The following is a 57,671-nucleotide window of genomic DNA, read 5'->3' on the forward strand; positions in this document are numbered from 1 at the left end:
GATTAAACCCGAAAAGGTCTGATGAATATTGTTTTGCTTGGCAGCGGTAATGTGGCGACACATTTGGGCCGGGCGCTCGTGGATGCCGGACACCGCATCATACAGGTATACAGCCCTACCCAAGCGCACGCCATGGTATTAGCTGATGCGGTCAATGCCCGGGCAATAGACGACCTCGCGGTCGTTGAACCCAATGCAGACGTGTATGTCATCGCTGTAAAGGATGATGCTATCGCGCAGGTGGCGGCGCAGTTGCCACCATCGTCGAACGGTATCGTCGTCCATACAGCCGGAAGCGTAGCTATGGAGGTATTTGCAGGACACGCGGAGCGGTATGGCGTCGTGTACCCTGTACAAACCTTTTCCAAGGCCAAGGCAGTTGATTTCTCGGCGGTTCCTGTCGCTGTGGAGGCTTCCGATCCGGCGACATATACCGCGCTTGCCCGGCTCGGGGAAAGTTTGTCCACCCGTGTTTTCCCCTGTGATTCGGGGCAGCGCCTTTCCCTGCATGTAGCGGCGGTGTTCGCCTGCAATTTCGCTAACCACCTGTATGCCATCGGGGCAGGCATTCTTCGCGAACACGGGCTTGATTTCGGACTTATCCGGCCGCTTATCCTTGAGACGGCGGAGAAGGTGATGAAGCACGAGCCTGAGGATGTGCAGACGGGACCGGCCGTGCGCAATGACATCGGCACGATGCAGCGGCATTTGGCGCTGTTGGACGGCCAGCCTGACTTAGCCGAGCTTTACCGGAAGTTGAGCGAGCGGATTGGTCGCCAATCAGCTCTTAAAACCTGAATCGCGTCGAAACGACGAACTGCCTTGGCCTGAGTTCAAAGTACGTTTCGACCAGTTGGTAGTCGCTGGAGAATTGTTGGGTATAGCGACTATTATCTAATAGGTTCTGCGCGTTCAGCACGATGTCGGTTTTCCATTTTTTGAGGTGATAGGTGTAGGAGCAGTCCACGAAGTATTGAGGACGGATACCTTCGATATTGTTCAAGTAGTAGGCATTCTGGACGGCGAAGCTATGCCGGTCGCCGATGTGCGTGCTGGCCTGTAAAAAGTGGTTTTGGTAGACCACGGTATTGGACTCCCCCATAGCCAGCAAAGTCTTCCCTTGGTTTTCTTGTTGCGCCGAGTTTTGCATAAAGGCCATTACTAGCCCCATGACTGCCAACAATATATTATTGATCATACCAGTGCTGATTATTGCGTGAATAAACTTTCAAGCATCCCTAAACTGCCCCTTTATCCGCTCTAAGTTTTCGATCATTTCTTCAATGCGCTCATTTTCATTGCGGATGTATTGTTTCATGAAGACGAAATGGCAGATAAGGAACCAAAAGACGATGAAAATCACCGAGCCAATGAAGGTCCATATTGGTAGTGCAAAATACATTTCAACACCATACAGCATGAAGGCGATGGCAATACATGCTTCATACACCGCATAATTTCGGGTGTTGAAGCGATTGCGCCGCTGTTGGAACGCTTTGAGGTAATCGATGTAATCCTGTGGTTTGGCCAGTAAATGCTCACTGGTGTTGATATGGCGGTAGTCAGCGATTTGGTTGAAGAAATAGTAGCAGATACAGCCCACCATGATGGCCAGGGCCAAATAGCTCGTCCAAGTCGAAAAATCGATGGTTATACACATCCAGAGCAACAGCATGATGGTTATTCCAACGGCTACGAGTTGCCAATACAGTTTCCGTGCAAGTGCAGTTTTGTTGCCCTTGATGCGTTTCAGAATCGTTTCAAAGCTAACGTTTGGTTCGGGCTCTTGCCCTTGCCAAAGCTGTTGTATCTCGTCAAACCCTTTCATTGCTGTTGTATATTTCAGTTAGCTTGTGTTTTATCCGGTGTATCTTCACCCGTAGATTGCCTTCGGATATGCCTGCTATTTCGGCTATCTCGGGGTAGGGAATCTCGTCCAGCACCATGGTGATGATAATGCGTTCGTTTTCTTCCAGCTGTGCAATGGATTTGTACAATAGGGCAATCTGCTCTTGCTTTTCCGACGGTTCCTCCGTGTAGTTTTCGATGATTTTGTCGTTGAGTTCATCTGTGGCGCGCCGTTTAGCTGTGCGCAGGTAAGAGAGGCAGGTGTTTACCGCAATACGGTATATCCAGGTTGAAAACTGTGACTGATTGCGGAATTTGTCAAGGTTCTGCCAAACCTTGATGAAGGTTTCCTGCATGAGATCATTTGCAGCGTCGCTGTCGCCGGTATAGCCATAGCAAAGGTGATACACCTTTTTCGAGTTGTCTTCAAATAATCGCTGGAACAGTTGTCGTTGGTTATTCATGAACGGCTATTACCTCCGCTTTGACGTATGTTGTGTTGATATGTTACAAAAGTGGGGAATTTTCGCCCCGTGCATTGTCAAAATAATTCCCTAACTTTAGGGCGATGGAAACGTTGATTCCCATAATTATAGCCATAGCGGTGTTTGCTTTTCAGGCATATGCCAACTTCCAAAAGGAGCAGGAAAAGGCGCGGAAGCGAAACTTCGGCCAGCCGCCTTTACCGCCTTTGCCCGAAGAAAACGCGCAACGGCCGACCGAGGCGTACCCCAAGGAAATTGGGCGCGAACAGCCGCTACCTGCTGGCGCTCGGCAGCCGGCGCCGCGGCCCGCTTTTGATCGCTTTTCCGGCGTGATGGACGTGGAAGAGGTAAGGCGTGTGCGCAAAGCTCGCCAGCAGCAAAAACAGCAACGCCTGGAAGTGGTGGAAGACACATCGGCGGGCGCGATAAGCAGTCATACGGATTTTGACCTCCGGGATGCTGTCATTAAAGCCGCAATCCTCGAACGGCCATATCATTGATGCCTGCCGGCAACTTACGACTTCCGGCTGACGACCAGATTAAAATCATCCATATCCTTCAGGAACGGCAAATCCCTACGGGTGTCGTCCAAATCCCGCCTGTATATGGTAAACGTATATAAGTCTTCATATTCCGGTTTATAGTACACAACGTCGCCGATGGGTGAAATGCACATAGAACCGCCGGAATAATAGATCTCATTGCCATCATGGCCCACGCGGTTTACACCAATGACAAACGCTTGATTTTCGATAGCCCTTGCGGGGATTAGACTACGCCAATGCGCCGACCGTTTGTCCGGCCAGTTGGCGACGTAGAGCAGGATGTCATAAGCAGCGTTGAGGTTGCGCGACCAGACCGGAAAGCGCAGGTCATAGCATATCATCGGGCATATTTTCCAACCATTGAGCTCGACAATCACACGCTTGTCGCCGGGCGTAAAAATCGTGTCTTCTTTGGCCAGACCAAACAGGTGGCGTTTATCATATTTAACGTAATTGCCATCTTTGGTCATCCATACAAACCGGTTATAATAGTTGCCCTCTTCTTCGATGATAAGGCTACCGGCCACCACGCAATCGTATTTTTGAGCCATTTCCAGCATCCAGTGCATGGTCTTTCCATCGGATTTCTCGGCACATTGCGCTACATTCATCGTAAAACCGGTATTAAACATCTCGGGCAAAACAATTAAATCAGTTTTTTCGCGTATTGCAGACAGCCTCAGCGCAAGATTACTGAGGTTCTTATCGATGTTTTCCCAAAAAAGGTAGGCCTGGAACGTTGTGATTTTTAGTGCATCCATCTCCATAAGCTCTGGTGTGTTTATATGTGGTGCGCAACTTGCACAAGTTAACAAAAAATATGTAAAAACGAAATGATTTTGTGTGTAGCTGCAATTATGCTGCCAGTTTCTGATTGGCCACTTGCTATGAAATGATGGCTGACCGATGCCACAAATTAATATTCGTCAAATAGAATGTAACAGGAATATAAAAGGTTAGTAATAGGTATTTTCCCCTATGAAGTCCCTATAAAATCCCTATAATGTCCCTATAAAGACCTAATAAATTGAAGGAAATGTTGGCAGTCAGTGGCCGGACGGTGTATGCCCAGTTTGGTATTGAAAAGCATTTGCTCGCGGGGGTATAAACAATTAACAGGTATATATGTATTATTGTACGGAAAAAAGGATTAGACGTTGGTTGTATGGATGCCATAAACATAAAGGTGCTGGCAGAGAAGCTTGGGCTCTCTACCTCAACGGTGTCACGGGCTTTCCGTGGTAACAGCGATATCAATGCGAAAACCAAGCAGCGTATTCTCGAAATGGCCGAAACATTGGGGTATCAGCCCAACATGTATGCCAGCAGCCTACGTGACCAAAAGAGTAAGACCATTGCCATCGTAGTGCCCGAATTTGCGAATAATTTCTTTTCGCAGGCGATTCATGGCATTGAGCGGGAGGCGCGCATGAATGGCTACCACACCTTGATTTATGTGACCGACGATGATTACGAGAAGGAGGCTTCTTTCGTGACCCAGATTTGCAACGGCCGTGTGGAAGGGGTGATCATGTCAGTGTCCGGCGAAGGGCACCGGCATCAATACCTGGAGTTGCTGGCAAAGCGGGGCATTCCCTTGGTTTTTTTTGATCGGTATTATGATGATGTCGCGGCGACCAAGGTCACGGCAAATGACTATGAGAGCAGCTATGCCGCCACAAAGCACTTGCTTGACAAAGGCTGTTCCAGGGTGGCTTATTTGGTCGTCAACAAACATGTGTCTATCGGCAAAATTCGCCTACAGGGCTATGTCGATGCGCTGCGCGACTACGGTATGGCAGCGGATGACGACCTCATCGTGGAATGTACCAATGACCGGTACGAAATCCGCAGGCGACTGGCCGAATCGTTCGGGCGGCTGCAACCTGACGGTATTTTTGCCGCCGTCGAGCGGCTGGCGATAGCAACGTACCGGTTCTGTAGCGAAGAAGGCATCGCGATCCCCGAGAATCTGAAAGTTATCGGATTCTCAAGCCTGGAAATCGCAGACTTGCTTAATCCTGCGCTCAGTACGGTTACTCAACCTGCTTATGAGATGGGGGCCACTGCGGCCGCCGTGTTATTTCGCGCACTGAAGGCCGGCGAAAAGCGAACTGGCAATGAAAGTATTATTCTGCCATCGGTACTGATGGAGCGGAAGTCGAGCGCCGGATAGCTTCAAAAAAAAATCTTTTTTTCTTTGAATTCAACGGATGTTGTATACATTTGTTTAAGTTTCGGGAACGTTCCCGATAATGCTGACCAGCAAAAGCGATCTTTTGCACCCGATTATATAGCCAAAATTGAGGTCATGAAAGGTATTCTTTTTTGTTTCTTATGCGGGCTGGCCGTATTGACAGGCTGTAAGAAGCCGTCAGGAAACGATTCGCCCGGGCCTGATCCGGTGGTCCCGGAAGCCGAAACGGGCCTACTCACATTTATGCCCGCTTTTCCCACAGCCAATGAGGAAATAACGCTGCGGTTCGATAGCGGCAAAGGTAACCGGGAACTACATGGATATGCCGGCGATGTGTATGCACATATCGGCGTGATTACGTCCCTGAGCGGCGGTGCAACGGATTGGCGGTACGTCAAGACGGAATGGGGGGAAAACACCGCCGCCACGCGGTTGGTGGATATTGGAAACGGGGTATACGAGCTTAAATTGAAGCCGCGTGTGTATTTTGGGGTGCCTACGGGCGAAAAACTGCTTAAAATTGCGTTGGTTTTGCGCAGTGCGGACGGTTCGAAAGTGGGCAGAAACAGCGATGGCAGCGATCTGTACGTGCCGTTGTTTGAACAGGGTGGCTTGCATGTCCGTTTTTCTGGTCCTGAAATGCAGCCGCTGTTTTCCCCGCAGCCTTCAAAACTTGTTTATGCGCCCGGTGAGACCATTGAGCTGACGGCGCTGGCTTCCACGTCCGTCGAGCTGGCGATTCATGTCAACGGAAATCTCATCGGGACGGACCGCGGGACGACGTTGCGCGCTACCTATACCTTTACCCAGTCGGGCGAGCACACCTTTACAGCAGTGGCTACGGAAAGCGGAAAATCCGGTGAAGCTGGCTTTTCCGTGTTGGTGCTGGGCGATCCGGAAATAGCGGAGCTTCCCGCCGGGGCAGCGCCCAACGGTGTCACCTTCATGAGCGGCGGATCCGCAGCGGTATTCGCGCTGACCGCGCCGGGCAAAACGTCGGCCTATCTGCTGGGCGACTTCAATGACTGGTCATTTCAGCCGGAAAGCCTGATGAAGCGCACGCCTGACGGCAAGCATTGGTGGGTGGCCGTAGACGGCTTGGACCCGCAGGCCGCCTATGCGTACCAGTTTGTGATAGATGGCACTATCCGTGTGGCTGACCCGTATGCGGAGCTGGTGCTTGACCCTGACCACGACCAGTACATTCCGGGGCATACCTACCCCAACCTGAAATCCTACCCGCACGGAAAAACCAGCGGGATAGTCGCTGTGACGACGGCCAACGAGCATCGGTATGCGTGGCGTACGCAAGGGTTCCGGCGGCCGCATCCGCACGATTTGGTGATTTATGAATTGCATGTAAGGGATTTTATCGCGGCCAGAAACTATAAGACGCTGGTTGACACGCTTAACTATTTGACTAACTTGGGAGTCAACGCGTTACAGCTGATGCCTGTCAACGAATTCGAGGGTAATTCCAGCTGGGGGTATAATCCGTCGTTTTACTTCGCGCCGGATAAATACTATGGCACTAAAAACGATCTCAAGCAATTAATCGATGAATGCCATGCAAGGGGGATTGCTGTCATCCTTGATGTGGTGCTGAACCATACGTTCGGCCAGTCGCCCTTGGTGCGGCTTTACGCCGAGAACGGAAGGCCTTCGGCGGACAATCCTTGGCTCAACACAGAAGCCCGCCATCCGTTCAACGTGGGATACGACTTCAACCATGAAAGTGAATACACGAAAGCTTTTGTGAGCGATGTGTTGCGGTTTTGGATGGAAGAATACCGTGTGGATGGCTTCCGTTTTGACTTGTCTAAAGGTTTTACGCAAAAAAATACAGGCACGTCTGAAAGTGGGGTCGCCGCCTGGAGCGCGTATGATGCATCGCGCGTTGCTATCTGGAAAGCATACCATGCGTTTATCCGATCCATTGATGCGGACTTTTTCGTCATATTGGAGCATTTTGCCGACGATAGCGAGGAAAGCGAGCTGGCAGCCGAGGGTATGCTACTGTGGAATAACCTGAACTACCCGTTCAACGAGGCTACAATGGGCTGGCTGGATCAGTCGGATTTCAGGAGGTTGTTTCATACCGAACATGGTTTTTCCGCGCCCAATTTGGTGAGCTATATGGAAAGCCATGATGAGGAGCGTATCATGTTCAAAAACCTGGCGTATGGCAACCGATCGGGTGGTTATGACGTGCGTCAACTCAATACGGCATTGAAGCGCGTAGAAATGGCCGCGGCCTTTCTGCTGGCGGCGCCGGGGCCGAAAATGATGTGGCAGTTTGGGGAGCTTGGGTATGATGTCTCCATTGACGAGAATGGGCGCACCGGAGAGAAGCCGGTGCTATGGGAATACAACAAGGGGCCGCGCCGCGAACTTTACGAGGCTTTCGGCCGTTTAATCGGGTTTAAAACACACAATGAGATTTTCCGTCACGGCACATTTACTTACCAGCTGGCCGGAGCCGTCAAATATATCAGTCTGATGCATGCAGGCCAGCAGGTGGTTGTGGTGGGCAATTTTGACGTGGTGCCGCGCAGGGCTGATGTCGAAGAGATTTCAGCAGGAGATTGGTACGATAATATGGGCGGGCAGGTGATACGGCTGGACGAGGGGTACGCCAGGTCGCTCGCCCCCGGTGAATATTATGTGTACAGCAAAGCGGCATTGGCAAGCCGATAAAAAAGAGCGTTGCGGGACGAAACAAAAGCATGGAAACCAAAATGACTGAATATGATAATCAAACACACAAAGCGAATGCTGATGTTGTGCCTGCTGCTGGCGGGCACAACATTCCTGGCCCACGGACAAGGCGGGGCCATCACCGGCCGGGTGGTTGATGAACAGGGCCAGCCACTGCTGGGCGCTTCGGTGCAGGTGAAAGAACTGCGCCGAACGGCATCGACCGATGAAGACGGGCGGTTTGCGCTTCCGGATATTGCCAATGGCACGTATACGGTAGCGGTAACGTATGTGGGGTATCTGCCTGCGGAAAAGCGTGTGTCGGTGAGTGGTGCAGAGCAGGTGGCAGACTTCGATTTGCAACCGGATGAACAGTTCCTGAGCGAAGTGGTGGTGATCGGCTACGGCACACAGCAACGGCGTGATTTAACGGGGTCGGTGGCTACCGTAAGTTCACGCGAGTTTCAGTCGGGCACGATTACCACGCCGGAGCAGCTGATAGCGGGCAAGGTAGCCGGCGTGCAGATAACGTCGTCCGGTGGTCGGCCGGGTGCGGGCAGCACCATCCGCGTGCGCGCCGGGGCGTCATTGAATGCCAGCAACGACCCGCTCATCGTCGTGGACGGGGTGCCTCTTGCCGTGGGCGAAGTGCCGGGGGTTAGCAACCCGCTGAGCCTCATCAATCCAAATGACATTGAAACATTTACCGTGCTCAAGGACGCCAATGCGACCGCGATTTACGGTTCGCGGGCGTCTAACGGCGTAATCCTCATTACGACGAAAAAGGGAACGGGCAGCCGGACAGCCATCAACTTCAGTACGCAGCATGCGCTGGCGGCGGTGGACCGGAAGGTCGATGTGCTTTCGGCGGATCAGATTCGCGACTATGTGAATGCGAATGGCAGCGAGGCGCAAAAGCAGCTACTGGGCAGCGCGAATACCGACTGGCAAAACGAAATCTACCGGCCGGCGTATACGACCGATAACAACCTCAGCATTGCCGGAAGGGCTGGAGATCTGCCCTACCGTGTTTCGGCCGGTTTCCTGAATCAGGATGGCGTGCTTATGAGCGACCGCCTGCAGCGTACCTCTGCGGCTATCAGTGCCAGCCCGATGTTATTCAACAATACGCTGAAGGTAGATATAAACCTCAAAGGCTCGCACACCCGTTCCAGGTTTGCCAACCAGGACGGCATCGGGGCCTCAATCCAGTTTGACCCCACCCAGCCGGTACGCACCGACAATGCGTTCGGCGGTTACTGGGAGTGGCTGCAATACGATGCGGACAACGACCGGCATGTGCCTAATCCGAATGCGCCCCGAAACCCGGTTGGCCTCATTGAGCTTAAGGACGATCAAGGCGATGCGTACCGCAGCTTCGGGAACATACAGCTCGATTATGCCCTGCCGTTTGTGGAAGGGCTGCATGCCAACCTGAACCTCGGCTACGATGTGTCCAGGGGAAAGGGCGGTGTTTTCATTCCGGCTATTGCGGCGCAGCGGTTCAGCACCGCCGGCGAAGTCACCCGCTATCAGACAGATATATTCAACCGGGTAGGTGAGTTTTACCTCAATTACACCAGGCAGCTCGCCGGAATAAACGGCCATATCAATGCCACGGCGGGTTACGGTTATTACGACAACAAATCAAGGATAAATAACTATAACCGTACCAGCGAGGACGGCACTGTATTGAGCGAGCCTGCGTTTCCGTTTGATGAACCGCAGAACCGCCTGATCTCATATTATGGGCGCCTGATCTATACGCATGCAGACCGTTATATCCTCTCGGCGACGATCCGTACCGATGGTTCCTCGCGGTTTGCCAGCGAAAACCGCTGGGGGGTGTTCCCTTCTGTGGGCCTTACCTGGCGCATCAGGGATGAACCCTTCCTGCGGGATAACCGGGTGTTTTCGGATCTGAAACTGCGGCTGAGTTACGGGGTTACCGGCCAACAGGACGGTATTGCCAACTACTCGTACCTCCCCAACTATGTCAGCAGTGCCAATGAGTCCATGTACCAGTTCGGCGATACCTTCTATTACATGCATACCCCTTTGGCCTATGACCGTGACATCCGGTGGGAAAGCACGGCCACCTACAATGCCGGGATCGACTATGGTTTCTTGGACGGCCGTATACATGGCAGCGTAGACGTTTATTTCAAGAAAACGAAAGACCTCCTGAGCGTAATCCCCATCCCCGTAGGTACCAACTTCAGTAACCTGCTGCTCACCAACGTAGGGAATATGGAAAACCGCGGCGTCGAGTGGAGTATCAACACCACGCCGGTAAGGGGCGAAGCGTTTACCTGGGATGTGGGGTTCAACTTTACCTTCAATACCAACAAAGTAACCAACCTGACCAACGTGGATGACCCGAATTACCTGATTGAACAAGGCGGGATCACCGGAAGCACTGGCAACCACATTCAGGCGCACGTCGTCAACTATGCGCCTTATAGCTTCCGTGTGCATAAGCAGGTGTACGACCAGAACGGCAGACCATTGGAGGGCGTGTACGCCGACCTGAACGGCGACGGTACGATCAACGATGACGATCGTTATTTCTATAAGTCGCCACTACCGCGGTATCTGCTGGGTTTTACCTCTCAGCTCGAATACAGGCAGTTTACGCTCACCACGGTACTCCGTGCCAATATCGGGAATTACGTGTATGACAACGTGTCGTCCAACTTCGGAAGCCGGTACAACGTGCTGGACCCCAATGGGCCCATCAACAATGCTCCCGTGGATTTCCTGAACACGGGCTTTGTGCAAAAACAGTACACCAGCGATTATTATATCCACAATGCATCGTTCCTGAAGATGGACAACCTTTCGTTGAGCTACAGGATAGACAACCTGCTGCGGGGCAGTGGATCCAGTCTGACGGTTTCCGCCAATGTGCAGAATGTGTTCACGGTGACGAAATATAAGGGGGTAGACCCTGAAATAAGCAACGGAATAGACAATCAGTTTTACCCGCGGCCCAGGACCTTCACCCTTGGGCTTAATCTGGGCTTCTAAAAATCAACGGCGATGAAGAGAACAACGATATTAATGAAAACGGGCTTGCTGGCAGCTTGGATGTTTGCCGCGTGTAGCCAGAATCTGGACCTGGTGCCGACTAACGATATCACAGCAGACATGGCTTTTAGTACACCTGAGGGGTATAAAAGCGCGCTGGCTAAAGTCTATGGCAGTTTTGCTACAACCAGCGGCAGAGGGCCGGGAGAAAGTGACCTCGGCGGGATCGACGCTGGTACGTCTGACTTTTTGCGGCTGTACTGGAATGCGCAGGAGCTGACAACGGATGAGGCTATATGTGCATGGCTTGGTGACCCCGGGATTCCCGACCTGAATTACATGAGCTGGAATTCCAGCCATATTATGCTGCGGGGGCTTTATACTCGGAGCATTTACCAGATTACCGTAGCGAATGAGTTCCTACGGGAAAGCACGGACGAAAAGCTGAACCAACGGGGGATTTCCGGCTCAGAAGCACAGGAAATTGCCCATTACCGTCTGGAAGCTCGTTTTCTTCGGGCATTCCAGTATTGGGTGCTGATGGATCTTTTCGGGAATCCGCCGTTTATCACCGAGACGGATGGGATAGGCAAGGTTCCCCCGCGGCAGATAACTCGGGCGGAGCTGTTTGGATATGTAGAATCAGAATTGCTGGATCTGGAGACACAGCTGACCGATCCCCACCAGAATGAGTACGGACGGGCAGATAAGGCGGCTGCATGGGCCCTGCTGGCCCGCATGTACTTGAATGCCGAAACCTATCTGGGCACAGGCAATGGAAAGTACACCGAAGCCATCACCTATGCAACGAAGGTGATCGATGCCGGATATTCGTTGATGGAAAACTACCGGCACCTGTTTCTGGCAGATAATGACCAGAACAATCCGGAGGTCATCCTATCCATCAATTACGATGGCATTCAGACCCAGAACAATGGGGGAACGACCTTCCTGATTAATTCGTCGGTGCATTCGTCAATGGGGCCTGCGTCTTTTGGCATACCGAACGGCGGATGGGGTGGCAACCGCAGCCGGAGCACACTGCCGCTGGCATTCGACGACCATAGTGGTGCTACAGATACACGGGCCATGTTTATGGGCGATCAGCCGGATATTGAAGATCCCAGTTTGTTTACCCAGGGATTGGCGGTGGCCAAGTTCAGGAACGTCACGTCTTCGGGCGAAAATGGCCGGTCGGTCAACGGGGTGTTCTGTTCCACGGATTTCCCCCTGTTCCGGCTTGCTGAGCAATACCTGATTTATGCGGAAGCCGTGCTGCGTGGGGGCAATGGCGGCAGTACTGCCCAGGCGATAGCCTACATCAACAGGCTCCGTGAAAGGGCTTATGGCAATACTTCCGGCAATGTAACCAGCATCTCGCTGGATGGCATTTTAAATGAGCGGAGCCGCGAACTGTATTGGGAGGCTTTCAGACGCACCGACCTGATCCGTTACGGCAGGTTTACATCCGGTGATTATCTTTGGCCGTTTAAGGGGGGCGTGGCTAATGGCGCGGGCGTTGAAAGTTACCGGACGCTTTTCCCTATTCCGGCGGCTGATTTGATTGCCAACCCGAATCTGACACAAAATACCGGTTATTAACAATTAGACTATTGCCATGAACAGATCATATTTAAGCAGCTTGTTTTTTGCGGCTATCGGAATGTTGATGATTACCGCCTGCGATAAAGACGAATCACGGCTGGTGCTGCAACCGGGCGATGGTCCGGCACTGCAGGCATCTGAAAACACACTTGTTCTGGAACGCGAGCATGCCGATGAGGAGGCTATCCGTTTTTCCTGGACGCCTGCTGACTTCGGCTATGCTGCGGCAGTGACCAACACCCTCCAGGTGGCCCGCAAGGGGACGAACTTCGAACAACCAAGGGAGCGCATTGTTACGGCCGGTGAAAACAGCGCAGGCTTCACGACCTATGACTTCAACAGCCTCCTGCTGGCCCTTGAACTCCCGGTGGGAGAGGCGAGTGAAGTGGAAGTGCGGACACGTGCAAGGATAAACGAAGCAGTGGAACCGCTTTACTCAAACGTGGTGCAACTGACGGTGACGCCTTATGCTGCTATCAGTTACCTGTATGTCCCCGGGGCTTACCAGGGGTGGGATCCGGCTACGGCCGAAAGCCTGGTGTCGCCAACGAGCAACGGCATCTATACGGGTATTATCCGGTTCCCCGAGGCAGGTTCGGAGTTTAAACTCACCCCGGCCCGCAATTGGGATGATTCCTACGGTGAGGATGAACCTGGCTCCATTGTGCTGAATGGAGGTGCCAATATCAAAGCGCCGCGAGCTGGAAACCTTGAGGTCACCGTCAATACCAACGATAATACCATTGGCTATACCGACCACTCGTGGGGGCTAATCGGCAGCGCTACACCCGGGGGATGGGATACCGATACAGACATGGTGTATGACAACGCCAATGCCGTGTGGAAGGTGACCGTAACGTTGAATCCCGGAGCATTTAAGTTCAGGAAAAACCACGACTGGTCGGTCAACTTCGGCGTGCAGGACGGTGAACTGGTGGAAGGTGGGCCGGATATCGCGCATACCGAAAGCGGTACGTATGTCATTACGTTTGATCCGGTAGCCAAAGTGTACACCATGGTGAAACAATAAAAAATCAGTTTTTACGAGATGAATGTATTTTTCAGATGGATACCGGCATGTCTCCTGGCGCTGAGCCTGGGGATGCCGGCAGGCGCGTCCGGCCAGTCCGTAGCGCGCGTAGAGCCGCTCCACTGGTGGGTAGGCATGCACAACCCTGAATTGCAATTGCTGGTATATGGCGAAAATATTGCGGCTTATGAGCCGGAAATCGTGTTTCCGGGCGTACAGCTCACCCAAGTGCACCGGGTGGAAAACCCGAATTACCTGTTTCTGGACCTGCATATTGCGCCCAGTACCACACCGGGTAATGTGCCCATTGTGTTCAATGGATCCGATGGCCGGACCTTCAGTTGGGAGTATGAACTGAAGGCCCGCGAAGCCGACAGGACTAAGGCACAGGGTGTCCGTAGCGACGATGTGATTTACCTGATCATGCCGGATCGCTTTGCCAACGGCGGCACGAGCAATGACATCGTGCCGGGCATGCGTGAAACGGCATTAAACCGCGACTCGATGTATTACCGCCACGGGGGCGACCTTCAGGGCATTATCAACAAGCTGGACTACCTCCATGACCTTGGGGTGACGGCCCTTTGGCTTAATCCGGTGTTGACGAATGATATGGAACAGGCTTCTTACCACGGCTATGCGGCGACAGAAAACTATCAAGTGGACCCCAGATTCGGTGACAATGAGCTGTACCGGAAACTGGCAGATGAACTCCACCGAAGGGGTATGAAGCTGATAAAAGATTTAGTGCACAACCACGTCGGGCTGCGGCACTGGACCGTTCTTGACCCGCCTGCTCCGGACTGGCTGAACCAATGGCCCACCTATACCAATACGACGTATAAAGATCAGGTGATTTTTGATCCCTATGCCGCCGAGGCTGACCGGAAACGGATGACCGATGGGTGGTTTGTACCCACCATGCCAGACATGAATCACCGTAATCCGTATGTGCGCAAATACATTACGCAAAGCCACATCTGGTGGGTGGAGTATGCCGGAGTTGATGGCTTCCGCCTGGATACGTATCCGTATAACGATCTGGATTTCATGGCCGATTGGGGTAGGCTCATCAAGGCGGAATATCCGGAGCTGACGTTCTTCGGCGAAACCTGGGTGCATGGTGTGCCCAACCAGGCGGTATATACCCAGGGCAGCACCATTAACCAGCGGTTTGATACGCATATGCCCGGGGTGACGGACTTTCAGACGCACTTTGCCATCATCGAAGCGCTCAATGGGTCGTTCGGCTGGACCGACGGTGTGAATAGGCTGTACAGCGTCCTGGCCAACGACTTCGTCTATGAAGATGCGTACCGCAACGTGGTGTTCCTGGATAATCATGACAAGAGCCGCTTCTTTTCAGAAGTGGGCGAAAATGTGGATAAGTATAAGTCCGGCCTGGCTTGGCTGATGACGACAAGAGGCATCCCGCAGCTTTATTATGGTGCGGAAATAGCCATGAAGAATTTTGCCAATCCGGATGGCCTGGTACGGGAGGATTTTCCCGGCGGCTGGCCGGTAGATACCGTGGATAAGTTTACCGGGGCCGGACGGTCGGCAATGGAAAACGACATTTTCCAGTACATCCGCACGCTGGCTAACTACCGCAAAAGCAATCCGGTGCTGCAAACGGGCCGGATGATGCAGTATGTGCCGGAAGATGCCGTGTACGTTTATTTCCGTTACAACGATGAAAAGACGGTGATGGTGGTGATGAATACCGGAGAGGATGAAGCTGAAATTGATGTCTCCCGCTTTGAAGAGCGCATCCGGTCAGCCACGCGTGCCAAGGATATCATCAACGGGAATACTGTAAACCTTACCGCTCCCCTCAGGTTGAACGCCAAATCCACGGCGGTGCTGGAATTACTATGACAGGCGACAGGAACAACTGGAAACAGCTCGCTGCTGGCAAAGAAGCTTTCATCTTTGATTTGGATGGGGTGCTGGTAGACACAGCTACGTTTCACTACCGGGCGTGGAGGCGGCTGGCCAATGAGCTGGGCTTTGACTTTTCCATGCAGCAGAATGAACTGCTCAAAGGCGTAAGCCGCATGCAGTCGCTGGAGCAAGTGCTCACCTGGGGACGGATGCAGCAGGCCGGTTTGGACAAGGAGCACCTCGCCGAAAAGAAGAATGCATGGTATCTGGAACTTGTGGAACGTATGGGGCCTGACGATGTGCTGCCCGGTGTGCTGGCCTTTCTGCGTGCGGCGAAGGCAACTGGCATCCGCACGGCGTTGGGGTCGGCCAGCAAAAATGCCCGGCTCATCCTGGATCGCACGGGCCTGCAAGGGTATTTCGACGCGGTTATTGACGGCAACGCGGTAGTGCTGTCCAAGCCGCACCCCGAAGTGTTTCTCCGTGCGGCCGAAGCGCTGGGCGCTGCGCCGGATGCGTGCCTGGTTTTTGAAGATGCCCAGGCGGGCATCGATGCGGCAAAGGCTGCCGGCATGTCCGCGGTGGGCATTGGCAGCGGGACAGCGCTGCAACGGGCAGACCTTGTGGTTGCAGGGTTGGCGGACTTGAAGATAGATTGACGAAAGCACATAAAATGAACGTTGGATGAAGAACTATATCAAACATGACGAATGGAACATTATCGAAGAAGGATTTAATCCTGCGCTGAACAAAGTTTCGGAAAGTATTTTCAGCATCGGCAACGGACGTATGGGACAGCGGGCCAACTTTGAAGAGCGTTACGGCGGCGAAAGCCTCCAAGGGTCATATGTTGCCGGGGTTTATTATCCCGACAAAACTCGCGTGGGGTGGTGGAAAAACGGATACCCGGAGTATTTCGCCAAGGTGCTGAACGCCCCCAGCTGGATCGGTATCGACGTTTTCGTTGACGGTGAACCGTTGGATCTCCATCGGTTGGAAATCCTCCGTTTCAGGCGGCAGCTTTGCATGAAGGATGGCTACCTGAGCCGGAGTTTTACTGCGCGTTTCGAGGACGGCAGGGAAGTAGCCGTGGAAGCCACCCGGTTTTGCAGCTTGGTGGATGACGAATGCGGGGCCCTTAGCTACCGGATAAGTGCCCGGAATTTCGACGGGCGCTTTGTCGTGATTCCTTATCTTGACGGTGGTGTCCGCAATATGGATTCGAATTATGATGAGACGTTCTGGGAGTACGTCGCTGCCAGCACCGCCCCGAACCGGTCGGTATTGACCATGCGCACCAAAAAAACGGACTTTTGGGTGACCACGGGCATGCACTATGAGCTGCTGGCTGATGAAGGGCGCATTCAGTGCAGTGAACAGGATGTCAGACGGGATGATTACATCGGCAAGTCCGTAACATTCGATCTGGCTGCCGGCCAGAGCATCGCCGTACGGAAATATGCCGTCGTCCTTTCGTCTGAAAACCATCCCAAAGCGGACATGGAGGCACGGGCATCGGCCATGCTGGACCGGGTGGTGGCCAAAGGTTTTGATCGCATGATGGCTGAACAATCTGAAGCTTGGGGCCAAAAATGGGAAGAAAGTGATATCCGCATCGGGGGAGACATTGCTGCCCAGCAGGCCATACGGTTCAACATCTTCCAGCTGCATCAGACCTACTCCGGTGAAGATGAGCGGCTCAATATCGGTCCCAAGGGCTTTACCGGCGAAAAGTACGGTGGGGCTACCTACTGGGATACCGAAGCGTATTGCCTGCCGTTTTACCTGGCCACGGCGCCGCCGGCCGTGGCTAAAAACCTGCTGCTGTATCGCTACAGGCATTTGCCCAAGGCGATTGAAAACGCCCGCAAACTGGGCTTTGATGGCGGAGCGGCGCTTTTCCCGATGGTTACGATGAATGGCGAAGAGTGTCATAACGAATGGGAAATCACATTTGAAGAGATCCACCGCAACGGCGCCATCGCGTTTGCCATCTACAATTATGTCCGGTACACAGGGGACGATGAGTACCTCGCAGACTATGGGCTGGAGGTGCTCATCGGTATTGCGCGTTTCTGGGCACAGCGCGTCAACTGGAGCGAATACCGGCAGCGCTATGTGATACTGGGTGTAACGGGGCCGAATGAGTATGAAAACAACGTCAACAACAACTGGTATACCAATACGATGGCGGTATGGTGCTTAACGTATGCGCTCGAGGCCCTTCCTGCCGTCCGGCATGCCTGGCCTGCCAAGTATGAGGCTGTTATCACCAGGACGGCTTTCGACGAGCGGCATGAAACCGGCACATGGGAAACGATTGTCGAAAAAATGTACTATCCGGTAGATGGCGAGAGGGGTATTTTCCTGCAACAAGACGGTTTTCTGGATAAAGAACTGGTGCCGGCCGAATCACTGCCGGCTGAACAGCGGCCGCTGAACCAGCATTGGAGCTGGGATCGCATTCTGCGATCGTGCTACATCAAGCAAGCCGACGTACTGCAGGGCATATATTTGCTTGAAGATCGCTTTGATCTGGAGACCATACGGCGGAATGTTGACTTTTACGAGCCGCTTACCGTACATGAAAGCTCGCTGTCACCGTGCGTGCATGCTATCCTGGCGGCCAAGCTGGGCGATGAAGAGCGGGCTTACCAATTTTATCTGCGCACGGCAAGGCTTGACCTTGACGATTATAACAACGATACGGAAGATGGGCTTCACATCACATCCATGGCGGGCACATGGATGAGCATCGTGGAAGGCTTTGCGGGTATGCGCGTTCGGGATGGACGGCTGCATTTCAGCCCCATGTTGCCGGTGAAGTGGCAATCGTACGAATTCAGTATCCGGTTCCGCGGTACGGTGCTGACGGTTAAGGTAAGCCGTTCAGGAGTGTTATTGGCTCATAGTGGCAGCGATCCGCTCACGGTTTTTGTCTTTGGTCATCCGTACCGTGTGCCACGTGAAGCGAGCGTTGAACTGGCGGGAGGGCATCGGATATGAATGTTGTGAAAAAGCCGCGCCTGCGCCTTGGCCAGATTGTAAGTATGAGCGTTGGGTTTTTGGGTATCCAGTTCGGCTTTGCATTGCAGAACGGCAACGCCTCCCGCATCTTGCAGACATTCGGGGCCGATATTGAGCAGTTGTCGCTGTTTTGGCTCGCAGCACCGCTCACGGGCATGGTCATCCAGCCCATTGTGGGGCACTATAGTGATCGGACGTGGACGAGGCTGGGGCGCAGGCGGCCCTATTTCCTGGCAGGTGCGTTGTGCTCTGCCGTCGCGCTCGTGCTGATGCCTAATGCGGCCGCGCTGACCGCACTGCTGCCATCGTTGTGGATTGGGGCGGGTATGCTGATGATTATGGACGCGTCATTCAATGTCGCGATGGAGCCGTTCCGGGCGCTGGTGGCCGATAAGCTGCCCGATGAGCAACGGAGTGTCGGGTATTCGGTACAGTCTTTTCTCATCGGGTTAGGGGCGGTGGCCGGCTCTTGGTTGCCCTATATCCTGGCGGAATGGGTGGGGGTACCCAAAACCGCGGAGACGGGATATATACCGGACAACGTGCTGTTTTCGTTCTATATCGGCGGCGCAGTGCTGCTGGGCGCAGTACTGTGGACGGTGGTGACCACGCGGGAATATCCACCCGAAGCGCTGGAACGTTTTGAGGCGGCAAGCGGAGCTGAGCAGCCGGCCGGCAAGCGCAGCGGGTTATGGGCGATATGGCGGGATTTCCGTGAGATGCCGCAAGTGATGAAGCAGCTGGGATGGGTTCAGTTTTTTTCGTGGTTTGCCTTGTTTTCCATGTGGGTGTTCACGACGCCGGCTATCGCGCAGCATGTATACGGCGTGCGTGCGGGCGATACGTTCTCCCTGCGATACGCAGACGCCGGAAACTGGGTTGGCATTTTATTCGGTGTGTACAACGGGGTCGCTGCGGTTTACGCCCTGGCGCTGCCGCTGATTGCCCGGCGGATGGGCACAAAAGGAGCGCACGCCGTGTCCTTGGTAGCCGGCGGTATCGCCCTAATTGCTATTTACTTCATTCCGGACCCCCGGTTTCTTTTGTTGCCGATGGTTGGGGTCGGGATGGCTTGGGGCAGTATACTGGCGATGCCTTACGCCATCCTGTCCGGCAGCATCCCGGCGCGCAAGATGGGGGTGTATATGGGGATTTTCAATTTCTTTATCACCTTTCCGCAGATCGTGAATGGCTTCTTCGGCGGCTACCTCGTGAAATACGCTTTCGGTGGGCAACCAATTTATTCGATTATGATGGCAGGCGTATTGCTGCTTGTTGCCGCAGCGCTGGTGTTACGGGTGAAAACGGCGCGTTGAGCCGCTGCTCCGGGAACGTCAGCTCGTCCGGTTGAGTAAAGTCTGTGCCAATGTCCGCAAAGGCGTTTTACGGGTTGTATGAACGCCGATGGCATCCAATGCCGCATAAGCCTGCTCGATGTATCGCTGTTTGGCCAACTCAGCCGCCTGCCTGACACCGAGCCGGTCGTATAGCACCGTTACGGCGTTTACCTTCGCTTCCGCCGGACCATCGGTGGCCAGCCACCGGTCCAGTTCCGGCCGGATGTCCGTGCCTGCCGTTTCAAGGGCCTTAATCAACAGGTACGTCTTCTTATTGGCCAGGATGTCGCCCCCCCTTTGCTTGCCGAACTGTGCGGGGTCGCCATATACATCAAGGATGTCATCCTGCAACTGGAAAGCCAGACCGACATTCACGCCGAAGTCATATAGGTGTTGCGCGTCATTGTCATCCGCATTGCCCAGAATTGCACCCATCTTCAGGGCGGTGCCAAGCAAGACAGAGGTTTTTAGCCGGATCATCCGGAGGTAATCATCAATACCCACCGATGCCATGTTTTCGAAATCCATATCCAGTTGCTGCCCTTCGCACACTTCGGTTGCCATGGTGTTGAACGCCTCCAAAAGCTGCGGCAATTTTTCAGGTGGGCATTTTGCCAGTTGCCGGTAAGCCATGATAAGCAGGTTGTCGCCCGAAAGAATGGCCACGTTGGGATTCCATTTTTCATGGACAGTTTGCTGCCCCCGCCGCAACGGGGCATTGTCCATGATATCGTCATGCATCAACGAGAAATTGTGGAACAGTTCGACCGCCAGTGCAGCTGGCAGTGCGTTATCCGTGTCGTCAACGGAAAATAGGTCGGCCGCCAGCAAGGTAAGCAATGGACGGATACGCTTGCCGCCAATTTGCAAGAGGTATTTGATGGGTTCATAGAGGTTTTGGGGAAATTCGGGCATATCAATTTCCTTCAGCCCTTCTATTATCCGTTGCTGCAATTGGGCAGTATTGTGCATGACTCTTAATTTTGCGGCTAAGATAGGGATTATTTTAATGAACGGTCGCCGATTACCCATCACGGATCACCAGCCAAATAATCAAAAAAAAGTATTACGTTTGGCAAGGGATATGGGTTACTATTCGGGGTAAAAGCGTATTAATAAGTGAGTAAATTGAATAAGACTGCCATACCGGAAGCTGATCAGAAAACCGTTGACGGTATTGCCCATGGCAATGCCACCGTTTTGGCCGGATTATATAGCGATTATTTCCCCATGGTGTTAAACATGGTGCTGCGAAATAACGGTACGGAGGAGGAGGCGAAGGATATCTTTCAAGAGGCAATTATTGTGCTGTACGATAAAATTAGGCAGGGTAATTTTACGTTGAGCAGTAAGTTAAAAACTTATCTTTACTCGGTGTGCCGCCGGCTGTGGCTTAAGCAACTGGCCAGTCAAGGGCGGGTATATCATGATGTAGACAGTTATGAGGAAATCATTCCGGTGGAGGAGGATTTAGCGATGCATCATGAACGTGATTTACAGCTGTCGATGATGGAGCGGGCGTTGGACAAGCTGGGGGAACCTTGTCGAACCATTATCCATGATTTCTATATATCGAATTTGTCGATGCAGGAAATTTGCGAAAAATTCGGATATACGAACGCGGATAATGCGAAAAACCAAAAATACAAATGCTTGCAGCGGTTAAAGAAAATATTTTTTACAGCGGTTAAGTGAAACGGAGATGATGAACGAGCAGGAATTTATAACACGGGCGGAGCGCTATTTGAACGGCGCAATGGACAACGGCGAGCGAATCGCTTTTGAACAGTATTGTGAAACGCATCCGGAGGCGGCTGAGCAGCTGGCCACCCATCGGTTATTTTTACAGCAACTGAAGGAACATGCAGACCGGGTAGCATTTAAACGCACGCTGTCGGCGGTAGCGGCCAACTATCAGGCAAGCCCGGTGAATGCTGCCCGGCGTGAACCGATACTGGTGACGCTATGGAATAAATATAAAATCAATTCATTGATTGCGGCGAGTGTTGCCGTGGTCGCCGTATTTTCAACATTATGGCTGTCGGGGTATTATAAAACCATCCAAAAGACCACGACCAACTACAGTGAGTTGAAGCGGGATATGAATACCGTAAAGAAAAACGTCAATGCGCAAAATGCGGTGATACGCAACATCAACAGCGAGAAGCTAAAAGACGGGCAGGCCGAAAGTCACTTTGGCGCTACGGGCTTCCTCTTGTCAGCCAACGGGTATGTCGTGACCAATTACCACGTGGTGAAAGGAGCTGACTCGGTACATCTCCAAAACACCAAAGGAGAAGTTTATAGAGCGGAGGTGATTTATGAAGATCCCAGTCATGATGTGGCCTTGTTATATATCCGGGACAGTACGTTCAAAGCATTGAAAGCTACGCCTTACACGTTTAAGGAGACGCCGTCGGAGCTTGGGGAGGATGTGTACACCATTGGGTTCCCGCGGGATGAAGTGGTTTACGGGCAAGGCTACCTCAGCTCGCGTACAGGATATGCAGGGGATACCACGGCTTATCAATTGTCCATTCCTGTCAATCCCGGGAACAGCGGAGGGCCGGTCCTTGACAGTAAAGGTAATGTTATCGGTATTATTAGTGGGAAGCAAACCGGTATCGATGGAGCTTCATTTGCTATCAAAACCGAGGCCTTGTTGAAATCCATCTCGGCTGTCCCGGTGGATTCATTGGATAACAGGCCAACCATCAACAAAAGGAATACACTTCATGGCCTGCGGCGAACGGAACAAATAAAACGCATACAGGACTATGTGTATTTAATAAAAGTCTTTTAGTGGGCTTTGTGAAATAACGAAAGCGGTTGGTACTGATGTCCAACCGCTTTTTTATTGCTTGCTTTGTATCTTGCCTTCCCAAGCGGACTAAATATTCGGCTGCGGCGTCGTACGCAGGTAGGGCTTGATGATGGTGTGCCCTTTGGGAAACCGCTCCGGAATCTCTTCTGTCGGGACAGCCGGTACCACAATGACATCTTCACCGTGCTGCCAATCTGCCGGTGTGGCTACACTGTAATCAGCAGTGAGCTGCAGTGAATCAATCACGCGGAGAATTTCCAGGAAATTCCGCCCGGTCGAAGCAGGGTAGGTCAGCGTAAGTTTGATTTTTCGATCCGGTCCGATAATGAATACCGAACGAACTGTGGCGGTTGCCGACGCGTTGGGATGTATCATGTCGTACAATTCGGAGACCTTCCGGTCTTCATCAGCAATCAGCGGAAAATCGACTTCGCAGTTTTGCGTTTCATTAATGTCGTTTATCCAGCCGGTATGCTTATCCAATGGGTCCACACTTACGGCCAGCACCTTCACATTCCGTTTGTCAAACTCCGCTTTCAGCTTGGCTGTACGTCCAAGCTCCGTTGTGCACACCGGCGTATAGTCGGCCGGATGTGAAAATAATACGACCCAGCTGCCCTCGGTGTAGTCGTAAAAATCGATTTCTCCTATTGTCGTCACCGCCTTGAAGTTTGGTGCGGTGTCACCCAATCGTAAGCTCATGTTGCGTTCCTCCTTATGTTGTAGTCTACAAAGTTAATAGATTTTATAACAATACAAAGCGATGTAACAATATATCACTTTGTTCCATCTAAAAAACACGATGGAAGGCGAATCGTTTGGAGAAATATCACCGGAGTACCGCAAAAGGGTATTGATCGAATTAGCTTTCTGGCAGCTTAAGATGACCAAAAAGCAGCCGGTCGGCAGTGTGTGGGCGAAAAACATACAAAGCAAGCTCAACAACCTCATTCCCGAAAAGGTGCATCAGGCGATTACCTACACCATCGAGAAGATGGTAAAGGGAGTGCTTTTCGGTGCGCAGTATACGATGGCTTCGCCGAGGACGTACAGTAGTTTTCAACTGCGCGAGGCGTATGCATTGCGACTTATTGAGACCTACAAAAAGACGGCCTCCGTCGAAGGTGCTGTTACCGGAGCTGGCGGCATCTTAATGGGGATTGCTGATTTTCCGGCCCTGCTGGCCATTAAAATGAAAATGCTGTTCGATATCGCAGTGATATATGGTTTTGATGTAAAGACGTATAAAGAACGGCTTTTCCTGCTCACGGTGTTTCAGCTGGCTTTTTCGAGCCATAAGCACCGCGGCGAAATATATAGCCGTCTGCTCCGTTGGGAAGCTTACGCAGCGGAATTGCCCGACGACGTTGACAGCTTCGACTGGCGGACGTTCCAATTGGAATACCGCGATTATATCGATCTCGCGAAAATGGCGCAACTGATCCCCTTGATTGGTGCGGCTGTAGGTGCTGTGGTCAATTATCGTCTGGTGCAACAATTGGGGACGGCAGCGATGAACTGTTATCGGATGCGGATATTGGAGAAGGACGAATAAGCTAAACATTGGATACGCTGACCATCATACGGGCGGGATATAAGCCCATACAACCTACCATAACACCGGCGGGCGAGTCGGTGACATACGAAGAAATATTGCCGGATCATAGGCTGCGCCCGTATATTTATTGTTATTGGCAGCTCAAAACGAAGGCTCCCCTACGGGCGCCGTTTACTTACCGGGTAGTGGCCGATGGATGCATCGATGTCTTCTTCGAGTTAGACCGACCTGAGGCGAGCTTCGTGATGGGCTTTTGTAAGCGGTATACGGAGTTTGAACTGGATAATGCGTTTAACTACGTCGGTGTCCGGTTTCTGCCTACGATGTTTCCGCAGTTGTTCAGCGTCGACGCATCCTCGTTGAGCAACCGTACCGAGGACTTGGGCGCTGTCATTCCGTCCATGGCCCGTTTCGTTGCGGATCGGTTTGCCCCGGACCTGCCCACCCCTGCTGTCTGGCAACGGCTGGATGATTATTTTCTTCAGCATCTGGCCGATATCGATTTTAATCAGGACCCGCGCTTATACGGCGCCATTGCCACGATCATGCAGAAATCGGGTGTGCTGAACCTGGAAAAAGACATCGATAGCGGAATCAGCCCGAGACAGCTGCGGAGGCTTTTCGAATACTATATTGGCGACACGGCAAAGACGTTTTCCAAAGTGGTGCGTTTCCAAAATATCCTCCGCGCCAAACCTTCAACCCAAAATCTTCGGGAAAATAAGCTGTTTTATGATGCAGGCTATTACGATCAAGCCCACTTTATCAAAGAGTTCAAAAGCTTGTATGGCGTGACACCGAGTCGCGCATTTGGAAGGTAACTCGTCCGATTTTTACAATTTTAGGTCGCCATCTCGGTGCATTTTTGCATAGGCAAAACAAAAGAATTATTGCGTGCACGCAAGTAGCAGGCAACACAAAAATCAAGACAAAATGAAGTTAAATGCAGGAATCATCACCGAAAAACTGGCCGAAAGCAAGGCCTTTTACACCGAAACACTGGGGTTTGGGGTAACATTCGAAAACGAGTTTTATCTCCTGTTGCACACCCCGGGCCACACCGCCGAAATCAGCTTTCTGTTGCCTGATCACCCTTCGCAGCAACCCTTATTCCAGCCTGCATTTGGCGGCCAGGGAATCTATCTTACCATCGAAGTGGAGGATGTGGATGAATTATACGAAGCGGTAAAAGCGAAAGGGGTCCCGGTAGCAATTGACCTCAGGGACGAACCGTGGGGTGACAGGCATTTCGCCATTGTCGATCCCAACGGCGTCGGGGTCGATATTGTTACGTATTCGGCAACGGAATAAACCCTTTTTGTCCCGCGGACATCGGAGTATGCGTTGTCAAGGGGTCCCCTTTTCCAGATAGGATCGCAGGTATTTATGATTGTTTTCATCCGAATCCCCATATTGCGTCCGGACAGCGGTTAGCCGCTTATGCATGCTGTCCCGTACCTCTTTATAAGCGGGATCATCATATACATTTTTCATTTCCCCGGGATCCTCTTGCAAATCATACAGTTCCCACTCATCGATATCGTAATAAAAGTGGATCAGTTTATAGCGGTCGGTCCGGATGCCGTAGTGCCGCTTGACGGCATGGATGGCTGGATATTCGTAATACGTGTAGTAGATGGCATCGCGCCAGTCGTGGCTGCGTCCGGCGGCTAACTCCCGGAATGATTCGCCCTGCATATCCGGCGGGATGGATGCCCCTGCATAGTCCAGGAATGTCGGAGCAAAATCAAGGTTTTGTACCAGTGCGTCGATTTTCGTTCCCGGTTTGATTTCTTTGGGATACCGGATCAGCAGTGGGGTGCGGAGCGACTCTTCATACATGAATCGCTTGTCGAACCAACCATGTTCACCGAGGTAGAACCCCTGGTCGGAAGTATATACCACGATCGTGTTCTCCGCCAGTCCATTAGCTTCAAGGTATTCGAGCAGTCTCCCGACACCATCATCGATGGAGGCGATGCATCCGAGGTAATCCTGCATATAGCGTTGGTAGCGCCAGCGCATCAATTGGGTGTCCGATAGCAGGCGGAAATCTCTTCTGAACGCATCATTGATGGGATCATAGACCGCATCCCAGGCCGCACGCTGGGCGGAATCCATGCGCCCGAGATTATTGTTGTAGGCCGCTTTATCCCATTCAATCGGGCTGATGAGTCCCAGTTCATCCACCACATCCGGCCTTAGCTTGGAATCGCCTGCCCAATTCATGTCTTTCAGGATGTTCATTTCCGCTGTTTTTGCGGCGGTACCGCGGCCCTGAAAATCATCAAACAGGCTTGACGGCTCGGGGAAATTCCATTTGGGTATATTCCGGATAGTGTCGCTCAGCAGGAAGCCACTCGCGGTGTGGCGCTTTTTGGTGATACAACAGGCAGAACGGTTGATCGGGGTTTCGTTGATCCAGCCAGTCAAGCGCGAGGTCGGTGGTGATGTCTGTGACATAGCCATGCAACTGCCTTTTTTCGCCGTTGATAATGAAGTCAGGATTGTAATAATGCCCTTGTCCGGGAAGTACGGCCGAATAGTCGAATCCCTGCGGCAGGCCATCCATGTGAATCTTGCCAACCATCGCGGTCTGGTACCCCGCTTGCTGCAGCAGCTTCGCAAAATTGTTTTGATTCCAATCGAACGGTTGCTCGTTGTCCACCTTGCCGTTCACGAAGCTGTGCTTGCCGGTCAGCAGTACCGCGCGGCTTGGCGCGCACAGCGAATTGGTCACGGTGGCGCGGGTGAAAAGTGCACCCTCGTGGGCGATCCGATCGATATTGGGTGTTTTATTCAGCCCGTGGCCATAGGCGCTGACGGCTTGGTAGGCGTGGTCATCGCTCATGATGTAAATGATATTAGGGCGTCGGGTATGCTTATCGGCAGGCGGATTACAGGCTATGCATAATAGGTATAATAAAACAAATGTCCAGGGGATGCGTAATGACAGTGATTTCATTCGTTGGTTATTGTGAGTCCGCTATGGGTAGGCAAAAGTACACAATTTGGCTGCAAAATGGATATACTCCCGGTGCCGGGCCCGAAAATCCAACATGGTTTTGCTATGCGAGCATAGCATTTTTGTTATATTTGCTTCGTAAGGAGCCTGTCAATTATGATTTTCGAACTCACCGAAGAACAACGAATGATCCGGGATATCGCTCGGGACTTTGCACAAAACGAGTTGAAACCCGGCGTCATCGAGCGCGATGAGCAACAGCGCTTTCCTGCCGAACAGGTCAAGAAGCTGGGCGAACTGGGCTTTTTAGGGATGATGGTCGCCCCCCAATACAACGGCGCAGGGCTTGATGCGGTATCGTACGTATTGGTGATGGAAGAGCTTTCGAAGATTGACGCGTCTGCATCGGTGGTGGTGTCGGTCAACAATTCGTTGGTGTGCTACGGCCTCGAACAATACGGCACAGAGGAGCAGAAAGAGAAGTACCTAAAGCCATTGGCTGTGGGGGAGCACATCGGCGCATTCTGCCTCTCGGAACCCGAAGCGGGGTCAGACGCCACCTCACAGCGTACCATGGCTGCGGATATGGGCGATTATTACCTGCTTAATGGCACCAAAAACTGGATTACCAACGGCAGCACCGCCTCCACGTACCTGGTGATGGCCCAAACCCATCCCGAAAAGGGGCACCGGGGCATCAACGCGTTCATCGTGGAAAAAGGAATGGAGGGATTCACGGTTGGGCCCAAGGAAAATAAGCTGGGCATCCGCGGGTCAGATACGCACTCGCTCCATTTCAGCGATGTAAAAGTGCCCAAGGAAAATCGCATCGGGGAGGACGGTTTCGGATTTAAGTTTGCCATGAAGACACTCGAAGGCGGGCGTATCGGCATTGCGGCGCAGGCACTGGGTATTGCTTCCGGCGCGTATGAGCTGGCACTGAACTATGCCAAGGAGCGTCAGACCTTTGGCAAACCCATCGCCCAGCACCAAGCTATCCAGTTCAAGTTGGCTGATATGGCCACTCAGATAGAAGCGGCAAGGTTGCTTTGCCTAAAGGCTGCCTGGTTGAAAGATCAGGACCAGCCCTATGCGCAGGCTGCTTCCATGGCCAAACTCTACGCCTCCGAGGTGGCGATGAAAACTACCGTCGAAGCGGTGCAGATTCATGGGGGCTACGGCTACGTAAAAGAATACCACGTCGAACGCCTGATGCGCGACGCCAAGATTACCCAAATCTATGAAGGTACCTCGGAAATCCAACGGATGGTCATCACAAGGGAAGTACTCAAGGATTGAAGTTAAAATCGATTCAACAACGGTTAATTTCCGTTAGCCCATAGATGGGCAATGCATTTACCTTTGTCCGGTATGATACAAATTACCAAGGATCAAGTTACGGCGGCCTTGAACTATCCGGCGTTGATCGACGCCCTGCATGCCATCTTCCAATCCAGCTATACGATGCCGGTACGGCATCACCATTTTTATCAGACGGAAGAAGGTGTTGAAAATACGCTTATCTTGATGCCGGTTTGGAATGACCGCTACCTGGGAGTTAAGCAGGTGGTGGTCGCCCCGGCAAACGGCGGTAAAGCGCTGCCGGCGATACATGCGAGCTATATGTTGATGGATGCCGGCACAGGTGTACCGCTGGCGCAGCTGGATGCCGCTGCGCTCACCGCACGGCGTACGGCTTGTACGTCGGCGCTTGCCGCTTCCTTTCTGGCTCGCGCCGATGCGGAGTCCTTGTTGGTCGTTGGCGGGGGAAAAGTGGCTCAGCATCTTGTGCAGGCCCATGCCGTAGTGCGGGCCTATCAACGTATGGCTGTTTGGGCGCGAAATCCTGAGCAATCGCGCGCGCTTGCAGACCACCTGGCCGGCCGGGGGTATCGCGTTGAAATTGCTTATGATTTGGAGGAGGCTGTCCGCGAAGCCGATGTGATCTCATGCGCGACCTTATCGCCCTTGCCACTTATCAAAGGAGCATGGCTGAAGCCCGGTACGCATCTCGATCTTATCGGCTCACATACGCCGAAAACGAGGGAGGCGGATGACCAAGCAATTCAAAGGAGTAGTGTTTTTGTCGATTCCCGCGAAGGGGCGCTTCACGAAACCGGGGAGCTGGCCATCCCCATTGCCCGTGGTGTACTGGCGCCTGGCGATGTGCGGGCCGATATCGCGGAGCTGTGCAAGGGAATACACCCCGGTAGAACGCTGCCTGAGGAAATAACACTTTTTAAATCGGCGGGATTGGCTGTTGAAGACTTGGCTGCCGCCCTGCTGGTCTATCAATCAGTGAAGGGCTGAAGGCAGGTCTGGCATTTGCCATAAGGATGTTACACGCCCGGCGCAAATTAGGGTAAGAAAGGTTAATATGCTGCTATACATATTTGCTTGCCAACACTTATATTTGCCGACTGCTAACCGAATAATTGATTATATACCTGTCGCTAATTGACTCGGAGCGGGCGTTTTTTGTAACTGACTTTTGCTATGAGGTACCGACTACTTAACTGTTTTTTCGTGGCGTTGCTTGCCACCGGTCTTCCTTTGGCTGCCTTGTCGCAGCTGAACGACCGATTATCCAGTTTATACGAACAAGCCACGGAAGTATCCGGTCTTGTAACGCAATATGGCCAAGATGTGCGTGCCATCGAGTATTTTTACGGGCCGATGGCTTCGTCTTTCGGACGGGGCGGTGGTGTGTCCGTGCATTCGCCTGAGCAGCTGGCCCGGCTGGAGGCATTGAACAAGGAATATTTGGACCAATTGCAGGCGCTTGACTTCAATGCGTTCAGTATTTATGGCCAAGTAGACTATATTTTATTGAAACGCAAAATCGAGCGAAGCCAAGAGGCATTGGCGGCGGAAAAAAGTAATTACCAGAAAATTGTCCGACGTATACCGTTTGCAGATTCCATTTATGTGTTTGAGCAGCTTCGGCGCCGGGGTACGACAGTAGATGGCGAGGCAATAGCTGGTTCGTTGCACGGCGCATTGCAGCAACTTCAGCAGGTGCATGGCGCACTGGAAAAGGAAGAGCCGATAGATGCCGAACTGGCGGATTATGCGGTTGGTGTAGTGCAAGATTTAAAGGCACGACTGAAAAACGCGTTCGATTTTTATAACGGCTATGATCCGTTGTTTACCTGGTGGGTGCCTGAACCCTATAAAGCGTTGGATACCGCATTGCAGGAGTATGCCAAACGGATCGGCAGCAAGAGCAACGCCAAGCCGTTTGATGATGGTAGTAATATCGGCGGTAAGCCCATTGGCCGGGAAGCGTTTGCGAAGGCGTTGCTTGATGACATGATTCCTTACACGCCGGAGGAATTGCTTAAGCTGGCGGATAAAGAATTTGCCTGGTGCGAAGCGGAATTGCTGAAAGCGTCGCGCGAAATGGGCTTTGGCGACAACTGGAAAGCGGCGCAGGAAAAGGTAAAGAACAGTTATGTAGCTCCGGGAAAGCAGCCCGAGCTGATTATCAAATTGTATAAAGATGCCAATGATTTCATCAAGGCAAACGATCTGGTGACCATGCCACCGCTTTCGGAGGAGACATGGGGGATGATCATGATGACGCCCGAGCAGCAGCTGGTCAGTCCGTTTTTTCTGGGCGGGCGCAACATCATGGTGTCTTATCCAACCAATACCATGAGCCACGACCGCAAGCTGATGAGCATGCGGGGAAATAACCCCTATTTCTCACGTGGCACCGTACAACACGAGCTGGTACCTGGGCACCATCTCCAATATTTCATGAATAGCCGGTACAAACCCTATCGTGCGGAGGCATTCCGGACGCCGTTTTGGACGGAAGGCTGGACACTCTATTGGGAGCTGCTGTTGTACGACCTTGGTTTCGCCAAGACGCCCGAGGAACGCATTGGTATGTTATTTTGGCGCATGCACCGCTGTGCGCGTATTACCTTTTCCATCAAATATCACTTGGGTGAATGGACACCGCAGCAGTGCGTGGATTACCTTGTGGAGCGCGTAGGGCATGAGCCCTCCACCGCCCACGGCGAAGTGAAACGGTCCTTCGAGGCCAACTATGGCCCGCTCTATCAACTGGCCTACCTTACGGGCGGACTGCAAATGTGGAGCTTGAAGAAGGAGTTGGTTGATTCAGGCAAAATGACCTATAAAGCGTTTCATGACCGTGTTATCAAAGAAAATTATCTGCCCATCGAAATGCTCCGTGCGACGCTCACGGATCAGAAGCTGAGCCGCGATTTTAAAAGTAGCTGGAAATTTTACGATTTTAGTAATTGATCGGACAATCAACCCAAAACGAAAGGATGAATACAACAACGGATAAAGGCTTTAAGTCGTCATTAGGACTGATGGATGCCACGATGCTGGTGGCCGGAAGCATGATCGGCTCAGGTATATTTATTGTCAGTGCCGATATTGCCCGCAATACCGGCAGCGCGGGGTGGTTAATGGCGGTCTGGCTCATCACTGGATTCATGACGCTCACCGCCGCACTGAGCTACGGCGAACTGAGCGCGATGTTTCCCAAAGCGGGTGGGCAGTACATCTATTTACGCGAGGCCTATAATCCGCTGGTGAGTTTTGTCTTCGGCTGGACATTCTTCACCGTGATACAAACCGCAACGATTGCCGCGGTGGGGGTGGCATTTGCCAAATTCACGGCATACCTGATTCCCGCGCTGGATGAAGACGTCATTTTGATGGACTTCGGTTTTCTGCAAATTTCGTCGGCTCAGCTGGTTTCCATTGTGGTGATTCTATTGCTCACCATGGTCAATACCCGCGGAGTAAACAGTGGTAAGGCCGTACAAACGTCCATCACGGTCGTCAAAATTGTCAGTCTGTTGGGTTTGGTCCTTTTCGGTTTGTTTGCGTTCAACGGTGACGTGTGGCAAGCTAACTGGTTGTCAGGGAATGCGTGGAATTTACAGCGACTGAACGCAGACGGCTCATTGGCCGATTATACGACATTTGCGGCGCTGGGAGCTATTGCGGCAGGCATGGTGGGTGCCATCTTCAGCAGTGATTCCTGGCATGCTTCATCCTCCGTGGCCGGGGAAATAAAAAATCCCGGGCGCAATGTAGGCCTGAGTCTGGCGTTGGGTACCATCATCGTTACCGTGGTCTACTTGTTGACCAACTTGATGTACACGGGTGTGCTCACGATGGAACAGATGGCCGCATCAGATAAAGACCGTGTAGCGATGACGGCCGCCCAGGAAATTTTCGGTCCCGTGGGCATCACCATTATCGCCATCATGATTATGGTTTCAACATTCGGCTGCAATAATGGGCTTATCATGGCGGGGGCCAGGGTATACTATTCGATGGCTCAGGATGGGCTTTTCTTCAAGAAGGTGGGTGAACTAAACAAGTCTGCCGTACCGGGTGTTGCGTTATGGTTGCAATGTATCATTGCATCGTTATGGTGCCTGAGCGGCAAGTACGGCGACTTACTCGATATGATTTCCAGCGTCGTGGTGATATTCTATGTGCTCTGTATCATCGGTATCTTTAGGCTGCGTAAGTCAAGGCCAGAGGCACCGAGACCGTACAAGGCATTTGGTTATCCCGTTTTGCCGATGATTTACATCATGATGGGAACTGCCTTTATCATACTGATGGTAATTTATAAACCTAACTATACGTGGCCGGGGATTATTATTGCCCTCCTGGGCATCCCGGTGTATTACCTGATTCGCAAGCGTGCATTGCCTGTAAATCCTTGAGGTGGATGTTTTTTGATATTGTGTTAGGCTGGCGGTTCCCGTCAGCCTTTTTTTTGTGTTTGTGCTTATGGGTCAGTTTGTTAGATGCGGTGAAATTTTAGCTTGTATTGGCCAATATGCGGTTAGTTTGACCCTTCGCCCGCTATTATATTTGTAAGACGGGTGTCTTATTGACATGATAACCAATTATACACAACCCATTTAAACGAGGCAGGGAAGTAATCGCGCAACATGTTCGCCTTGTGGCGGTACGTGTTGACTTTTTCGGTGGTATATACGATGTCAAATGAAAATCGAAACATGATGAAAAGAATTATTTTACTGATTTTTTTATGCGCCGCGCAGGGTTTGGTCGCCCGCGGCCAACAAAAAACCATCACGGGCAAGGTGGTTTCAACGGAAGGAACGCCGATTCCGGCCGTCACGGTCAAAGTGGAAGGTGCCACTACGACAACCCAGACCGGCGAAGACGGATCGTTTTCCCTCACTTCGAGCTTGGGCACGAATATGCTGATAACGGCGATAGGCTATGAGCCTTATCGATTTACTGTTGACAACAGGGATTATTATGAAATTAGGTTGCTGAGTGAATCGACGGATTTGGATGAAGTAGTGGTGACGGCATTGGGTATCAAAAGAGAACGCCGACAGCTTACTTATAGCACGCAGCAAGTAGGCGGCGAAGTAATCGGCAATACGAAAGAGCCGAATGTGCTGAATGCACTTACTGGAAGAGTTTCGGGCGTCCAGATTACGTCATCGACCGGGCAACCGGGCAGCTCATCGCGTATTGTTATTCGGGGGACAAGTTCGCTGCTGGGCGACAATGAAGCATTGATTGTGCTGGACGGTGTGCCTATCAACAACGACGAGGGTGGAAACGCTGGGCCTGGTGCAGGCATCAGCCGGATTTCGGATATCGACCCGGCTATCATAGAATCGGTCAACGTACTAAAAGGATCGGCCGCTGCTGCATTGTATGGTTCTAAAGCTGCGAGGGGGGTGGTGATGATTACGACAAAGAATGGGGCGAAAGATAGACGGCCAACGGTTTCGTTTACGTCGCAATATTCACTCGAAAGTCCGATACTTCCTGAAATGCAGGAGCGCTATGCGCTGGGCGACCGCGGGGAGTACTATGACGGAGACGAACGTAAAACAAGTAATGTCTGGGGACCTCCGATAGCCGAACTGTTGGCTAGGGGCCAAGTAACTTATAATAGAAATCCAATGGAGGAGTTCTTCCAAACAGGCAAAACGGCAACCAATTCGTTGAGCATCGACGGCGGAAGTGCGCGGTCAAATTACTTCCTTTCTTATTCGTTTGTCGACCAAGGAGGTGTGGTGCCGAAATCGTCTTATGACAGGCATTCCATGTTTGCCAAGTATACCACGGAGATTTCGGATAAATTTTCAAGTACCATTCAGTTGAATTACACCACTTCTTCTTCCGACCGTGTGCCAGAAGGCTATGGGTTGGAAAGTCCGCTGTGGACGATATATACGGCACCAAGGACTTGGAATCCACTGCCGTATGTAGACGAGAATGGCAACCAACGGATGTTCCGTTTTTCCCGCAATAATCCGTATTGGGTGTTGGATAATATCAATAATACTTCCACCATACATCGGTTTCTTCCTGTGGCTACCTTCAGCTATACGCCGTTTACGTGGCTGACGGTGACTGAGCGCATCGGCGCCGACGTCTTTGCCGAACAAACGAAGTATTATGAAGCAAGGAGCAATACTTTGCAGACCCAGGGGGTGATACGCGACCGGAACAATAACTTCCGGCAGTTTAACCATGACTTGATTGTCGAAGCCCGGAAGCAATTCGGAGAAGACTGGGATGTCAGCCTTATGCTGGGCAACAACATCTTATCAACCTATAGCCAGAATTTTCAAATCGAAGGGACGGGAGTTACGATTGAAAATTTCAGGAATGTAAGCAATTCGGAACGACAGGTAAGTACAGAAAACCACTATCTTCAACGTAAGGTCGGTTTTTATAGCCAAGCAAATATCGAGTTCAGGCGGTTTTTGAATCTTTCCCTTACGGGCCGCTATGATGGCAGTTCAGTACTTGATGTGGGCAACCGCTATTACCCCTATGGGTCGATTTCGTCATCGTTCGTCTTTTCAGAGCTGTTGAATATGCCTGCTATCACCTTTGGTAAGCTAAGAGCCTCCTATTCCGTTGTGGGTAACGACAACATCGGTCCATATAGTTTGCAGACACCGTTCCAGATTGCAGGCAATTTCCCTTTCGACAACCGAAGTGGCTTCTTAATGGGCAACACACTGGGTAATCGCAATTTGGTCAACGAAAAGACAAAGGAATATGAACTGGGGCTTGAGATGCAATTCATGCAAAATAGGCTCGGGTTTGAATTCAGTTACTTCGATCGAAATCACATTGAGTTGTTGACCTCGAATATTCCGATTTCTCCGGCAACAGGATACAGTTCTACCACCCTCAATGCCGGAGACATGACCAATAAAGGCGTGGAACTGATTGTCAATGGCGCGCCGGTAAGAAATGCCAACTTTTCATGGGATATGACCATCAACTTTTCACGGATAAGGAATAAGGTGACCAGAATATACGGTGATCAAGATCGGTTGCAGATTGGCCAGACTTGGGCATTTTTGGATCAGCCGTACGGTGTGTTCTACAATTACGGCTATCAACGCAATGAAGCAAATCAGATCATGATCGATGCCAGCGGTTTGCCGGTGGTGAGCAACGTACTTCAAATCATTGGTAATATACAGCCCAAGTGGCTGGCGGGTATTACGAACACCTTTAGGTATCGCAACCTTTCCTTCGATTTTTTCTTTGATTTTAAGAAGGGGGGCGACATTTTCAATTCGGATGACCGCTATGGATATTTCTATGGCACTCCCAAAGTAACCGAAAACCGGGAGCCGCGGGTAATTCCGGGGATTAGCGTGGTGGACAATCAGGAAAATACGGTCGAGGTGCAGGCACAGGACTATTATCAACGATTGAACCTGATCTATGAGTCGGTCATCCAAGATGGCACGTACCTGAAGCTACGTAATGCTTCCATCCGTTATCAGCTTCCTGGCAAATGGATGGATAAAACGCCCTTCAGTTCGGTGTCGGTCAGCGCTACTGGACGGAACCTTTGGATTTATGCGCCGAATTTTACCGGATCTGATCCGGAAGTAAGCAGCTACGGGTCTTCCAACGGTTCGCAAGGGGTCTATGCCTACTCGGTGCCCACGTCCAGATCATATAATTTTACGCTTTCCGTAACCTTTTAACGGATGGTTTCCATTTTAAATTCATTATCATGAAAACGTATATATTTTCTTTCATTTTCGCCGCAGTGCTGTGCGCTGGATGTGAAAACTTTATAGATGTCAACGAAAACCCGAATGCGCCTACCGCTGTGGATGAGAAGCTCCTGCTTGCGCCATTATGTTATCAAATCGCGCATAATTTGACCGCAGGCGACGGCACATTGTTTGTCAACTACTTCATGCAAAATGTTGCCTTAAATCAACCTGTGCCGAATCATGGAACGTATCTGCTGGTGCCCAATGAGTTCAATGCGACCTGGACGGCGTTGTATGCGACCTGTCTGAAAAATTTAGCGCTTTTAAGGCAACAAGCTGAAGAACGTCAAAACTTCAATTATTCGGGCATCGCCAAGATACTGACGGCCTATTGTCTCGGGTTGGGTACAGCCGTATGGGGCGACATGCCGTATTCGCAGAGTCTGCAAGGGGAAAATAACTTTAATCCTGCCTATGATTCGCAAGAATCCATTTATCAATCCATCCAGCAGTTGCTGGACGAAGGGATTGCTGACATCAATAGGACTACCGGGCTGACACCAGGTAATGATGATTTTTTCTTCGGAGGAAACATGGGCTACTGGGTGAAGGCGGCATATACACTAAAAGCGCGATTCTATATGCACCTTACCAAGGCTCCTGGTTATACACCGTCACAACAGGCTACCCAAGCTTTACAGGCACTTGAACAAGGTTATGGGAGCAACGATGAAAATATGGCGTTCAGCTATCCGGGTGGCGCGGGTACGCAAAGCCGGTGGTTTACTCGTATGTTGCCCATTGAGACGATTGTACTTTCGGCCAATGCCGTCGATACACTTGTATCGCGTGCGGATCCCCGCCTTCCACTATTGGTTGCACCAGCAAGAAGTGATGGCCAATACCGCGGAAGGCCCCTGGGGCAACAAGGTATCGGTAACCTGGAGTCGTATTCCATATTGGGTAGTTATTATGGTAGCCAGCATGCAAGTGTCCATTTGCTAACCTATTCGGAAGCGTTATTTATCCGCGCCGAAGCCACACTTATTGTCTCGGGACATGAGGCTGCCGAGCCGCTTTTCCGCGAGGCTATCATCGTCAATATGGAACAGATGGGGCTGTCCCGAGATGATACTGATGTACACGCTTACCTGGAGACAAGGCTTCCCCTTACCGCTGCAAATGCGTTAGCGCGTATCATGGAGGACAAAAAAATCGCCAACTTTCTTTCTGCCGAGAATTTCAATGACTGGCGGAGGACCGGTTTCCCCCGTATGGAGCCCGTTGAAAATGCGCTGTCAGCTATTCCCAGGCGATTTCTTTACCCGCTCAATGAAGTGTCTACCAATCCACAGCCGCAGCATAGTGCAATGTTGACTGATCGCGTATGGTGGGATCAGCCGTAAATAGGAATGGCGAAAGATGATGAATACCATGAAAATGAAAGAAAAACTGGTAGCGGTTCTGCTCCTCATGACCAGCTTTCCGGCGAATGCCCGGCAAGAGCTTTCCGCCGTGCCATGCCAGGAAGTCCCCCATCTTATCCAGCAATTTGCCGCCGATCGGCGGGCCATTAACCGATTTTATGTGGTGACGATGTCGCCCGAGCGGCGAGCGCGGTTGGTCGCTTTGTATAACGATTATTTAAAGTTTTTGGCACAATTGGATTTCGATGCATTGAATCAGGAATGCAAAGTGGATTACATCCTTTTTCAGCGGAATTTGAATGAATACCTCCGGTTTGCCCAAAAAGAGGAGGACGAGTTCACAAAAGTGAGTACTTGGTTTCCATTTGCCGATTCGGTTTATGCGATGGAGAAAACACGGCGAAGAGGTGCAAGCGTGGATGCCAAGCGTGTTGCGCTGTATTGGAACAACCTGACCAAAGAAGTCAAGCAGCTTAGCAGCCAGCTGGTCGAAAGCGATGCCCGGTTTACTACTGGCGAAATACTGACCGCAAAACAGGCCATTGCAGGTTTCCGGACAGCGTTGACCAATGTGTATGAGTTTTACAACGGTTATGACCCATCTTTCACCTGGTGGGCGGAGCGCCCTTTCAAACAACTGGATAGCATGTTTAACCGGTTTTCAGTCCAGTTTGAGTCGAAATTGCCACCGCCAGATAGCAATGGGATTGTCTCCCGGGAGCCTGTGGGGCGCGATGAGTTGGTCAAACTATTCACCTATGAAATGATACCGTACACGCCCGAGGAGATTTATGAAATTGCCGAAAAGGAAATGGCATGGTGTGATCAGGAACTCATCAAGGCCTCACGGCAGTTGGGTTTTGGTGACGATTGGAGAAAGGCCAATGAATATGTAAAGGACCGGTACGTCGATCCGGGAAAACAGCCTGAGGTGATATTGCGGCTCTATAATGAATCCATCGATTTTCTTAAAGCGCACGATTTGATAACCATTCCGCCGTTGGCGGAAGAGACCTGGGGGATGATCATGATGACGCCCGAGCGGCAGCGGTATACGGCGTTTTTTACCGGAGGTTGGGAGATTAGTATATCGTATCCCACCAATACCATGGATATCGATCAGCGGTTGATGAGCATGCGTGGCAATAATCCGCACTTTTCGCGAGCTACGGTTCATCATGAACTCATTCCGGGACATAACTTGCAGTATTTCATGCGCGACCGATATCGGACATACCGCGCGGAATTTTCCACGCCATTCTGGATGGAAGGGTGGGCATTGTACTGGGAACTGTTGTTGTGGGATTTAAAGTTTCCTCAAACGCCGGAAGACAAAATAGGCATGCTATTTTGGCGAAGGCACCGTTGTGCACGCATTATCTTCTCGCTAAACTTTCACCTGGGGAAATGGACACCTCAACAATGTATCGATTATCTGGTCGATCATGTCGGCCATGAGCGGGCCAATGCGGAAAGTGAAATCAGGGGACCGTTGAGTGCCGGGACGCGGGGTGCACCACTCTATCAGATAGCATACCTGCTGGGGGGTATCCAGATGATGCATATGAAAAATGAGCTGGTAGACAGCGGGCAGCTAAATTACCGTGATTTCCATGACCGCATCATTAAACTGAACGCCATGCCGATGGAAATGATACGTGCGATCCTTACCGACCAACCTTTGGCGAAGGAATTTAGGACGAATTGGCGGTTTTACGATAGCGTCAAATAGGCGGTTGTCAATTTTTACGATCATCATAAACAAATTGATATGAAGAGAAACAAGACGAAATGGATGCTGATTATTTTGCTGGTGTCATGCCTATCCCATGTGGTGCAAGGGCAGGAAGGTGACGAATACGTGCCTTGCCAGGTCATGCCCAACCTCATTACAAATTACAATGAAGATCTGGCATCACTGCGGATTGCCTATGTGGTGGAGTATTCCCCGGAACGCCGTGCACGGTTTGAGCAGTTGGATAAGGATTATTTGGCAAAACTGGCCAAAATCGATTTTGAAAGTCTTCCACAAGAGTGTAAGGTAGACTATATTCTGTTCAAACGCGATCGCGAGGAGAATCTCCGGCTGTCGAAAATGGAAGCTGATGAAGTGGCGAAGGTATCGGAGTGGTTTCCATTTGCGGAGAAGATATACGACGTTGAGCGGTTTCGGCGGGACGGGAGCCAGGTTCCCGATTCGGAGGCGTTGGCGCTGCTTTACGCTGCTTTTACGAAAGAAATACAGTCGCTTCGCGCGCGGCTGCGTGCAGATGAAAGCCTCGGCGTGCTTAATGTATACACGGCAGACAACATCATTACCGGGTTGAAAAGCGCGTTGCGGAGTTCGTATGAGTTTTATAATGGCTACGATCCGCTGTACACCTGGTGGATGCCGATGCCCTATGAAAATCTGACTAAAGCGCTGACCGGCTACGCCAATGATTTCCGGGAGAAGCTGACTGCGGGCCGTTTGCAGATGGATGACAGCGGTATCGTAGGGAAACCCGTTGGCCGGGATGAATTAATCAGTCTTTTGCGGTACAATTTCATTCCCTATACGCCCGAGGAGCTCATCGAAATCGCGATGAAGGAATTTGAATGGTGCGATGCAGAAGCGCTCAAAGCTTCGCGGGAGATGGGCTTCGGAGACGATTGGAAGGCCGCGCAAGAGAAGGTCAAACAAACGTATGTACCAGCGGGCGGAAAGCCTGCGCTCATCCGCCGTTTGTTTAATGAGTCCATGGATTTCATCAAAGGGCATGACATGGTGACGATTGATCCCCTGGCCGAAGAAGTCTGGGGCTTGCGGATGATGTCGCCCGAACGGCAGCTGGTCAACCCGTTTTTCACGGGCGGTACGTCGATCAGTATATCCTATCCTACCAACACGATGGAAGTGGAAGACCGGATGATGAGCATGCGCGGGAACAACCCGCATTTTTCCAGGGCAACGGTACACCATGAATCGATAGTAGGGCACCATTACCAGCGGATGATGAATAATCGCTATCGCAGTTACCGGTCGTTTGGCACCCCGTTCTGGACGGAGGGATGGGCGTTGTACTGGGAGTTTTTGCTTTATAGCATGGACTTTCCGCAGTCCCCGGAAGACAGGCTGGGCATGTTGTTCTGGCGGATGCACCGGTGTGCCCGCGTGATCTTCTCCCTCAACTACCACCTGGGCAAATGGACACCCCAGGAATGCATTGATTTCCTTGTGGACCGGGTGGTGTTCGAACGGGCTAACGCTGAGGCCGAAGTGAGAAGGTCTTTTGGTCTACGCATCACACCGCTTTATCAGCTGGCTTATATGATGGGCGGACTGCAGTTTTCAGGGCTTAAACAGGAGCTTGTGGATAGTGGCAAAATGGGATTAAAGGAATTCCACGATAAGGTGTTGCGGCTAAATGCAATGCCGGTGGAAATGGTACGCGCCATCCTTACCGACCAAAAGCTTAGTAAAGATTTCAAAACCAGCTGGCGCTATTACGAACAGGCACCGTTTTGGGAATAAATGCAGAAAAAATGAAAAAGCTATTTCTGCTATTTATTTGTGGACTATCGCTTCAGCAAGGATTGGCCCAGTCGTCACATGACGGACAGATCCTCCATGAGGGGATGATGAATGCAACTTGGCGAGCCATTAACAATGCAACCAATAGTGGCAACGGCAATGGAACATTTAGCACCAACCTATCGGCTGAAATCCGCGCGTTGAATAACAAGGTAGTCAATTTGGCTGGTTACGTTATCCCCATTGAAAGCGGCAGAACCCACAAGTGGTTTATGTTGTCGGTATTGCCGATCATGCAATGTATGTTTTGCGGGCAGGACGGGATTCCGCCGATGATTGAGGTAGTCATGAAGGAAGAAGCGGTACCGTATTCGGATTTTCCAGTAGAACTAAAAGGGCGGCTGTATTTCAAGGAAAGCACAGATGGAAGCGGGAGCATACAATTGTTGGACGCAGCGCTATATTGAGCGGTGTATAATCGGTGGTTGCCATGATTTTTTGGTTAATTTTTGCTTCAAATCCAGCAATATGCTGTTAGTCGTTTTGTTAACGCCATTTTTATATTTGTGACTTCCCTTTGGATTGCCTGCAAAGGCCTACTTCGTAAATCTTTTTGACAGTTATGAACATACTCCGCCATTGTATATTTTCTTTACTCCTCATAAGTAGCGCTGCTGTTTGTACACAGCTCCATGCTCAAGGAACCGCCGAAGATTACCGCCGGGCCGCGGCGTTTGGCGAAACGACAAAAGACAAAGTTTTTTATTCGCCGACCCGTTTTTCGTGGCTGGAAAACCAGCAACAATTCTGGTATGCAAACAATACGCCCGAAGGCAAGCGGTTCATGTTGGTGGATGCATCCAAACGGCAAAAGCGCGAAGCCTTTGACCATGGGCGGATCGCTGCCGCGTTGCAGGCGGTTAGCGGCGAAAAGATTGACGCTGACAGCCTTCCGTTCGACAACATCGTCTTCAAATCGGCTAATCAGATTGAATTTGATGCATTTGGGAAAATATGGAGTGCAAGCTTGGCGGACTACAAGGTTTTGGACACGGGGAGGAAGCCCGAGCCGCCGCGGTGGGGCCGAGGCAGCGGCCGTTATTGGGGCGATTCCGATGATGGCAGTGTCCGGGAAACCCCTTCGCCTGACAGCAACTGGGTGGCGTACATCAAAAATTACAACGTATATATCCGCCGCAGAAACGACAAAGGAGAAGAGATACAGTTGAGCTATGACGGGGCGCTCGGCCACCACTATTCGCCAATGATTGCCTGGTCGCCGGATTCAAAAAAACTGGCCGTAAATAAAGTAAGGCCCAATACGCAGCGGAAAATTTATTTTGTTGAATCTTCGCCAAGCACGCAATTGCAACCTATTTTGCAAGAGCGCAATTACCTAAAACCTGGCGATGCGTTGCCGCAAAACCAACCTGTACTTTTCCTGATAGAAAGTAAACAGTCTTTTGCGGTAGATCCGTCATTGATTCCCAACCAGTACAGTATCTCCCGGTTGGAGTGGCGCAAGGACAGCAGGGCATTCACGTTTGAATACAACCAGCGGGGACATCAACGGTATGAAGTGTTTGCCATGGATGCCGGCAACGGTTCGGTGAAGCCATTGATCACAGAGACCAGCAAGACGTTTGTTGAATATAGTGGCAAGCGATACCGGATGGATATCAACGATGGCAAGGAAATCATATGGGCGTCCGAACGGGATGGTTGGAATCACCTCTATTTATACGATGGAGAAACGGGGTCGGTGAAAAATCAGATTACCAAAGGAGAATGGGTGGTTAGAGAGGTGGTGCATGTAGATGAGAAAAAGCGATTCGTTATTTTTGCGGGAAGCGGCCGGGAGGCGGGGCAAGATCCCTATTTTACCCATTATTACCGTATAAATTTTGACGGTAGCAACATGATGCCGTTGACCAAGGAAGATGGAAATCACCGGGCAACTTTTTCTTCTGATTATTCGACCTTTGTAGATACCTATTCACGGGTTGATGCACCACCTGTATCGCTGCTTCGCAGCGCTACAGACGGCGACATACTGCTTGAGCTGGAGAAAGCCGATGCCAGTGCATTGTTGGCTACCGGGTGGAGGTATCCCGAAGTGTTTCATGCGAAAGGGCGCGATGGGGCCACGGATATCTGGGGCGTGATCATTCGGCCGTCGAATTTCGACCCGAAAAAGTCATATCCTGTTATAGAGAATATTTATGCCGGGCCGCAGGGCTCATTTGTGCCCAAGACTTTCGGCACACAGCAAGGCATGGCCGCATTGGCAGAACTGGGTTTTATTGTCGTCCAGATCGACGGTATGGGTACATCAAACCGCTCGAAGGCTTTCCATGACGTATGTTGGAAAAATTTGAAGGATGCGGGATTCCCCGATCGTATCCTGTGGATGAAGGCAGCAGCAGCCAAGTATTCGTATATGGATCTTAGCCGGGTAGGGATTTATGGCACATCGGCAGGTGGGCAAAACGCTGCGGGCGCAGTGCTGTTCCACCCTGAATTCTATAAAGTAGCGGTCTCTTCCTGCGGCTGCCATGACAACCGGATGGATAAGATGTGGTGGAATGAACAATGGATGGGCTACCCCATCGGTCCGCAATACGCTGAATGCTCCAACGTGGAGAACGCCCACAAATTAGAAGGCAAATTGATGCTTATCGTGGGCGAGGTGGACGACAATGTCGATCCGGCATCTACCATGCAGGTTGTAGACGCTTTGATTAAAGCCAACAAGGAACATGAATTGGTGGTGCTACCCGGTGCGGGGCATACATCGGGTGGGCCGTATGGTGAGCGCAAGCGCCGGGATTTCTTTGTAAAACACCTGCTCGACGTAGAACCACCGGTTTGGGAAGGACAAAAGGCAATTGCCACCCGTTAAATTTTTGGTGATATCCGCTAATATCCGGTTAGTCATAGTTAAGTGTCAATATTACTTTTGTAAAAGATAGGCTCCCTAGCTAGTTTTTGACCAGTTTACGCCTTAGCTAATCGAGGAGGTCTTTACGCCGCCTTAATATATCGGAGCAGCTGTATGAAAATGAAACGTAGCAATTATTTATTGAAAGGGCCGACCGCTGTCTTGGTTGTATTGCTATTAAGCTACAGCGCATATAGTCAATCAATCCAAAAGAAGGAACGCTACATACCCCAGACGGTATACCGTGTACCCGAAGGCAATGACTATAGCAATGACAGCAGTGAATTCAGCTACAAGCGGATGATAGAGACCCCCAATTTTGCCGCCTTCTGGGCAAAAGAATATGGCGATGATCCCATGGCTAATCCTGATACGGCAAAACGGTTTGATTTGGCCGCTGCGTTGGCAGAAGGCGAACGGTTTTATAACTATTTCATTGATACGCTCAAATTTGCCGATCGGGGGAGGTCGTGGTCGGATAAATATAAGATACTGATATATGTGATCGGCAGCGAAGATGGCGGGGGCACGGCCTTTGGCGGTGGATCTGAACATGTAGGGATTTTTTGGGCACCTCCAGCGCGAATCAACCAATCTCCATATGGTACGTTTGCCCATGAATTGGGGCATTCCTTTCAGTTTTTAGTGCGTGCTGATGGCGCCAACGGAGCCGGGGGATCGATGGCCGAAATGACCTCGCAGTATATGCTGTGGCAGGTATATCCCGAATGGATGACTTTTGAAAACTACCACTTGAAAAGTTTTATGGAAAAAACGCATTATGCGTTTCTACACCCGACAAATATGTACCATTCACCGTATGTGCTGGAATATTGGTCCAGTATCCACGGTAAGGACATGGTGGCAAGGCTATGGCGCGAATCCCGTGAAGGAGAGGACGCCGTGATGACGTACAAGCGGCTGACGGGAATTGGACAGCAAGCATTCAACGATGAACTATTCGACGCCTGTCGCCGGTTTATTACGTGGGATATGGACCGGATCCGGGAGGTTGCTTCTCCATATGCAAATCAGCATCATACATCATTGGTTGACGTGGGCAATGGCTGGTACCGCATTGATAGTGCCAAGTGTCCGCAAAACTATGGATATAATGGTATCGAGTTAGCTGTGCCCAAATCCGGAACAACTGTTAAACTGCAGTTTAAAGAATTGGCTGGAAGCACTGGGTATAGCGTACACCGTGTAGCGCATGCGGGGTGGCGCTACGGATTTGTCGCTTACAAGGAAAACGGTGAGCGTGTGTATGGTAAAATCCAGACCGCTGCCGATGGTAAAGCGAAATTCAAGGTTCCAGAAGGAACCAAACACCTATGGCTCGTGGTCATGGGCGCACCTGAGGAGCATTGGTCAATACCGATGCGAAGGCGTGGGCAGCAGGCCGAAACCGCTAAGGAGGAGCAATGGCCTTATCAGATTAAATTGGTGGGGACTACTGTATTATAAATTATTCGTTTAGTGAGATGCATAGGGATTGGTATACTTTTTTAATTGTCTTTTTGACAATATTGTCGTTTGGCATAGTCTCGATGGCAAAGGGGCGGTCACTGTTGCGACATTAGTAGCTAGACATGGCAATCCTAGTCATACTTGGTTATTTTGCCGATCCTAAACGAAAATAAGCGGGGCTACGGCAAGTTTAAGCCTTGAAGACAGAAACCGATTAAATTTAAATGTTTATTGGTTAAAATACAGCTGCTTTTGAAGGGGGTTGTTACTTACTTTTGATTAATAAATAAGCGTCAAAAAGACGTTTTATAACCAATTTATAATCAATTCAATTGAAGGCGGTGCTGGCCGTTGTTTATGACGGCTGATAAAACAATTTGCTTATTAACACTAAGTTATATTCTATGTTTTATTTGTTTACTAAATCTTCGAATTATGAAAAGTCTGCATCCAATTAAGATTCCATGCATGCTATTCATGTTGTGCTGTCACTTGTGCGGAGCACAGGTTTATGCACAAAATGTGCCGATCTCAGGTGTGGTGAGAAACCAGCAGGGTACACTGTTGGCGGGTGTGACTGTCAAAGAAAAAGGCAGTTCAAATACGGTAGTGACCGGCGAGAACGGGCGGTACACCATTAGTGTAACCGGATCGGGCAAGACGTTGGTTTATTCGTATGTGGGGTTTCACCCGCAAGAGCATGCTGTATCAAGCGATACAAAAAACTTGGACGTTATCCTGGAGGAAGATGCCGCCGCGTTGGACGAAGTGGTCATAGTTGGTTACCAGGATGTACAGCGCCGTAAAATGACCGGAGCTGTTTCCAGTGTGAAAGGGCGCGATTTTGAAAACACGCCTTATGCCACTTTTGACGAAATGCTTCAAGGACGTGTCGCCGGGTTGACCGTGTTGAGCACTTCGGGTGAACCGGGCACCAACAACATCGTTAATATACGAGGCTCCAGTAATCTTGGGTTGTCTGACAATCAGTTGCAGGCACCATTGTATGTAATTGATGGGATCATTTACGATGTAAGTGATATTCGCGCAGCCTATGGCGATGCTAGCCCGTTGCAGGCCATCAACCCGAATGACATTGAGTCTGTGGATATTCTAAAGGACGCTTCTGCCGCCTCCATATATGGTGCCCGTGCAGCAAATGGTGTTATCATCGTCAAAACTAAACGTCCTGCATTTGGTACCCCTGAAGTGCGTGTCGCGGCTTATGCGGGCATCTCTAGTCGCCCAGCAATGAAGCCGATTATGGTTGGTGCTGCGGATCGACGAATGAAGATGTCGCTGTTGTATGCCGGTGGTGATTATGAATGGTTTTATAACGGTCAGATTCATCAAATGCTGACTGATAGTTTAAATCCATCTTTCAATAATGCTACGGATTGGCAAGGGTTGTTTTTGCAGTCAGCACCCATTACAAATGTCAACGTCAGTATTGGGTCGGCTACGGAAAAGTTTTTGTATCGCCTTTCGGCTCAGCACTATTACGAGGAAGGGGTCATGATGGGTTATGCTAACCAAAGTCTCACCCCTCGTCTCCTTTTGCAAATGAATCCCATTGAAAACCTGCAATTTGAGACAAATATTTTTGCTGGTTTCACCCAATCTAAGCATGGCTCGGGGGATGGCTCGAAATACCCGTTCTCGACATGGGGTTTCCCGTCTTCTTTTTGGGAGATAGCGGATTTGGAACGGCAGATCTACACCGGACGGTATGATGGCCTGCTGGATGAAGACCGGGCAACAAGTATCAATGGTAATGTTGCTGGTACGATACAGAAGTTTTTTATTCCCGAACTATCGTTACGATCGCAATTTTCTTTCAACGTAAACAATAATACACGCGATCTTTACCGTCCGGCTTTGCTGACTGGTAACCAAAATGTCGCCGAGAATTGGGTTAACCAAAACCGGCGCTGGGAATGGGAAAGTTATTTTAATTACGCTAAGACGCTCAACGAAGCCCACACTATGAGCGGAGTGTTGGGCTTCGGTATGGAGAGAAATGTTGCTAACACCAATTACCTATGGGGCAGAAACAACAATAATGAGGCTATTAAAACCATAACCGGTATTGCTTCCGGTCCTAATCTATCCGGCAATTCCATGATTGCTGAACGCTCCCGGATGTCGATTTTCGGTCGTTTCGGTTACGATTATAAGGACAAGTATCTGATTTCCGCGAGTTACCGGATGGATGCCTCATCTCGCTATAGTGCAGATAATCGCTGGGGGATTTTTCCCTCCATATCGGCGGGCTGGGCACTGAGCGAAGAAGATTTCTTTAAGGATTTAGGCAGTTTTGTCTCTTACTTTAAGATTAGGGGCAGCTACGGTCTGACCGGCCGGGATCCGGGGTCGGAGTATGCGCATTACACCATGTTGACCTATAACGGGTCATATCAAGGTTCGGTGTTGGATAATGGTTTGACAGGTAACCAATTTACATATAATGGCACTAATGTCGTCTATCCGAATTATAACGATCCCGCAACATCGGCAGGTATTAAATGGGAACGTTCACCTCAGCTAAACCTTGGGGTGGATTTCAATATGCTGAATGACCGTATTGCTATTAATGCTGATTACTATATCCGGGATTCCGAAAATCTGGTTTATGGTCTGCAGATGCCCATAACATCGGGCTTTTCGACAATTTCCACCAATTTTATCAGTGTGCGCAATTCGGGGGTAGAGTTTACCATAAATTCCCGTAATATGTCTCCACGTTCGCCCTTCCAATGGAGCACAAATTTTAATATTTCGTACAACAGGAATTATGTGACCCGGTTGCCTTATGGTGGAAGGGAGATCAAAGTTGGTCCGCCATGGATGGAACGCGCCCTCAATGTTGGTCAACCCCTGTATCCGTTTAAGGTCTGGAAAGTAGAGGGGGTGTATTCGACCAATGAGGATGTACCGGTCAATCCGTTGACAGGCGACCGCATCAGGCATGGGTCAAGCACAGGCACGCAGTACCAAGCCGGGGATCCGCGGCGACTGGATATGAATGGCGACTATGTGATAGACGATAATGATAAGGTAGATATGGGCGATCCCAATCCGGACTTTATCGGTGGCATGACGCATACGTTTTCGTATAAAAATTGGTCACTTTCGGCCTTGACGACCTTTGTGTTTGGCCGGACGCTGTGGAACGGTTACTTATCAGATCGATTACAGGATGCAGGCGCTGCGACGTTGTTCAGCACCTGGGGACCTAACTCGGCGATTTCCGGCGATTTCAACCTGACCGATTTTTGGATGCAACCTGGCGATCAGGCCAAGTTTCCTACCTTATTCCGTAATACGGTAGATAACTGGCACATTGCTAACAGTACATTTGTGGAAAACGCGAGTTTCATCCGTTTGAAAAATGTGCGAGTTGGTTATAATGTTCCGCAGGCCTTCTCCAAACGATTCGGCTTAAGCTCACTTCGCTTATACGCAGTCATGGATAATATAGCCATTATTTCCTGGTCTACCGTGCCCGACCCAGAGGCCGTTGAGCCTAATGGTTATTCAACAGGGAATGGTTATCCCATCCCTAAGAAGTGGACATTTGGTATTGACTTCACATTATAGTTAGCAGAGAAATGAAAACGAAACACTTGTTTATCTACCTCATAAGTACGATGATGGCCATGTCATCATGCAAGGACTTTTTAGATTTAGAACCGAAAAGCGCGGCAACCGACGAAAACTTCTGGAAAACCCAGGATGATGCCGAGGCTGCGGTGGCAGGTACGTATGCCTTGTTGAGGGCCGCGTTTAATTTTGCTGGTGGCATATCGTTTTATGCATACGGCGATTTACCCTCAGATGAATTTTCGGCGTCGAATACCTTTCCGTTTAGCCAAGTATTAAATATCCAATGGAATTTGTTTGTCGCACCATCCGATGTGGACAATGCTATGTACCGACTGCGAAATTATAGCCGCTTTTATCGGGTGATTGATCAGACCAATCGTGTGATTGAGTTCGTGCAAACCATGGATCCTGCGCTATTCGATAGTCCGGCAAGACGAGACTATATCCTTGGAGAAGCGTACTTCATGAGGGCATTCACCTATTTCTATATGGGCCGGGTGTGGGGGGGAGTACCCATCATCACCGAAGCTGTGCCACCCATATACGCGGAAAACCATGCTGCTGCCACGCCTGAAGAGGTGCTCGCACAGAGTAGCAGCGACTTGGAGACGGCCAAGCGGCTGTTAGATTGGCGCAATCCTGTCTCTAGTCAGTTTGGTGTTCGGGCAAATAAAGGCGCCGCTTTTGCGTTGGAAGCCCATATGCAGGCGTGGGTTGGAAACTATCAAGAAGCAGCATCGGCTGCCGACTCATTGATTCAGAGTGGCTTATATTATTATGTGTCAAGAGACAGCATCGTATATCGCAATATTTATCAAGGGGGATCCGCTGAAGGGATATTTGAGATATCACATAATGCGGCAAATGAAGGGACTCGGGTCGGAATTGGCGATTATACGCTGGTATACCCTTATCATCGGTTAATCACCGTTCCTAGGCTGACCATACCGCCAGCGCGTATAAGAAGCTTGTTTACAGAGCCGGAAGATAAACGCTTGAAATTTGCCTTTGACACGACGATTAACTCTACGTATGTTATTTGTCATAAATATGCAAACCTAACCTACAGCGATGAGACTAATAACGCGATACCTATTTTTAAAAATAATATCGTGGTGTTTCGGTTTTCGGACATCAAGCTGCTTCGCGCAGAAGCACTCGCGGCTATTGGGCAGACCGCAGATGCAGAGGCGATATTGAATGAAGTCCGGTTGCAAGCCAATTTGCCCGCATGGAGCGGACAAGGATCGTTGATTAAAGCGATTTTTGATGAGCGTGCTCGCGAATTGTTTTTAGAAGGACACCGGTACTATGACATGATCCGCTTGTACAAGCATTTCGGAATTTTTGAATTTCCACAAGCCAAGATGACGCCGGCCCACTTTAATCAGGGTAAATATTATTGGCCGTTCGATCCAACGCTGTTGAATCAAAATCCGCTATTGCGCCAGACGCCTTATTGGGCTACAGTGAATTTATAATTAAAAAAGAATACGGTTATGAAAACCATAATTATAGCATGCATTGGTCTTTTGATTGCATTTTCTGCCTGCCAGAAAGCATCATACTTGACCGATGACGGATTGCATAACGCTCAGGTTAGTCAAAATACCTACGACTACCTCGCTTCGCATCCAAACCATATGTTTGATAGTTTACTGATGATTATTGATCATTTTGGTTTACAGGAGGAAATTAATAACGCTAAGACGTTTTGGGTACCGTCAGACTATTCGGTATCCAGGTTTTACAAGTATAAACGGGATTCAGTATTAAATGCTGACGAAAATGCGACGTATGCATTCGCGGAGTTTTTAGATGAACTTGACGTTGATTCGGTGCGCGCCTACATTTACAATGACGGGGAACATTCGTTGGCCTCGGCAAACACGACATATACGTTTATCAACAATAATGCCGCTATTGATGGTTTTGCTTACCAAAAGCAGCGGCAGCCGCAAGGGCAATGGTCTTACCAAGATATCTATTATTTGTATTATGTAAAAGTGAGAGGAGAGCCAGATCAGACGGCTCCGGATGGAAGCATACGTGTGGACCGCAACGATCTGCCGGATATGCGGATCTTGTGCCAAACCGCGGGCATAAAAACAGCGTCCGGAACCACCCTGAATGTGTTGGCCAGTACACATACCTTTGTTTTGGATTTTGCCTCGTTGTCAGACGACGGCCCCTTTATCGAGGATTTAGATAACGGTATTCGCTTTACGTACGACCTGTCTTTTAGAGTTTCCGATGCCTATACTGGGACAACGGTGACTGCGTCTAGTGCTTGGATAGCGGATGCTTTTGGTATAGAAGCCGATGAAATAAGTTCATTAATGGGTAGTTCTGTCATTTTTTATGCCATTGAAGCTAACGGAGGGTTGACTAACAATTATACGGCAAATGTTCCCGGACACTGGTTTGATGGAAGCGGAAATGTGGTCGCCTGGGGAACTGATGCACGCCTGTTTTCCGAATATGATGCGTCGACATTTACGTTCAGTATCGGGCAGTATCCAAGCAGACTGGCCGTGGGCGACCGGTATACGATAAGGCAGGCATTGGTATATACCAATCGGAATAACCAGCAGATCAGAGCTGAATTTGTATTTAACATTACTATCAATTAGGGAAATTTAATCATAGCATGATGAACTGGAAAAATATATGGCGACTGTGCTTGATGCCTTTTGTACTAATAAACGGGTGTAAACCCGATCAAATTGGGTTTCTTAATGACCACCTTCGGTATAACATTGCCGAAATACAGGTAGAGCAGGGAACCGCTGTAAGTACGAATCCATTGATCGCCAATGGAAGCTCCACACCGATGGAGGTACAATTGCTGTCCATACGCAACAAAACTACCGGCGCAGCGGTACCCGAGTTTTTGGTCCCACAGGACTTTCATGTGTTTTTGGCACAGGTAGGGGTCGATGACAACACGATCGAGCAATTGGATGTAAAAATAGGGCTGAGTACGGCTCCGCCTATAGCCGTTAATGACATTGGAGGAAAGGTTGTGTTTTCACCTGCTACCGAAGAAGTACCGCCTGGGTTATATACCATAGACTTGCAGGTGAGCAATATCTCTGGAACTAAAGTGTACAATGAAGTTTTGGACATCAATTTGATTGAAATGAAGCCGGATTCCGTATTTGCCAGCGGAGCTAATACGACGCCTATTGGCTCAGAATCGGAGTCTACACCATTGGACGTAAACGATTATCAAGTTTCGATCGAACACTTGGATAATGGAGAAGATAAAATCATTTTTATGTGGTTGGATAGAAATGGCGAAGTGTTCAATCCCCGTGAGGGAGAAGTTGTGCGCCGAGCATCTTTACCAAGTTTTGCAGATTGGTCCCCATTTTACGCAGAAGAGCTGACGGATACCGCCATAGTGTATGCATACCCCTATTACAAAGGTGTTTATTATCCAATTAAGCGGATAGCACGCATCAATGGTGCAGAATATACGAACCTGGCTTCGAATTATCGGGTGGTGGGGGATTTTACGAGTATCGGGCGGAACGTCAACACGGCCACAACCGCCCGTTTTTATAAGCCGGGTACTCACATTGTCCGGTTTAGGTTGAATACGATTGAAAAGACCGGCCCTCGAATCACGACAATAACCAAAGATGTGACATTGCCAGAAGGTGCTGGTTATGCGGCCACTGTCGTGTCTTTGGATCAATCGGAGCTTGCCGAGGCGCTGGGCGTTGATGCCGGTAATATTGCGGGATTATTGGGCCACAGTCTAACGTACTACGCTATAGAGCCCGATGGCACGCTTAATCCCAACAGTACTGCTGCGGCACCCGGACACTGGTTTGCTGCTGATGGTTCAACCATCAGTTGGGGGGATGGCGCTCGACTGTTTTCTGAGCTGAAAATCGGCGTAATGGAATTTCATATTGGCCAATTCCCTGATCGGAATGTTGCCGGTGACACCTTTACCTTAAAGCAAGCGTTGATGTATGACAGTGGAGCGGGCATTGCACAAGTAATTTTCGTGTTTAATATAAAGGTAGAATAGCGGTAATTTAGTTCGTATTGTAACCAAAGAAGAAGATATTATGGGGGAGATTGTAACCCTGAGAATCTTCCATTTTCTATGGTAAGAATAGACTGTCGCTTGGTTTAAGGGCCAGTCTGTAGGTTTTTGAAACTCATAGCAAATTGATTTATGAAATGGATAAACTATACCAAGCGAATAACCGGTCACTGCCTGTTAATTGCTTTATTCGTTTTTTCGATGGTTTCATGTAAGAAACTGGTCGGCTTGATTGATGACGACCAAGGAAACGGTGCAGAAGAAACGGAACTGGCGATTTATGTGCCCAACGAATTCAGAGACATTGGTTTCGAAGACAGCACCAGTACCTGGAGCTATCACCGCAGCAGGCAGTCGGCTCACTTCATTGTATTCTGGGGGGCGGGCTATGGCGCCAATGACCCGAATGACGCCGCCGTTCCGGCAACGCACCGTGTCGATATTGACGACCTCTTGGAGAAGGCTGAAGAGTACTACGCCTTAAATGTTGATACGCTGAAATTCGCGGAACGCGGCATCGGCCAGTCTAACCTGGACCAATATAAAATGATGATTTTCCTGCACTACACCACCGAGTGGATGGCGTATGGTGGCGGGTATGACGACGTCATCGGTGCCCTATGGATCAGTCCAGGTACAGCACAACCCGTAGGGGCGACCATCGCGCATGAAATCGGGCACAGTTTCCAATATCAGGTACGTTGTGATTTGGGTGCTGCCCACGGCTTCCGGTACGGATTTGGCGGCAATGGTGGCAACGGCTTCTGGGAGCAGACGGCTCAGTGGCAGGCACACCAGAGCTATCCCGACCAGAATTTTGGATCACATCATTTTTCGGTATACGCCGAAAACTATCACCGGCATCAGATCCACGAGTGGTACCGTTATGCCAACTATTTCATTCACCACTATTGGGCTGATAAGCACGGATTGGACATCGTCGGGCGGATTTGGCGGGAGGCTATCCAACCGGAAGACCCAATACAAGCTTATAAGCGCATCACCGGTATCACCGATGCGCAGCTGAATGACGAGATCTATGACATGGCCACGAAGTTTGCTACGTGGGATATTGGGGCATTACGCGATTTGGGTACAAATCATATTGGTGCGTTGACCTATAAATTTACGATGCTGAGCGACGGGACGCTGCGTGTCACCTATGATCGGACGCCCGGCACCACGGGCTACAATGTCATCCCGCTGGAGGTGCCCGCTTCCGGTACCGAGGTGTCCATTGCCTTTACCGGATTGATCAATGAGACGGGGTACAACCCCGTCGCCGATCCTTCCCGTGCCGGCTGGCGGTATGGCTACGTTGCATTGCTGGAAAATGGTAGCCGCGTATATGGGGAAATGCACAGCGCGGCCAGTGGGACGGCAGCGTTTACCGTCCCGTCCGGAACTGAGCGGCTGTTTTTCGTTGTAACCGGGGCTCCTGCCTCGTATGCGCCACATGCCTGGGACGAAGATGAGTCCAATGACGAACAGTGGCCGTACGAGATAAAAGTTACAAATACAGATGTCGTCGGATACTTGACGTTCGATGATGACGATGAGCCGGAAGATATCACCTTTACCTATAATATCAGTTTTCCATATGACCCCCAAAATTATTCGGGGACAACCGTGAGCGTTGACCAAGGGCAGCTTGGTTTGGCATTTGTCCTCCAGCCAAGTGATATCGCTGCCCGGCTGTCCAGTGGAACGGTCACCTTCCATGCGGTAGAACCGACAGGCTCGTTAAACTCAACGACTACTGCGAACGGCTATGGACACTGGTTTGGTGCGGGCGGTAATGTCGTCCCATGGGGTGTTGATGCCCGTGTGTTTTCAGAGTTTAATGAGTCGACCTTCGTGTTTACGATCGGACAGTATCCCGGGCAGACGACGGCAGGTGCCACGTATACCATCAGACAGGCCCTGGTATATGAGTACGAGCCGGGGCGAACCGTTCAGGCGACTTTTGTCTTTAACGTGAACATCCAATAGGCAGTCAGGGCCGCATCATTTGTGGTGCGGCCTTTTTTGCTCCGGCCTGTTGCCGCATTTTTGCAATATCGGTCTAATTTTGTCTGCCCGACCTCTTTCTACCCATCCCTTTTCCCTATACGATCCCGATAGGTATCCGATGAAATACGGTCAAATGGCCTTTTTACCGAAGTATTATTGGATATCTATAGGATATCACACGGGAGAAGCACGGGAGAAGCACAGGTGAGGGTGCTACCGGGCACCGACCGGCGCTGAACTTGATTACGGGTTACAGTTTTTGGATACCTGTTAATATCAGGTTATGATTAACTAAAATAGAATTATCGCTTAACACGGATTCTTTATAGTTTTAGACAGAATTATCCATCGTGTATCGCTTGTTTAATGTATTAAATTAACAGGGTTTATTGAAAATCCTGCATAGGCTGTCTTTAAAAAGAAATAGAATAGTAGCGTAACGCAAGCTGCAATCTTTAAACAATATTCGAATGAACATGTATAACGTATTCTTGTATGCCGTCTTTTTCGTTGCTGTTTTTGTTCAGGGTGTTAACACCGCTCACGCACAAAACGGGGACCAGATATTGGATGGGATTGGTGAAACCGGAATGATTGCCCGTTATGTGTTTGATGGCGACACCAAAGACTGGTCCCGGAATAATTTGCACGCCCAAATTCAAGGCGCTGGGGTCAAATTTGTCAATGACAACCGGTTTGGGAAGGTCTTGTCGCTCATTGGCGATAGCAGCGCGTTTGTTGCGATACCCGAAGAGGCATTGGCCGACCTGGAGTCGCTTAGTATATCGGGATGGATATACCTGCGTTCGGCCCAGCCCGGCCAGCGTTTTTTTGATTTTGGAAAGGATACCGCCAAGCATTTCTTTGCAGCCCCGGTAGGGACAAAAGCCCAGGCGGGCTTCCAGGCGCTGATAACGGCGGAAGGAAACAATGCCAAGGGGGCGGTTTCTCCGGCTATAGAAACGGATAAGTGGATTCATCTTGCCGTCGTAATTGATGTTCCCTCCAAATCTGTCATGACTTACGTTGATGGCATGCCGGTGGGCGAAGCTAAGGAGGTTCCACTGGAGTTGACAGCAGTATTCGATCCGCAATCTGGAGGGAAGAATCAGCTTTATATCGGAAAATCGCTGCTGCCTGAGGATCCTTATCTTGATGCCATGATACATGATTTTCGTATTTATCGTATTCCCTTAAGTGGAAGTCAGGTTAATAGAATCTATAACAATTCACAGCGGGGAGCCAATCGGCGCGCGGTAAACGAGGGTAAGCCGGAGGAAGATCTGCCGACTTTCCTGTTGTCCCAGTCACAGCTTTATCATGCGTATCTGGTGGATGTCTCCGATGTAGAAGTGGAGACGGAAGTAGGGCATTTGCCCCGATTGCCGAGTTATGTACAGGGAACTTACAAGGACGGGATGAACGGCCCGAAAGTACGCGTATTGTGGCCTGCTCCGACAGACAACAGCGACGTGATGAGTGCCGGCCGCTATACCGTTACGGGGCGCGTACCAGGAACGGATTTTCAGCCCAGGGCTTTCGTTACCATCAGCGGGGATAAAAAATCAACTGCACCGGATCTAAAGCTGGAAGCGTTTGATTTGGATCGGGTTTCGTTGGAAACCGATACGTATGAGCACGAAACTAAATTTATTGAAAATCGTGATAAGTTTATCACCACGTTGGCCAAGACTGATCCGAACTCCTTTCTTTATATGTTCCGCCATGCGTTCGGCCAACCGCAGCCCGAAGGAGCAAAACCCCTGGGGGTCTGGGACAGCCAGGATACCAAATTAAGGGGGCATGCCACGGGACATTACCTCACGGCAATTGCTCAGGCCTACGCCAGTACGGGATATGACAAAGCACTTCAGGCCAATTTCGCCGAAAAAATGGCATATATGGTCAATACCCTATATGACTTGTCCCAATTATCCGGAAGACCGAAAGAAGCAAAGGGTACCGCTGTGTCCGACCCCACGGCGGTACCGCCAGGCCCGGGAAAGTCAGACTATGATTCTGATCTTAGCGAGACGGGCATCCGTACGGATTATTGGAACTGGGGAGAAGGTTTCATCAGTGCTTATCCCCCGGATCAATTTATCATGCTGGAAAACGGAGCGACGTACGGAGGCCAGAAAAATCAGGTTTGGGCGCCTTATTACACGTTGCATAAAATTCTGGCCGGCTTAATGGATGTGTATGAGGTGAGTGGCAATGAAAAAGCGCTGGAAATAGCGAAGGGCATGAGCGATTGGGTATATGCTCGTTTGAGCAAGCTGCCGACGGAGACACTTATAAAAATGTGGAATACATACATTGCCGGTGAATTTGGGGGCATGAATGAGGCAATGGCGCGCCTGTACCGGATCACAGGGGAGGCGAATTACCTGAAGACCGCACAGTTGTTTGACAATATCGACATGTTTTTTGGCGATGCCAAACGCTCGCATGGGCTCGCTAAAAATGTCGATACCTTCCGCGGATTGCATGCCAACCAGCATATTCCGCAAATCGTGGGAAGTATCGAAATGTACCGGGTTTCCAATAATCCGGAATATTACAAAGTG

At 50.5% G+C, this 57,671-nt stretch carries 42 protein-coding genes (2 of these 42 cut by a window edge); 34 read left to right on the forward strand and 8 right to left on the reverse strand.

All coding sequences use genetic code 11. The annotated features are described in order from the left end of the window. Positions 1 to 22: the 3' end of a heme lyase CcmF/NrfE family subunit gene (locus tag JHJ32_RS01540; protein ID WP_200119379.1), read on the forward strand. Its footprint begins 2,426 nt before the window's first position; 22 of the gene's 2,448 nt are visible here — the last part of the coding sequence; the start codon falls outside the window, past its left edge; its stop codon occupies positions 20 to 22. Then, positions 22 to 798 carry a Rossmann-like and DUF2520 domain-containing protein gene (locus JHJ32_RS01545; RefSeq protein ID WP_200119382.1) on the forward strand — a complete coding sequence of 259 codons (777 nt, stop codon included), beginning with the start codon at positions 22 to 24 and terminating at the stop codon, positions 796 to 798. Before JHJ32_RS01540 ends, JHJ32_RS01545 begins: the two co-directional genes overlap by 1 nt. Here the strand turns inward: JHJ32_RS01545 and JHJ32_RS01550 are convergent. The 3 genes from JHJ32_RS01550 to JHJ32_RS01560 are packed head-to-tail and all read right to left on the reverse strand — an operon-like array spanning position 788 to position 2,312. Beyond that, positions 788 to 1,198 (reverse strand): hypothetical protein, encoded by a 411-nt coding sequence (locus JHJ32_RS01550; RefSeq protein ID WP_200119384.1) that lies wholly within the window; start codon positions 1,196 to 1,198, stop codon positions 788 to 790. The genes JHJ32_RS01545 and JHJ32_RS01550 overlap by 11 nt on opposite strands. Before the next feature lie 30 nt (positions 1,199 to 1,228). Continuing rightward, a complete protein-coding gene (locus JHJ32_RS01555) occupies positions 1,229 to 1,828 on the reverse strand; it encodes a hypothetical protein (protein WP_079714883.1) in 600 nt (199 codons plus the stop codon). Continuing rightward, positions 1,815 to 2,312, reverse strand: a complete 498-nt coding sequence (locus JHJ32_RS01560) for an RNA polymerase sigma factor (RefSeq protein WP_079714884.1) — start codon at positions 2,310 to 2,312, stop codon at positions 1,815 to 1,817. Before JHJ32_RS01560 ends, JHJ32_RS01555 begins: the two co-directional genes overlap by 14 nt. A 104-nt stretch (positions 2,313 to 2,416) precedes the next feature. Between JHJ32_RS01560 and JHJ32_RS01565 the strand changes: the two genes are divergently transcribed. After that, positions 2,417 to 2,833: a hypothetical protein gene (locus JHJ32_RS01565; RefSeq protein WP_079714885.1), complete on the forward strand. Its 417-nt coding sequence runs from the start codon at positions 2,417 to 2,419 to the stop codon at positions 2,831 to 2,833. A gap of 14 nt (positions 2,834 to 2,847) precedes the next feature. On the opposite strand, the gene JHJ32_RS01570 is transcribed toward JHJ32_RS01565, so the two are convergent. Further along, positions 2,848 to 3,639 (reverse strand): amidohydrolase, encoded by a 792-nt coding sequence (locus JHJ32_RS01570; protein WP_079715373.1) that lies wholly within the window; start codon positions 3,637 to 3,639, stop codon positions 2,848 to 2,850. Between the two features lie 404 nt (positions 3,640 to 4,043). On the opposite strand from JHJ32_RS01570, the gene JHJ32_RS01575 reads away from it, so the two are divergent. From JHJ32_RS01575 to JHJ32_RS01615, 9 genes are all read left to right on the forward strand, one after another. Then, positions 4,044 to 5,054 carry a LacI family DNA-binding transcriptional regulator gene (locus tag JHJ32_RS01575; protein WP_079714886.1) on the forward strand — a complete coding sequence of 337 codons (1,011 nt, stop codon included), beginning with the start codon at positions 4,044 to 4,046 and terminating at the stop codon, positions 5,052 to 5,054. A 135-nt stretch (positions 5,055 to 5,189) separates the two neighbouring features. Continuing rightward, positions 5,190 to 7,772, forward strand: coding sequence for an alpha-amylase family glycosyl hydrolase (locus tag JHJ32_RS01580; RefSeq protein ID WP_200119386.1), 2,583 nt, complete (start codon positions 5,190 to 5,192; stop codon positions 7,770 to 7,772). A 51-nt stretch (positions 7,773 to 7,823) separates the two neighbouring features. Further along, the gene (locus tag JHJ32_RS01585; RefSeq protein ID WP_200119388.1) at positions 7,824 to 10,802 is read left to right on the forward strand and encodes a SusC/RagA family TonB-linked outer membrane protein; all 2,979 of its coding nucleotides are present in this window, start codon (positions 7,824 to 7,826) and stop codon (positions 10,800 to 10,802) included. Positions 10,803 to 10,814: 12 nt separating this feature from the next. Then, complete coding sequence (locus tag JHJ32_RS01590) at positions 10,815 to 12,404, forward strand: RagB/SusD family nutrient uptake outer membrane protein (RefSeq protein WP_233632427.1); 1,590 nt, start codon at positions 10,815 to 10,817, stop codon at positions 12,402 to 12,404. 16 nt (positions 12,405 to 12,420) lie between these two features. Next, the gene (locus tag JHJ32_RS01595; RefSeq protein ID WP_200119391.1) at positions 12,421 to 13,437 is read left to right on the forward strand and encodes a SusE domain-containing protein; all 1,017 of its coding nucleotides are present in this window, start codon (positions 12,421 to 12,423) and stop codon (positions 13,435 to 13,437) included. A gap of 18 nt (positions 13,438 to 13,455) precedes the next feature. Further along, positions 13,456 to 15,315, forward strand: coding sequence for a glycoside hydrolase family 13 protein (locus JHJ32_RS01600; protein ID WP_233632428.1), 1,860 nt, complete (start codon positions 13,456 to 13,458; stop codon positions 15,313 to 15,315). Next, the gene (pgmB, locus tag JHJ32_RS01605) at positions 15,312 to 15,980 is read left to right on the forward strand and encodes a beta-phosphoglucomutase (protein ID WP_200119394.1); all 669 of its coding nucleotides are present in this window, start codon (positions 15,312 to 15,314) and stop codon (positions 15,978 to 15,980) included. Before JHJ32_RS01600 ends, pgmB begins: the two co-directional genes overlap by 4 nt. A 25-nt stretch (positions 15,981 to 16,005) precedes the next feature. Further along, positions 16,006 to 18,327, forward strand: coding sequence for a glycoside hydrolase family 65 protein (locus tag JHJ32_RS01610; RefSeq protein WP_200119396.1), 2,322 nt, complete (start codon positions 16,006 to 16,008; stop codon positions 18,325 to 18,327). Beyond that, positions 18,324 to 19,664 (forward strand): MFS transporter, encoded by a 1,341-nt coding sequence (locus JHJ32_RS01615; protein WP_200119399.1) that lies wholly within the window; start codon positions 18,324 to 18,326, stop codon positions 19,662 to 19,664. Before JHJ32_RS01610 ends, JHJ32_RS01615 begins: the two co-directional genes overlap by 4 nt. A gap of 18 nt (positions 19,665 to 19,682) precedes the next feature. Here JHJ32_RS01615 and JHJ32_RS01620 read toward each other — a convergent pair whose 3' ends face one another. Beyond that, entirely contained in the window at positions 19,683 to 20,657 is a 975-nt protein-coding gene (locus JHJ32_RS01620; RefSeq protein WP_079714895.1) for a polyprenyl synthetase family protein, read from the reverse strand. A 147-nt stretch (positions 20,658 to 20,804) separates the two neighbouring features. Here JHJ32_RS01620 and JHJ32_RS01625 point away from each other — a divergent pair, with 147 nt between their 5' ends. Then, positions 20,805 to 21,380, forward strand: coding sequence for a sigma-70 family RNA polymerase sigma factor (locus tag JHJ32_RS01625; protein WP_200119401.1), 576 nt, complete (start codon positions 20,805 to 20,807; stop codon positions 21,378 to 21,380). A gap of 7 nt (positions 21,381 to 21,387) precedes the next feature. Next, entirely contained in the window at positions 21,388 to 22,488 is a 1,101-nt protein-coding gene (locus tag JHJ32_RS01630; RefSeq protein WP_200119404.1) for a serine protease, read from the forward strand. An 87-nt stretch (positions 22,489 to 22,575) separates the two neighbouring features. Here JHJ32_RS01630 and JHJ32_RS01635 read toward each other — a convergent pair whose 3' ends face one another. After that, positions 22,576 to 23,211 (reverse strand): peroxiredoxin, encoded by a 636-nt coding sequence (locus JHJ32_RS01635; protein ID WP_079714898.1) that lies wholly within the window; start codon positions 23,209 to 23,211, stop codon positions 22,576 to 22,578. A 100-nt stretch (positions 23,212 to 23,311) separates the two neighbouring features. Between JHJ32_RS01635 and JHJ32_RS01640 the strand changes: the two genes are divergently transcribed. The 3 genes from JHJ32_RS01640 (at position 23,312) to JHJ32_RS01650 (ending at position 25,378) form a co-directional block, all read left to right on the forward strand. Further along, positions 23,312 to 24,064 carry an EcsC family protein gene (locus JHJ32_RS01640; protein ID WP_200119407.1) on the forward strand — a complete coding sequence of 251 codons (753 nt, stop codon included), beginning with the start codon at positions 23,312 to 23,314 and terminating at the stop codon, positions 24,062 to 24,064. A gap of 8 nt (positions 24,065 to 24,072) precedes the next feature. After that, positions 24,073 to 24,888 (forward strand): helix-turn-helix domain-containing protein, encoded by an 816-nt coding sequence (locus JHJ32_RS01645; RefSeq protein ID WP_233632429.1) that lies wholly within the window; start codon positions 24,073 to 24,075, stop codon positions 24,886 to 24,888. A gap of 112 nt (positions 24,889 to 25,000) precedes the next feature. Next, complete coding sequence (locus JHJ32_RS01650) at positions 25,001 to 25,378, forward strand: VOC family protein (protein WP_090970906.1); 378 nt, start codon at positions 25,001 to 25,003, stop codon at positions 25,376 to 25,378. A gap of 36 nt (positions 25,379 to 25,414) precedes the next feature. Here JHJ32_RS01650 and JHJ32_RS01655 read toward each other — a convergent pair whose 3' ends face one another. Together JHJ32_RS01655 and JHJ32_RS01660 are read right to left on the reverse strand one after the other, a co-directional pair. Further along, entirely contained in the window at positions 25,415 to 26,314 is a 900-nt protein-coding gene (locus JHJ32_RS01655) for a sulfatase/phosphatase domain-containing protein (RefSeq protein ID WP_200119408.1), read from the reverse strand. Between the two features lie 40 nt (positions 26,315 to 26,354). Beyond that, complete coding sequence (locus JHJ32_RS01660; protein WP_200119410.1) at positions 26,355 to 27,032, reverse strand: sulfatase-like hydrolase/transferase; 678 nt, start codon at positions 27,030 to 27,032, stop codon at positions 26,355 to 26,357. A gap of 156 nt (positions 27,033 to 27,188) precedes the next feature. On the opposite strand from JHJ32_RS01660, the gene JHJ32_RS01665 reads away from it, so the two are divergent. The 17 genes from JHJ32_RS01665 to JHJ32_RS01745 form a co-directional block, all read left to right on the forward strand. Next, entirely contained in the window at positions 27,189 to 28,331 is a 1,143-nt protein-coding gene (locus JHJ32_RS01665; protein ID WP_200119413.1) for an acyl-CoA dehydrogenase, read from the forward strand. A gap of 72 nt (positions 28,332 to 28,403) precedes the next feature. Beyond that, positions 28,404 to 29,342 carry an ornithine cyclodeaminase family protein gene (locus JHJ32_RS01670; protein ID WP_200119415.1) on the forward strand — a complete coding sequence of 313 codons (939 nt, stop codon included), beginning with the start codon at positions 28,404 to 28,406 and terminating at the stop codon, positions 29,340 to 29,342. 186 nt (positions 29,343 to 29,528) lie between these two features. Then, entirely contained in the window at positions 29,529 to 31,310 is a 1,782-nt protein-coding gene (locus tag JHJ32_RS01675) for a DUF885 family protein (RefSeq protein ID WP_079714903.1), read from the forward strand. Between the two features lie 26 nt (positions 31,311 to 31,336). Then, complete coding sequence (locus JHJ32_RS01680) at positions 31,337 to 32,761, forward strand: APC family permease (protein ID WP_200119418.1); 1,425 nt, start codon at positions 31,337 to 31,339, stop codon at positions 32,759 to 32,761. 300 nt (positions 32,762 to 33,061) lie between these two features. After that, positions 33,062 to 36,052: a SusC/RagA family TonB-linked outer membrane protein gene (locus JHJ32_RS01685; protein ID WP_200119421.1), complete on the forward strand. Its 2,991-nt coding sequence runs from the start codon at positions 33,062 to 33,064 to the stop codon at positions 36,050 to 36,052. A 29-nt stretch (positions 36,053 to 36,081) separates the two neighbouring features. Next, positions 36,082 to 37,473: a SusD/RagB family nutrient-binding outer membrane lipoprotein gene (locus JHJ32_RS01690; protein ID WP_200119423.1), complete on the forward strand. Its 1,392-nt coding sequence runs from the start codon at positions 36,082 to 36,084 to the stop codon at positions 37,471 to 37,473. A gap of 28 nt (positions 37,474 to 37,501) precedes the next feature. Then, on the forward strand, positions 37,502 to 39,226 hold the full coding sequence (locus JHJ32_RS01695; protein WP_200119426.1) for a DUF885 family protein: 1,725 nt from the start codon (positions 37,502 to 37,504) through the stop codon (positions 39,224 to 39,226). A 39-nt stretch (positions 39,227 to 39,265) separates the two neighbouring features. Then, positions 39,266 to 41,008 carry a DUF885 domain-containing protein gene (locus JHJ32_RS01700; RefSeq protein WP_200119428.1) on the forward strand — a complete coding sequence of 581 codons (1,743 nt, stop codon included), beginning with the start codon at positions 39,266 to 39,268 and terminating at the stop codon, positions 41,006 to 41,008. Between the two features lie 11 nt (positions 41,009 to 41,019). Further along, complete coding sequence (locus tag JHJ32_RS01705) at positions 41,020 to 41,475, forward strand: hypothetical protein (protein WP_200119430.1); 456 nt, start codon at positions 41,020 to 41,022, stop codon at positions 41,473 to 41,475. 155 nt (positions 41,476 to 41,630) lie between these two features. Next, positions 41,631 to 43,910: a S9 family peptidase gene (locus tag JHJ32_RS01710; RefSeq protein ID WP_200119432.1), complete on the forward strand. Its 2,280-nt coding sequence runs from the start codon at positions 41,631 to 41,633 to the stop codon at positions 43,908 to 43,910. A 153-nt stretch (positions 43,911 to 44,063) separates the two neighbouring features. Next, positions 44,064 to 45,416 (forward strand): DUF6055 domain-containing protein, encoded by a 1,353-nt coding sequence (locus JHJ32_RS01715; RefSeq protein ID WP_200119434.1) that lies wholly within the window; start codon positions 44,064 to 44,066, stop codon positions 45,414 to 45,416. Between the two features lie 438 nt (positions 45,417 to 45,854). Beyond that, complete coding sequence (locus JHJ32_RS01720) at positions 45,855 to 49,019, forward strand: SusC/RagA family TonB-linked outer membrane protein (protein WP_200119436.1); 3,165 nt, start codon at positions 45,855 to 45,857, stop codon at positions 49,017 to 49,019. A gap of 11 nt (positions 49,020 to 49,030) precedes the next feature. Continuing rightward, complete coding sequence (locus tag JHJ32_RS01725; RefSeq protein ID WP_200119439.1) at positions 49,031 to 50,506, forward strand: RagB/SusD family nutrient uptake outer membrane protein; 1,476 nt, start codon at positions 49,031 to 49,033, stop codon at positions 50,504 to 50,506. 18 nt (positions 50,507 to 50,524) lie between these two features. After that, positions 50,525 to 51,658 carry a DUF4859 domain-containing protein gene (locus tag JHJ32_RS01730; RefSeq protein ID WP_200119442.1) on the forward strand — a complete coding sequence of 378 codons (1,134 nt, stop codon included), beginning with the start codon at positions 50,525 to 50,527 and terminating at the stop codon, positions 51,656 to 51,658. Positions 51,659 to 51,675: 17 nt separating this feature from the next. Further along, positions 51,676 to 53,070 carry a DUF4859 domain-containing protein gene (locus tag JHJ32_RS01735; protein ID WP_200119445.1) on the forward strand — a complete coding sequence of 465 codons (1,395 nt, stop codon included), beginning with the start codon at positions 51,676 to 51,678 and terminating at the stop codon, positions 53,068 to 53,070. Positions 53,071 to 53,289: 219 nt separating this feature from the next. Further along, entirely contained in the window at positions 53,290 to 55,080 is a 1,791-nt protein-coding gene (locus tag JHJ32_RS01740) for a DUF4859 domain-containing protein (protein WP_233632430.1), read from the forward strand. 491 nt (positions 55,081 to 55,571) lie between these two features. After that, positions 55,572 to 57,671, forward strand: the 5' portion of a protein-coding gene (locus JHJ32_RS01745) for a beta-L-arabinofuranosidase domain-containing protein (RefSeq protein ID WP_233632431.1). It continues 966 nt past the right edge of the window; the window shows 2,100 of its 3,066 coding nt (coding positions 1–2,100); its start codon is at positions 55,572 to 55,574; the stop codon falls past the right edge of the window.

The organism is Parapedobacter sp. ISTM3 (assembly GCF_016533505.1).
GTDB lineage: Bacteria > Bacteroidota > Bacteroidia > Sphingobacteriales > Sphingobacteriaceae > Parapedobacter > Parapedobacter luteus.

Coding starts and splice junctions, on each gene's coding strand:
- JHJ32_RS01665 (WP_200119413.1), top strand. CDS start 27,189: ATGATTTTCGAACTCACCGAAGAACAACGAATGATCCGGGATATCGCT.
- JHJ32_RS01700 (WP_200119428.1), top strand. CDS start 39,266: ATGAAGAGAAACAAGACGAAATGGATGCTGATTATTTTGCTGGTGTCA.
- JHJ32_RS01675 (WP_079714903.1), top strand. CDS start 29,529: ATGAGGTACCGACTACTTAACTGTTTTTTCGTGGCGTTGCTTGCCACC.
- JHJ32_RS01635 (WP_079714898.1), bottom strand. CDS start 23,211: ATGAGCTTACGATTGGGTGACACCGCACCAAACTTCAAGGCGGTGACG.
- JHJ32_RS01660 (WP_200119410.1), bottom strand. CDS start 27,032: ATGAAATCACTGTCATTACGCATCCCCTGGACATTTGTTTTATTATAC.
- JHJ32_RS01595 (WP_200119391.1), top strand. CDS start 12,421: ATGAACAGATCATATTTAAGCAGCTTGTTTTTTGCGGCTATCGGAATG.
- JHJ32_RS01705 (WP_200119430.1), top strand. CDS start 41,020: ATGAAAAAGCTATTTCTGCTATTTATTTGTGGACTATCGCTTCAGCAA.
- JHJ32_RS01590 (WP_233632427.1), top strand. CDS start 10,815: ATGAAGAGAACAACGATATTAATGAAAACGGGCTTGCTGGCAGCTTGG.
- JHJ32_RS01740 (WP_233632430.1), top strand. CDS start 53,290: ATGGTTTCATGTAAGAAACTGGTCGGCTTGATTGATGACGACCAAGGA.
- JHJ32_RS01585 (WP_200119388.1), top strand. CDS start 7,824: ATGATAATCAAACACACAAAGCGAATGCTGATGTTGTGCCTGCTGCTG.
- JHJ32_RS01730 (WP_200119442.1), top strand. CDS start 50,525: ATGAAAACCATAATTATAGCATGCATTGGTCTTTTGATTGCATTTTCT.
- JHJ32_RS01620 (WP_079714895.1), bottom strand. CDS start 20,657: ATGCACAATACTGCCCAATTGCAGCAACGGATAATAGAAGGGCTGAAG.
- pgmB (WP_200119394.1), top strand. CDS start 15,312: ATGACAGGCGACAGGAACAACTGGAAACAGCTCGCTGCTGGCAAAGAA.
- JHJ32_RS01670 (WP_200119415.1), top strand. CDS start 28,404: ATGATACAAATTACCAAGGATCAAGTTACGGCGGCCTTGAACTATCCG.
- JHJ32_RS01725 (WP_200119439.1), top strand. CDS start 49,031: ATGAAAACGAAACACTTGTTTATCTACCTCATAAGTACGATGATGGCC.
- JHJ32_RS01690 (WP_200119423.1), top strand. CDS start 36,082: ATGAAAACGTATATATTTTCTTTCATTTTCGCCGCAGTGCTGTGCGCT.
- JHJ32_RS01710 (WP_200119432.1), top strand. CDS start 41,631: ATGAACATACTCCGCCATTGTATATTTTCTTTACTCCTCATAAGTAGC.
- JHJ32_RS01570 (WP_079715373.1), bottom strand. CDS start 3,639: ATGGATGCACTAAAAATCACAACGTTCCAGGCCTACCTTTTTTGGGAA.
- JHJ32_RS01695 (WP_200119426.1), top strand. CDS start 37,502: ATGAAAATGAAAGAAAAACTGGTAGCGGTTCTGCTCCTCATGACCAGC.
- JHJ32_RS01550 (WP_200119384.1), bottom strand. CDS start 1,198: ATGATCAATAATATATTGTTGGCAGTCATGGGGCTAGTAATGGCCTTT.
- JHJ32_RS01600 (WP_233632428.1), top strand. CDS start 13,456: ATGAATGTATTTTTCAGATGGATACCGGCATGTCTCCTGGCGCTGAGC.
- JHJ32_RS01680 (WP_200119418.1), top strand. CDS start 31,337: ATGAATACAACAACGGATAAAGGCTTTAAGTCGTCATTAGGACTGATG.
- JHJ32_RS01735 (WP_200119445.1), top strand. CDS start 51,676: ATGATGAACTGGAAAAATATATGGCGACTGTGCTTGATGCCTTTTGTA.
- JHJ32_RS01630 (WP_200119404.1), top strand. CDS start 21,388: ATGATGAACGAGCAGGAATTTATAACACGGGCGGAGCGCTATTTGAAC.
- JHJ32_RS01615 (WP_200119399.1), top strand. CDS start 18,324: ATGAATGTTGTGAAAAAGCCGCGCCTGCGCCTTGGCCAGATTGTAAGT.
- JHJ32_RS01560 (WP_079714884.1), bottom strand. CDS start 2,312: ATGAATAACCAACGACAACTGTTCCAGCGATTATTTGAAGACAACTCG.
- JHJ32_RS01715 (WP_200119434.1), top strand. CDS start 44,064: ATGAAAATGAAACGTAGCAATTATTTATTGAAAGGGCCGACCGCTGTC.
- JHJ32_RS01545 (WP_200119382.1), top strand. CDS start 22: ATGAATATTGTTTTGCTTGGCAGCGGTAATGTGGCGACACATTTGGGC.
- JHJ32_RS01640 (WP_200119407.1), top strand. CDS start 23,312: ATGGAAGGCGAATCGTTTGGAGAAATATCACCGGAGTACCGCAAAAGG.
- JHJ32_RS01655 (WP_200119408.1), bottom strand. CDS start 26,314: ATGAACATCCTGAAAGACATGAATTGGGCAGGCGATTCCAAGCTAAGG.
- JHJ32_RS01685 (WP_200119421.1), top strand. CDS start 33,062: ATGATGAAAAGAATTATTTTACTGATTTTTTTATGCGCCGCGCAGGGT.
- JHJ32_RS01650 (WP_090970906.1), top strand. CDS start 25,001: ATGAAGTTAAATGCAGGAATCATCACCGAAAAACTGGCCGAAAGCAAG.
- JHJ32_RS01555 (WP_079714883.1), bottom strand. CDS start 1,828: ATGAAAGGGTTTGACGAGATACAACAGCTTTGGCAAGGGCAAGAGCCC.
- JHJ32_RS01580 (WP_200119386.1), top strand. CDS start 5,190: ATGAAAGGTATTCTTTTTTGTTTCTTATGCGGGCTGGCCGTATTGACA.
- JHJ32_RS01610 (WP_200119396.1), top strand. CDS start 16,006: ATGAAGAACTATATCAAACATGACGAATGGAACATTATCGAAGAAGGA.
- JHJ32_RS01565 (WP_079714885.1), top strand. CDS start 2,417: ATGGAAACGTTGATTCCCATAATTATAGCCATAGCGGTGTTTGCTTTT.
- JHJ32_RS01720 (WP_200119436.1), top strand. CDS start 45,855: ATGAAAAGTCTGCATCCAATTAAGATTCCATGCATGCTATTCATGTTG.
- JHJ32_RS01575 (WP_079714886.1), top strand. CDS start 4,044: ATGGATGCCATAAACATAAAGGTGCTGGCAGAGAAGCTTGGGCTCTCT.